The organism is Pseudomonas sp. BF-RE-21 (genome assembly GCF_019947305.1).
Lineage (GTDB): Bacteria > Pseudomonadota > Gammaproteobacteria > Pseudomonadales > Pseudomonadaceae > Aquipseudomonas > Aquipseudomonas migulae.
On record NZ_JAGYGF010000008.1, the window covers coordinates 113,164 to 156,778 of the forward strand.

The following is a 43,615-nucleotide window of genomic DNA, read 5'->3' on the forward strand; positions in this document are numbered from 1 at the left end:
TTTCACCGGCGAAGAACTTGAAGATGTTACCGGCGCGGGTCACTTCGCCGATGGCTTCAGGCAGGGTCTTGCCCTCTTCCCGAGCCAGCAAGGTGCCGAGCTCTTCGCGGCGAGCGAGGATTTCAGTACCGACTTTATCCAGCGAGTCGTGGCGGGCTTGAATGCCCGAGGTCGACCAGGCCGGGAACGCAGCGCGAGCGGCGTCGATGGCGGCGTGGACCTGGGCCAGATCAGCCTTGGCGTATTCACCGATGGTGTCGGTCAGTTCGGACGGGTTGATGTTGGCGCAGTATTCACTGCCGGCAACCCATTCACCGTTGATGTAGTTATCGAAACGCTTTGTATCAGCCACAACAATCTCCTCACGCAAAAGGCCGCTGATTGCTCAGCGGCCTTGTTTAATCGGGTGTGTTACTGCGCACCTTGCTTGTCGATCAGCGCGGCGAGCATTTCGTACTCTTCGCCGGTCAGATCGGTCAGCGGCGCACGCACAGGACCTGCGTCATAGCCGGCAATTTTCGCACCCGCCTTGACGATGCTCACCGCATAACCGGATTTGCGGTTACGGATGTCCAGGTACGGCAGGAAGAAGTCGTCGATGATCTTGCCGACGGTGGCGTGATCTTCGCGAGCGATGGCGTGGTAGAAATCCATCGCGGTTTTCGGGATGAAGTTGAACACCGCCGAGGAGTAAACCGGTACGCCCAAGGCCTTGTAGGCAGCGGCGTAGACTTCGGCGGTCGGCAAACCACCCAGGTAGCTGAAGCGATCGCCGAGGCGACGACGGATCGACACCATCAACTCGATATCGCCCAGGCCATCCTTGTAGCCGATCAGGTTCGGGCAGCGCTCAGCCAGGCGTTCCAGCAGCGGCGCGGTCAGGCGGCAGACGTTACGGTTGTAAACCACCACGCCGATCTTCACCGATTTGCACACGGCTTCAACGTGGGCGGCAACGCCGTCCTGGCTGGCTTCGGTCAGGTAGTGCGGCAACAGCAACAGGCCTTTGGCGCCCAGACGCTCGGCTTCCTGTGCGTATTCGATGGCTTGACGGGTCGAACCGCCCACGCCGGCCAGAATCGGCACGCTGGTTTCGCAGGTGTCGACGGCGGTCTTGATGATTTCCGAATATTCGCTGGCCGCCAGGGAGAAGAACTCACCGGTGCCGCCTGCGGCGAACAAAGCCGAGGCGCCGTATGGGGCCAGCCATTCGAGACGCTTGATGTAGCCCGCGCGATTGAAGTCGCCCTGAGCATTGAAATCGGTAACCGGGAAAGACAACAGACCGGAAGAGAGGATGGACTTCAGTTCTTGTGGATTCATTATTCGAACACCCTGGGTAGCAACGTTTGTTTATGTGTGTGTGTGTGTGTGAGAAAACCGTTCAGCCTGCGCCGAAGTTGTAGGTCATCGTACAACTTAAAAAACAACCGTCAACTGCATTTCATCGCCGCACCCAAAATTTATGCGTCGGAAAAGTATTTTCTTGACGTAGGAAAGATCTCCTCTATGCTCTGAACAACTGTATATGCATACAGTTATTTTGAAACATACCGACGACATATCAAGGAGATAGAAATGTCAGGTCTACACACAAAAACTCAGGAAAAACCAAAACAGGTCATTGCCGGTCTGGATGATCTGTTCACCGAGAACGGCATCGCCATTACGGGCAATGACCATCTGGTCCTGCGCCTCGACGAGCACCAAACCGACACCCAACAGCCATCCGCCCCTGCATCCGGCAACGCCTTGAAAGGCAAGCCACAGCTGAGGTTCGAGGGTGGTGAACACACCGCCATCGGCGACAACACGCTGCTGCGTTTCGCCAAGGATGCACCGGCGATAACGGCCTCGCAGGTCGAGTTGCATTTGCCTAACGGCCTGGCTCTGACGTATGGGCAGGTTGTTGCACTGGGCGGTGACTTCTATGGAATCCCGGACAAACCGGTCAGCGAAGGCGCAACCGCCGCCGACCGGATCCAGCGCTTTAACGAGGCCTTCAATTCCCTGGCAGTGCTGCCGGCGTCAAATGCCGAAGCGAAGCTGATCCTCGGCGTCATGCAGAAGGAAATCGCCGCGGTTAAACAGGCGATAAAGGACGGCAAACAGCCCCACGAGGCGTATGACGCATTGGGTGATACGTTGTCGGAAGAGTGGAACAAGATCACCGGCGGCGGCAGTTTCGTCTCGGCCCTGTATCCATTGGGCCGCTACCTGAAACTGGCCGCCAACAACGCTGACCACTTCGCCGAGTGGGCACTGTTGGCCTACATCGCCGGGCATACGGCGGCATTGCAACAAGCGGTGGTCGCCCACAACAGTGGCGATGACGCGTCGCTGGAACTGGCTTACGCGATGAACGCTTTCGCCGATCACTACCTGACCGACCTGTTTTCCGCCGGCCACCTGCGGGTGCCGCGCAAACAGTTGGCAGCGGTGGTCACGCCGAGTGACCTGGGCTCGTTGATTACCCGCTTCATGCACGACGAAGACAGCAAGTTCGGCCTCAATGTGCGCAACGGTGACGGCGTTCAATGGCACGCTTATGGCGACAAGCGCTACTTCGATGCAATCGACAGCGCCAATCGCGCCCAGGTCAATCTAGCGGTCCAGGTGTCGGCGGATGAAATTTTCGCGACGTACCTCAGCGGCATCGCTCCGTCGCCCGGCAGTTTCGCGGCATTGAAAAAACTGCCTGATCTGCAAGCGGTACTGAACCCGACGGGCAATTTCTCGCCGCTGTTCAAGGTCGAGGGCAACAAGGTGTTGCGGCGCAAGGACGTCAATAACCTGAATGACACCGCCACCGTCGATGACTGGTGGGGCTGGAGCACTTACCTGCTGCTCAAGGACTACAACCCGACTGGCAACGTGGCCTGATAAGGAGATCGATGATGACTATCAAACTGAAACTGGAATTGGCTTCGGGCGATTCGCTGAAGGGTGCGCCGCTGGAATTGCTGGCTGATGGCAAGGCCATTGCCAAAGCGGTGGTGGGTAAGCATGGGGAAGTGGTGTTCGATGCCAAGCCCGGTGCAGGTCGGTTGGCGGTGAGGGTGGATCGTTCGATTCTTCGTACTGGCTGACGCTGTGGTGTAACGGCCGCAGGACTCATCGCCAGCAAGCCGGCTCCTACAGGATTGTCGTCGTACACAAAATTTGCGTACGACACAGTTCCTGTAGGAGCCGGCTTGCCGGCGATGGTGGTCTCTCGGACAACCCGTAACCCGGGTTGAAATATTAACCCCGCTGCGCCTCAGCCTCTTCATGCGCATGACGCAACCGCTCGCGGCTGTTCGTCAGATGCAAGCGCATCGCCGCCCGCGCCGCATCGGAATCCTGGCGTGCAATCGCATCGTAAATCTCTTCGTGCTCACGGCTCAGGCGACTCATGTAGTGCTGTTGGTCGTCATGGGCCAGGCGCGCAGAGTTGAGGCGCGTACGCGGAATGATGCTGGTGCCCAGATGGGTCATGATGTCGGTGAAGTAGCGGTTGCCGGTCGACAGCGCGATTTGCAGGTGGAACTGGAAGTCCGAGGCCACGGCATCGCTGGCGTGGGCCGCGCTTTCGTTCAAGGCGTCCAGGGCGGCGCGCATCAACGCCAACTGCTCAGGGCTGCGACGTTGCGCAGCAAGCCCCGCGGATTCCACTTCGAGGCTGATACGCAGCTCCAGAATCGCCAGCACATCACGCAGCGTCACCACCGTCGCCGGGTCGATACGGAAACCGCTCGGGCTCGGTGTATCGAGCACGAAGGTGCCGATGCCGTGGCGGGTTTCCACCTGCCCGGCCGCCTGCAAACGGGAAATCGCCTCGCGCACCACGGTGCGGCTGACGCCATGGGCATCCATGATCGCCGACTCGGTGGGCAATTTGTCGCCGCGCTTGAGGTGACCATCGCGGATCTGCTCGGACAGCACCGTCACCAATTCCTGTGCGAGGCTGCGGCGCTTGCGAGGGAGGCGTGGTGCGTCGATCGGGTTTTCCATGGTGAACGTCTGTCTCGAAAAATTCGGCTGAAACCGCATCATAGCTCAACGCGGTTGTACGATCACCATCACCCCTTTGTAGGAGCGAGCGGTGCGGCGATCCGACTTGCCCGCGAAGGCCGTTACGCGGATTGTAATTAAGACCGCGTCATCGTTCTTCGCGGGCAAGCCTCGCTCCTACAGGGGCGGGGGTGCTCAGGCGGTTACGGTCTGGTCCACCAGATGGCCGTTGTCGATGCGCACATGCCGTGGATGGAAGCGTTTCAGGCTGCTGCGATGTCCGACGCTGACGATGCTGAGCCCCGGAATCTCATCGATCAACGCCTGATACAGCGAAGCTTCATCCTCTTCATCCATCGCCGAAGTCGCTTCGTCCATGTACAGCCATTGCGGCGCATAAAGCAGCGCACGGGCAAAGGCCAGACGTTGCTGTTCGCCCGGCGAAAGCATGCGTTGCCAGTGATTCGCTTCATCCAGGCGCGAAACCAGGTGCGGCAAACGACAGGTTTCCAGCACGTGAACGTAGCGTTCCTGCGGATAGGTCTCGCCAGGCTGTGGATAACTCAACACCTCGCGCAGCGTGCCAATCGGCAGATAAGGCTTTTGCGGCAGGAACAAATAGCGCGCCGCCGGCAGACGAATGCTGCCATGGCCTGTTGGCCACAAATGCCCCATCGCTCGCAGCAACGTGGACTTGCCGCTGCCGGAACGGCCGCTGAGCATCACGCGCTCGCCCTCCTCCACGGTCATGTCGGCATTGGTCAGCAGATGCCGACCGTCCGCCAGATCGAGGCCCAGGTTGTGAATCTTCAACCCATTACCCTGATTCTGTACGTCGATGGCCGGCGCGCGCTCTTCGTTGTCGGTCATGGCCTGACGGAAACTCAGCAGACGATCACAAGTGGCACGCCATGAGGCGAGGTTCTGGTACGCACTGATAAACCAGCTGAAACTCTCCTGCACATTGCCGAACGCCGAACTGATTTGCATCAGATCACCGAGTTCGATCTTGCCAGCGAAATAACGTGGGGCGGCGACCATGAACGGAAAGATGATGGCGGCCTGTTGGTAACCTGCGGTAAAGAACGTCAGACGCTTGGACACCTTCATGATGTCCCAGAAGTTGTGCCAGACCAGCCCGAAGCGGTGGCTCAAGCGACGATTCTCATTGGGTTCGCCGTTGTACAGCGCAATGGTCTCGGCATTTTCGCGAACCCGTACCATGGAGAAACGCAGGTCGGCTTCAAAGCGTTGTTGTTGGTTGTTCAGGCCGATCAGGCGACGACCGATCAGATGCGTCAGCCAGCTACCGATCACGGCATACACCAGCACACACCAGAACATGTAGCCGGGGATGGTGAAACCGAACACTTCGATACTGCCCGACACGCCCCACAGAATGATCGAGAACGACACCAGGCTGACAATGTTGCGCAGCAAACCGATGCCCAACTCCAGGGTATTGGAGGTGAAGTTGTTGAGGTCTTCGGAAATCCGCTGGTCCGGGTTATCGGTGTAACCGCCCTGCTCCAGCTGGTAGTAATTCTTGTTGCCGAGCCAGCGGGCGAAATGCTTTTCCGTGAGCCAGGCACGCCAGCGAATGGTCAGCATCTGCGTCAGATAGAGCCGGTAAACGGCACCGATGATCGCCACCGCCGCAATCCCGCAGAAATACAGAATCAGCTGCCAGAACGCGGCTTCGTCCTTCTTCTGCAGAGCGTTGTAGAAGTCCTTGTACCAGGTGTTGAACCACACCGAGAGCCCCACGCTGATCAACGACAACGCAATCACCGCGATCAGTAGTGTCCAGGCCTTGACCTTCTCTTCGCTTTGCCAATAAGGCGTGATCATCGCCCAGACTTTGCGAAAAAACTGCCCGCGCACGGCATCGTTGACCGCGGAATATTCAGCGTTCTGATTCATGGAAAAGGCTCGATAAAGAAAAGAACACGCACGAACCGATCATAGATGATCGGCTCGGTTTGTCGCGAGGCGCGGCCGGCATTTGTTCAGCGCAGGTTCAGCGACGAACGGGACGCTTTTGCAGTTTGCGCTGCAGCGTACGGCGGTGCATGCCCAAGGCACGGGCAGTGGCGGAGATGTTGCCTTCGTGTTCGGTCAACACGCGCTGGATGTGTTCCCATTGCAAGCGGTCCACCGACATCGGGTTTTCCGGCACCAGGGAGTCGAGGTCGGCGTGCTCGGAGAGCAGCGCAGCAAGGACATCATCGGCATCCGCCGGTTTGCACAGGTAGTTGCAGGCACCGCGCTTGATCGCTTCGACAGCGGTGGCAATGCTCGAGTAACCGGTGAGGATCACCACGCGCATCTCCGGGTCGAGTTCGAGCAGTTTTGGCAGCAACACCAGGCCGGAATCGCCGTCCATTTTCAGGTCCAGCGCGGCGTAATCCGGGATATCGGCCTGGGCGATGGTCAGGCCTTCTTCGGCGGAGCCGGCGGTGCTGACGCGAAAACCACGGCGAGCCATGGCGCGCGCCATCACGCGGGTGAACGTGGCGTCGTCATCTACCAGCAGCAAATGCGGCAGTTCTTCGCCTTCGACTTGGATCTCTTCACTCATGTTCGTCTCCTCGGGCGACACGGGGCAGGCGCAGCTCGGTGAGCGTACCGCCTTCCTCATGACTGTAGAGTTTCACTGAGCCGCCGGCGCGTGTCACGCTGGCCTTGCTCAAAAACAGGCCCAGGCCGAAACCTTTGCCCTTGGTGGTAAAAAACGGTTTGCCGATCTGTTCGGCAATGGCCAGCGGCACACCGGCGCCGTGGTCGCGAATGCTGATGGTCAAGTCCTCGGCATTCCAGTCCAGCGTCACTTGCAGCCCTTCGGGGCATGCATCAGCGGCGTTGTTCAACAAATTCAGCAGCGCCTGGGTCAGGTCCGGAGGCGGCGCCATGCGTGGCACGGTGCCTTGGCCCAGGCGCTGGAAGCGGTAACTGGCTTCCGGGCGCATCAAGTGCCAGCGGTTCAGCGCTTCGTCGAGCCAATCCGTGACGTCCTGCATCTCCACCGCCAAGCGGCGATTGGCCTCGGCGGCGCGCACCAGTTGCTGCAAGGTTTCTTTGCAGAGTTTGACCTGATCCTGCAGCACGCTGAGGTCGTCCTGCAACATCGGATCGTGATGGTCCCGGCGCATTTCCTTGAGCAGCACGCTCATGGTCGCCAGCGGCGTGCCCAGCTCATGGGCGGCACCGGCGGCTTCGGTCGCGACGGCCAGCAATTGCTGATCACGCAGGCCTTCTTCGCGACGGATGGCCCGTAGCTCCTCCTGCCGGCGCAGCTCTTCGGCCATGCGCGCGGCGAAGAAGGTAATCACCGCAGCAGCCAGGGCGAAGCTCAGCCACATCCCGTAGACCTGCAGGTTTTCCCGGGCAATCGGGAAGGTTTGCAGCGGATAGAAACCCGCCAGCAACAAGGTGTACATCGCCAGGGCGATGCCCGACAGAATCACCGAATAACGCCATGGCAGCGTCACAGCAGCGATGGTCAGCGGCACCAGGTAATAAGAGACGAAGGGGTTGGTCGAGCCGCCGGAGAAATACAGCAAGGCGCTGTGGATAAACAGGTCGCAGGCCAGTTGCACGGCGTATTCGAGCTCAGTGACGGGCCAGGAGGTGCGCAGTCGAATGGCCGTGAACGCGCACAGCAACATCGAGCAACCGAGGGTCGCTGCCAATTGGAACCAAGGCAGCGGCAGCAAGTCGAGCCAGTAGGCCAGGCCCACGGAACCGGCCTGAGCGGCCAACACCAATGTGCGGATGAACGTCAGCCGCCAGAGATTCTGACGAGTTGCGGAAGTGATTTGAACGGGGGCGAGCATGAGCTCTCCTGATGAGCGCTCCAGGCAGATCGCACGGAGTATAACCAAGCACGGGGGCTGACAGGCAAAAGTGCGGCAAACGGCCACATGGCAGGAATGTCAGCCGCGTCTATAAGGCCGCCTTCGCGGGCAAGTCGGATCGCCGCCCGCTCGCTCGCTCCTACAGGAAAATGCATTCTGGCGTAGGAGCGAGGCTTGCCCGCGAAGGCCGCGACGCGGTCAACCATCTGTATAGAAGTTGTAACTGTGCGAACCGGATCATTAAAGCTAGAGTCTGATGGTTTCACGCAGGCTCGGACCTAACCCCTGCGCATCGTCCAAGGAGTTTTCATGCACACTTTCCGCCGCAGCGCCGCCCTTCTCGCCCTCAGCGTTGGCACCGTCGCCAGCCTCCCGGCCATGGCCGCCGACGAGCTGCATTACAACCAGATTTCCCTGCGCGCCGAAGTCAGTCAGGAAGTTGCCCGCGACCTGATGATCGTGACCCTCTACACCGAAGAACAAAACACCGACCCGGCCAAACTCGCGGCCGACGTCAGCACCACCATGAACAAAGCGCTGGCCCAGGCCAAGCAAGTCAAAGACATCACCCTGCGCCAGGGCAGCCGCAACAGCTACCCGATCTACGACACCAAGGGCCAGAAAATCACTGGCTGGCGCGAGCGCGCCGAACTGCGCCTGGAAAGCTCCGACTTCGCCGCCCTGTCGAAACTGACCGGCGAACTGCTCACCGACCTGAAAATGGGCGGCATGGACTTCGCCATCGCCACGCCAACCCGCAAGGCCAGCGAAGACGCCCTGCTCAAAGACGCCGTGACCGCCTTCAAGGCCCGAGCACAACTGGCCACCGACGCGCTGGGCGGCAAGGGTTACAAAATCGTCAACCTCAACCTGAACAGCAACGGTTATCCACAACCGTACATGCGTGGGCCGATGATGATGAAAGCGGCCAGCATGGATGCCGCACCGGTTACGCCGGAAGTTGAAGCGGGCACCAGCCAGGTCAGCATGACGGCGGATGGGTCGATTGAAGTATTGATGCCTTGATTCGATAACCCGTACACAGAAACGGCGATCACCGGAGTGATCGCCGTTTTTTTATGGTCCGGCAAAATCGACGCCCCCCGATCCTGTAGGAGCCGGCTTGCTGGCGAAAAATTCCGGATTTTGCGGCGCTGTTTCGGACGCCATCGCCAGCAAGCCGGCTCCTACAAAAGTTCGGGTACATCCGCGAAATCGGGTCGGCTGGAAGGCCGCCATCGCCGGCAAGCCGGCTCCTACAAAAGCAGGTCGGCGTACACCCGCTTCTCACCACTCATCAGGCCGAGCGTTAGCTCGCCTGCAGCTTTTGATTTTGATCTGCCCGCCCCTTCGGGAGGCCGAGTGGAGGTTCTGCGCAGTGGGCAGCCCGGCATGGATGCCGGGCTAGCCGCCCCCGGCCATGGATGGCCGATGGCGGCGGGCCCACGGAGCAGGACCGGAGCGAGGGAACGCCGAGCCTTAGCGAGGGGCCGGACGCCGGGGCGAGACCTTTTGGTTCCTTTTGGGGCGTTTGCCAAAAGGGACTCGCCGTAAGGGCGAAACCATAAGTGGCCGTTACCACAGGAATGGATATGTACACCCGGAAGAAAATGGTCGGCTACCAGGCCGCCATCGCCAGCAAGCCGGCTCCTACATTTTGAACGTGCACACATCCGGAAAACAGCCTGAATATACCGAGATAGAGGGGTCCCCCTCACAAACGGATATTTCCGCCCACCCCGTCTACGACGCTACCCTGAGGAAAACACAGCGACCCAAACCCCCGGGGACTCCATGGAAAGAACCACCGTCAAACCACTCCTGCTCGCCCTAGCCCTCGCAACAACCGCCCCATTCGCACAAGCCGCCACCACCCTGGTCTACTGCTCCGAAGCCAGCCCCGCCGGCTTCGACCCCAGCCAATACACCAGCGGCACCGACTTCGACGCCTCCGCCGAAACCGTCTTCAACCGCCTCACCCAATTCAAACGCGGCGGCACCGAAGTCGAACCCGGGCTAGCGACAAACTGGGACGTGTCAAAAGACGGCCTCACCTACACCTTCCACCTGCGCGACGGCGTGAAATTCCACACCACCGACTACTTCACCCCGACCCGCGACTTCAACGCCGACGACGTGCTGTTCACCTTCCAGCGCCTGCTCGACCCGGAGAATGCGTTCCGCAAGGCCTATCCCGCCGAGTCCCCGTACTTCACCGACATGGACCTGAACAAAACGATCAAGAGCGTCGACAAAATCGACGAGCACACCGTGCGCTTCAGCCTGAACAACATCGACGCCGCCTTCATCCAGAACCTGGCGATGAGTTTCGCTTCGGTGCAATCCGCCGAGTACGGCGCGCAATTGTTAAAGGAAGGCAAAGCGGCCGACATCAACCAGAAACCCGTCGGCACCGGCCCGTTCGTGTTCAAGCGTTATCAAAAGGACTCGCAGATCCGCTACGTCGCCAACAAGGCGTACTGGAAACCCGAGGACGTGAAAATCGACAACCTGGTGTTCTCGATCACCCCGGACGCCGCCGTGCGCTTGCAAAAACTCAAGGCCGGCGAGTGCCAGGTCAGCGGTTACCCGCGCCCGGCCGACATCGAGGTGATGGAGAAAGACCCGAACCTGCGCGTGCTCAAGCAGGCCGGGTTCAACCTCGGCTTCCTGGCCTACAACGTGACACACCCGCCGCTGGACCAGCTCAAGGTACGCCAGGCCCTGGACATGGCGATCGACAAACCGGCGATCATCAAGGCGGTCTACCAGAGTGCCGGGCAACTGGCGCAAAACGCCTTGCCTCCCGCGCAATGGTCGTATGACCCGAGTATCAAGGACGCTTCCTACGACCCGACAAAAGCCCGGGCGCTACTGAAAGAAGCAGGGGTTGCACCCGGTACCACCATTAATTTGTGGGCCATGACCGTGCAACGTGCCTCCAACCCCAATGCGCGGATGTCGGCACAGATGATCCAGCAGGATTGGGAGAAGGTCGGCATCAAGGCCAACATCGTCAGCTATGAATGGGGCGAGTACATCAAGCGCGCCAAGAACGGCGAACACGACGCGATGATCTACGGCTGGACCGGCGACAACGGCGACCCCGACAACTGGCTCGGCGTGCTCTACAGCTGCGCGGCCGTGAAGGGCAGCAACTACGCCAAGTGGTGCGACCCGGCCTACGACAAACTCGTCCAGCAAGCCAAGGTGTCCACGGACAAACAGCAGCGGGTGAAACTGTATCAACAGGCCCAACAAATCCTTAAGCAACAGGTGCCTATCACGCCGATCGCCAACTCGACGGTGTTCCAGCCGCTGCGCAAGGAAGTCACCGACTTCAAGATCAGCCCGTTCGGCCTCACACCCTTCTATGGTGTGGGTATAAATAAGTAACACCGCGCGCCAACCGGGTGCGCCCAGCGCCCCGGTTGCCCTTCGTCAGTGCGTGGTTTGCACCGAAAAAAATACACGCAAACGGTCAAATGCGCGTCAATTTATACATATGCGACATTAAGGTACGTTCGTGCCACTGTTTAAGGCTTGTGGCCATTCAACATCTTGCATTGGGTATGGCCCCTGCATAAGTATCCGCAGGCACGACTCACGAGGTCGTCCTCAAATTCAAAAATGACAACAAATCATGAGGCCACCATGCTTAAACACGCGGTCATTCCGTTTTTAGTCGGCGCCAGCTTGTTAGCTGCCGCACCTTTCGCCCAAGCGGCGACTAACCTGGTGTTCTGCTCCGAAGGGAGCCCGGCCGGTTTTGATCCTGGTCAGTACACCACCGGAACCGACTTCGACGCCTCTGCCGAAACCATGTTCAACCGTCTGACTCAGTTCGAGCGCGGCGGCACCGCCGTTATTCCTGGTCTGGCGACCAAGTGGGACATCTCCGATGATGGCCTGACTTACACCTTCCACCTGCGTGAAGGCGTCAAGTTCCACACTACCCCGTACTTCAAGCCGACTCGCGAGTTCAACGCCGACGACGTGCTGTTCACCTTTAATCGCATGATTAACAAGGATGATCCGTTCCGTAAGGCGTACCCGACCGAATTCCCGTACTTCACCGACATGGGGATGGACACCAACATCACCAAGATCGATAAAGTCGACGACCACACCGTCAAGTTCACCCTCAAAGAAGTAGATGCCGCGTTCATCCAGAACATGGCCATGAGCTTCGCCTCGGTGCAGTCCGCCGAGTACGCAGCCCAGCTGCTCAAGGAAGGCAAAGCCGCCGACATCAACCAGAAGCCGGTCGGCACTGGTCCGTTCGTGTTCAAGAGCTACCAGAAAGACTCCAACATCCGCTACACCGGGAACAAGGACTACTGGAAGCCTGACGACGTCAAGATCGACAACCTGATCTTCGCCATCACCACCGACCCTTCGGTGCGTATCCAGAAGCTGAAAAAGGGCGAGTGCCAGATCACTCTGTTCCCGCGTCCGGCCGACCTGAAGGCGCTGAAAGAAGACAAAACCCTGAAGGTGCCTGACCAGGCTGGTTTCAACCTGGGTTACATCGCCTACAACGTGATGGACAAGATCAAGGGTGACGACAAGCCGAACCCGATGGCCCAACTGAAAGTGCGTCAGGCACTGGACATGGCCGTCAACAAACAACAGATCATCGACTCGGTTTACCAGGGTGCAGGTCAAAAGGCCGTCAACGCCATGCCGCCGACCCAGTGGTCTTACGACACCACCATCGTGGATGCTCCGTACAACCCTGAGAAAGCCAAGGAGCTGCTCAAGGAAGCCGGTGTGAAGGAAGGCACCGAAATCGTTCTATGGGCAATGCCGGTGCAGCGTCCGTACAACCCGAACGCCAAGCTGATGGCAGAAATGCTGCAGTCCGACTGGGCGAAGATCGGTATCAAGGCCAAAATCCAGAGCTACGAATGGGGCGAGTACATCAAGCGCTCCAAAGGCGGCGAAAACGGCGCGATGCTGATTGGCTGGAGCGGCGACAACGGTGACCCGGACAACTGGCTGAACGTGCTGTTCGGCTGCGACTCGCTGCAAGGCAACAACTTCTCCAAGTGGTGCGACAAGAAGTTCGACGGCATCGTCAAAGAAGCCAAGCGCACGACCGACCAGGGCAAGCGCACCGAACTGTACAAGCAGGCGCAACACGTCCTCAAAGACGCTGTTCCAATGACACCTATCGCTCACTCGACGGTGTTCCAACCCATGCGCAACGAAGTGCAGGATTTCAAGATCAGCCCATTCGGCTTGAACTCCTTCTACGGCGTTAGCGTCAGCAAATAAGATTTGGCAACGGCGACGTTTTTGACGTCGCCGTTGCTTTTTCTACCGAGAAAGCAGGAAACAACCTACATCCTATTCCGCTGAGCATTACAGCTGCGGCGTCGGACGCGTTGCCCTTTCCTACGAGTCTTTAGGACTCTACGCATTTACTGCCAGACTCGCGGCTCTTACCGTCGGGTTCTGACCAGTGCACGCGTGGGCTCTCGGTTATTGCTGCACGTCATGGCTTGAGATCAATGACGCCTCCACGTCCCCGGACGGGACGGCGGCGCATTGAAAACACTTAGCGAAAGAGAGAAGGGAGCGTCATGCGCCATACCTTGGTTTTATCCGCATTGCTGGGCACCGGCCTGCTGGCCGCCACTTCCATCAGCCAGGCCGCCAACAACAGCCTGGTGTTCTGCTCCGAAGGCAGCCCGGCTGGCTTCGACACCGCGCAGTACACGACCGCGACCGATAACGACGCCGCCGAGCCGTTGTACAACCGATTGGCAGAATTCGAAAAAGGCGCCACCAACGTCGTACCAGGCCTTGCAAAGAGCTGGGATATTTCCGAAGACGGCCTCAAGTACACCTTTCACCTGCGCGAAGGGGTGAAATTTCATACGACCAAGTACTTCACGCCGAGCCGTGATTTCAACGCCGATGACGTGCTGTTCACCTTCAATCGCATGCTCGATCCGCAGCAACCTTTCCGTAAGGCTTATCCAACCGAGTTCCCGTATTTCAACGGGATGAGCCTGAACAAGAACATCGCCAAGGTCGAAAAGACCGGGCCGCTGACCGTGGTCATGACGCTCAACAGCGTGGACGCCGCGTTCATCCAGAACATCGCCATGAGCTTCGCTGCCATCCTGTCCGCCGAATACGCCGACAAGCTGCTGGCCGAAGGCAAGCCGAGCGACATCAACCAGAAGCCGATCGGCACCGGGCCGTTCGTGTTCAAGAGCTACCAGAAAGACTCCAACATCCGTTACAGCGGCAACAAGCAGTACTGGGACCCGAGCCGGGTCAAGCTCGACAACCTGATTTTCGCCATCAACACCGACGCCTCGGTGCGGGTGCAGAAACTCAAGGCCAACGAGTGCCAGATCACCCTGCACCCTCGTCCTGCCGATGTCGAAGCGCTGAAGAACGACGCGAATCTCAAGCTCATCGAAAAGCCTGGCTTCAACCTCGGTTACATCGCCTACAACGTGCGCCACAAGCCATTCGACCAGCTCGAAGTGCGCCAGGCGCTGGACATGGCGGTGAACAAGCAAAGCATTCTCAACGCCGTTTACCAAGGCGCCGGTCAACTGGCGCAAAACGCCATGCCGCCGACCCAATGGTCCTACGACGAGACCATTAAAGACGCCGCCTACAACCCGGAAAAAGCCAAGGAACTGCTCAAGGCTGCCGGCGTGAAAGAAGGCACCGAAATTACCCTGTGGGCGATGCCGGTTCAGCGTCCCTACAACCCCAACGCCAAGTTGATGGCCGAGATGCTCCAGGCTGACTGGGCGAAGATCGGTCTCAAAGTGAAGATCGTCAGCTACGAATGGGGCGAGTACATCAAGCGCACCAAGAATGGCGAGCACGACGTCAGCCTGATTGGCTGGACCGGTGACAATGGGGACCCGGACAACTGGCTCGGCACGCTTTACAGCTGCGACGCCATTGGCGGCAACAACTACTCCCAATGGTGTGATCCGGCTTACGACAAGCTGATCAAGCAGGCCAAGGTCGTCACCGACCGTGACCAGCGCACCGTGCTTTACAAACAGGCTCAGCAGTTGCTCAAGCAGCAAGTGCCGATCACACCTGTCGCTCACTCGACGGTCAACCAGCCGTTAAGCGCCAAAGTCGAAGGATTCAAGGTGAGTCCTTTCGGCCGCAACGTGTTCTCGGGCGTCAGTATCGACAAATAACCGATTAGCCAAAAAACGCTGGGGGCGGATTCCGCCCTCACGCAAGCGTATTGCCGTTATTTGCCGATCAGGCCGACAGCAAACGTTTGCGAAGCCTTGTATGAGTTCCAAAACCAATAGCCGGATCACAAAAAAAGACCGGTATAAAAAAAGAAAGAAAGGAGCTTCACCCATGAAACTGAGCAGCACCGCGTTATTGGCCCTGGCCATCAGCAGCGTTACCGCTACGGCCTACGCTGAGTCCCAGAGCCAGGCTTTCACACCGGTCACCGTCAAGGAAAAGAGCGCCCAAAGCGAAGCCACCGGCTTTGTCGAAGGGCAATCGGTCACCGGTTCCACGCGTAACTGGTATGCGAATGAATCGTTCAAGCGGGGCGCGACGCTCAACTATCGTAAAAATGGTGAGACTCACACGACTGACCGCCGCATCAACTGGGTGCAAGGCACGATCATCAAGTACAACTCGGGCTTCACCGAAGGCACCGTAGGCTTCAGCACCGAAGTCGCGGCCTACAACGCAATCGCCCTGGACCGTGATCGTAAAGACCTCGCGTCCGGCAACGGCGGTGCGCCTGAGCCAGGCCGCGGCGGCCGTGGTAACAACCGTACTTTGACTGAAAATGGCGGTGACGCTGTTGATCAGTGGAGCAAACTGGGCCTGGCCAACGTCAAGGCACGCGTCTCCAACACCACACTGACGGCTGGTCGCCAGAATTTCAGCAGCCCGCAAGTGGATGTCATCGGTAACCGTCCCCTGCCTTCGAGCTTCGAAGGTGTGACCCTGCACAGCGAAGAGCTGGAAAACCTCTCCTTCGACCTCGGCACCTTCGACCGTAACTCGCCGCGTACCGAACAGAGCCAGCGCAAGTTCCGTTCCGAATACGGCGACGGCACTGCCGAAGCGGATCACGTCAACACCGCCGGTATCACCTACCAGCCGTTCGCCAGCCTGACCACCAGTCTGTGGGGCACCCAGGCTGAAGACCTGTGGAACCAGTACTACTTCGGCGCCAGCCATGTGTTGGGCGACAGCTCGATCCTGAGCCTGACCACCGGCCTGAACTACTACAAAACCGTCGACGAAGGTAAAGCCAAGCTCGGCCAGATCGACAACGACACCTACTCCCTGTCGTTCGGCCTGACCCACCAGGCTCACAGCCTGACCTTCTCGTACCAGGAAGTGAACGGTAACGAGTACTTCGACTACCTGCACGAAACCAACGGCATCTACCTGGCCAACTCCCTGTTGTCGGACTTCAACGGCCCGAACGAGAAATCCTTCCAGGTCGCCTACGGCCTGAACATGGCTGAATACGGCGTTCCAGGCCTGAAGTTCAACATCTACCAGGCGCGCGGCTGGGGCATCGACGGTACTCACTACAACAGCACCGGCTACGGCGACGTGAAGGGGATGGACGGCGAGCACCATTACGAATACGGCATCGGTGCTTCGTACGCCGTGCAGAGTGGCCCGCTCAAGGCGACCGCGATCCGCGCGACCTACACCGCTCACCGCGCCAGCGAAAACCAGGCGGATGGCAGCCTCAACGAGTTCCGTCTCGTGACCACCATCCCGTTCAACGTTCTGTAATGCACCCGCCGAACGGCTGATTCAGTGACGAATCTACCGTTCGGCTTTTGTCCTTAACTGATTGCAGAGGGCTCTTGATGAAAATGCTTCCCCTACGTGCGGCCATCGCTGCCGCGTTGCTGAGTGTTGCCGTTGGCGTCTCGGCCAAACCCTTGGTGGTTTGCACCGAAGCCAGTCCGGAAGGCTTCGACATGGTTCAATACACGACTGCAGTCACAGCCGATGCGGTGGCCGAAACCATCTTCAACCGCCTGGCGGACTTCAAGCCCGGTACCACCGAAGTGATTCCGGCACTGGCCGAGTCCTGGGACATCAGCGAAGACGGCCTGACCTACACGTTCCACCTGCGCAAAGGCGTCAAGTTTCACACCACCGAATACTTCAAGCCGACCCGCGACATGAACGCCGACGACGTGGTCTGGAGCTTCCAGCGTCAACTGGACCCGAATCACCCGTGGCACAAACTGTCGAGCGTGGGCTTCCCGTACTTTGAAAGCATGGGCTTCAAGGAACTGCTGAAAAGCGTCGAGAAAGTTGACGACAACACAGTCAAATTCACCCTGACCCGCCGCGAAGCGCCGTTCCTGGCCGACATCGCCATGGCGTTCTCCTCGATTTACCCTGCCGAGTACGCCGACCAGCTGCTCAAGACGAACAAGACCGGCGACCTCAACAACAAACCGGTCGGCACCGGCCCGTTCGTTTTCCAGCGTTACGCCAAGGACGCCCAGGTTCGCTTCAAGGCCAACCCGGACTACTTCCGTGGCAAGCCGCCGGCTGACTCGTTGATCCTGGCCATCGCCACCGACAACAACGTGCGCCTGCAGAAGCTCAAGGCCAACGAGTGCCAGGTTGCGCTGTATCCGAAGCCGGATGACATCCCGAGCATCAAGAAAGACGCCAAACTGAGCGTCGATGAACTGAACGCGATGACCGTTTCGTACATCGCCATGAACACCACACACAAGTACATGAGCGACGTGCGGGTGCGCAAAGCCATCGACATCGCCTTCGATAAAGAGGCTTATGTCAACGCGCTGTTTGGTAAAGGCAATGCGACAGTGGCGGTCAACCCGTTCCCGGACACGCTGCTGGGCTACAACCACAGCCTGAAAAACCCGGCCCGTGATCTGGACAGGGCCCGCGCCCTGCTCAAGGAAGCCGGCGTACCGGAAGGCACCACCTTCACCCTGTTCACCCGCAACGGTGGCGGCCCGACCAACCCGAACCCGATGCTCGGCGCGCAGATGATGCAGGCTGACCTGGCCAAGGTCGGGATCAAGATCGACATCCGCGTGATGGAATGGGGCGAAATGCTCAAACGCGCGAAAAACGGCGAGCACGACATGGTTTCCGCCGGATGGGCGGGTGATAACGGCGACCCGGATAACTTCCTGACGCCTATGCTCAGTTGCGAAGCCGCGAAGAACGGCGAAAACTATGCACGCTGGTGCAATGACAAGTTCCAGGCGCTGATCGACCAGGCTCGCGAAAAAACCGATCCGGCCGAGCGGGCAGCGCTGTACGAGCAGGCCCAGGTTATTTTTAACCAGGACCAGCCATGGATCAGCATGGCGCACACTAGAATGTTCACCGCTATGCGCAACAACGTAGAGGGCTATCACATTAGCCCCCTCACCACTAATAACTTCGCCACCACCCAGGTGAAGTAGATAAGAAAACTCCCGGTGTCCCTGACTCCAGGGACACCAGGCACGCCTAACCGGCTGATGAGGTACACCAGAAGATGTTTAGTTTTATTGCCCGCCGATTGGGGTTATTGATCCCCACGTTCTTCGGCATCACCTTGCTGACTTTCGCGTTGATTCGCATGATTCCAGGCGACCCCGTGGAAGTAATGATGGGCGAACGACGAGTCGACCCCGAAATGCATGCTCAGGCAATGGAACGCCTAGGTCTGAACAAACCGCTGTATGCCCAATACCTGGACTACATCGGCAAACTGGCTCACGGCGATCTCGGCGAATCCCTGCGTACCCGTGAAAGCGTGTGGAGCGAGTTCAGCTCTCTATTCCCCGCGACCCTGGAACTGTCCATGGCCGCCCTGTTGTTCGCCGGCATCCTGGGCCTTCTGGCCGGGGTGATCGCGGCACTCAAGCGAGGATCCCTGTTCGACCATGGGGTGATGGGCATCTCCCTGGCGGGATATTCGATGCCGATCTTCTGGTGGGGCCTGATCCTGATCATGTTCTTCTCGGTGTCCCTGGGCTGGACCCCGGTGTCCGGGCGGATCGACCTGCTCTATGACATCGAGCCGCGCACCGGCTTCATGCTCATCGACACGCTGCTGGCCGATGACGTCGGTGCGTTCCTCGATGCCCTGCATCACCTGATCCTGCCGGCCATCGTGCTCGGCACCATCCCGCTGGCGGTGATTGCGCGGATGACCCGTTCTTCGATGCTCGAAGTGCTGCGTGAAGACTACATCCGGACCGCCAAGGCCAAAGGCCTGTCGCCGTCGCGCGTAGTGTTCGTACACGGCCTGCGCAACGCACTGATTCCGGTACTGACCGTGGTCGGCCTGCAAGTCGGCACATTGCTGGCCGGTGCGGTCCTGACCGAAACCATCTTCTCGTGGCCCGGCATCGGCAAATGGCTGATCGAAGCCATTGGCGCACGGGATTATCCCGTGGTGCAAAACGGCATCCTGTTAATCGCCTGCCTGGTGATTCTGGTGAACTTCATCGTGGACATCCTCTACGGCTTCGCCAACCCACGCATCCGTCACCAGCGCTGAGATCATGACCATGACCACTCCAGCTTCAACTGCAAATCAAGCGGTAACAGTCGATCAAAGCCTGCTGTACCCGTCCCCGTACAAAGAATTCTGGCAAGCGTTCTCCAAGAACAAAGGCGCCGTCGCCGGCCTGATGTTCATGTTGCTGGTGATCTTCTGCGCGATCTTCGCGCCGTGGGTCTCGCCACATAACCCAAGCGAGCAATACCGTGACTTCCTGCTGACCCCGCCGTCCTGGCTGGAAGGCGGGCAAATCCAGTTCCTGCTCGGCACCGATGAACTGGGCCGCGACCTGCTGTCGCGCCTGATCAACGGTTCGCGCCTGTCCCTGCTGATCGGCTTGTCGTCGGTGGTGATGTCGCTGATCCCGGGCATCCTGCTCGGTCTGTTCGCCGGCTTCTTCCCGCGCATCCTTGGCCCGACCATCATGCGTCTGATGGACATCATGCTGGCCCTGCCCTCGCTGCTGCTGGCCGTGGCGATTGTCGCCATCCTCGGCCCTGGCCTTATCAACACCATCATTGCCATCGCCGTCGTTTCGTTGCCGTCCTATGTTCGTCTGACCCGCGCTGCGGTGATGGGCGAGCTGAACCGCGACTACGTGACCGCCGCGCGCCTGGCCGGTGCCGGTCTGCCACGCCTGATGTTCGTCACCGTGCTGCCCAACTGCATGGCGCCGCTGATCGTTCAGGCCACCCTGAGTTTCTCCTCGGCGATTCTCGATGCCGCAGCCCTTGGCTTCCTGGGCCTTGGCGTACAACCGCCAACCCCTGAGTGGGGCACCATGCTGGCTTCGGCTCGCGACTACATCGAACGCGCCTGGTGGGTAGTAAGCCTGCCTGGTTTGACCATTTTGCTCAGCGTGCTGGCAATCAACTTGATGGGCGACGGCCTGCGCGATGCGCTGGACCCGAAACTCAAGAACGCCGCCTGAGGAGATTCAAATGTCACTGTTAGAAATCAAGAATCTCAACGTTCGCTTCGGCGACAAGAACGCCGTTCCGGTGGTCGACGGGCTCGACATTTCCGTGGACAAAGGCGAAGTGCTGGCCATCGTTGGCGAGTCGGGTTCGGGTAAATCCGTGACCATGATGGCGCTGATGGGCCTGATCGAACATCCGGGGATCGTCACCGCCGACGCCCTGAATTTCGACGGCAAGAACATGCTCAAGCTCAGCAACCGTCAGCGTCGGCAAATCGTCGGCAAAGACCTGGCCATGGTCTTCCAGGACCCGATGACCGCGCTGAACCCGAGCTACACCGTGGGTTTCCAGATCGAAGAAGTGCTGCGCTTGCACCTGAAAATGTCCGGCAAGCAAGCGCGCAAACGCGCCATCGAACTGTTGGAAAAAGTGGAAATCCCGGGCGCCGCCAGCCGTATGGACGCCTACCCACATCAACTGTCGGGCGGCATGAGCCAACGTGTTGCGATCGCCATGGCGATTGCCGGCGAGCCCAAACTGCTGATCGCCGACGAACCGACCACAGCTTTGGACGTGACGATTCAGGCGCAGATCATGGACCTGCTCCTGGCGTTGCAGAAAGAGCAGAACATGGGCCTGGTGCTGATCACTCACGACCTCGCGGTCGTGGCTGAAACCGCCCAGCGTGTGTGCGTGATGTACGCCGGCCAGGCCGTAGAAGTCGGTCATGTGCCACAACTGTTCGACATTCCGGCGCACCCGTACAGCGAAGCGCTGCTCAAGGCGATTCCGGAACACAGCCTCGGCGCCTCACGCCTGTCGACATTGCCGGGTATCGTTCCCGGTCGTTACGACCGTCCGCAAGGCTGCCTGCTGTCGCCGCGCTGCCCGTATGTGCAGGACAGCTGCCGTGCGCAGCGTCCGACCCTTGACCCGAAAAGCAACAGCCTCGCCCGCTGCTTCTACCCGCTGAACCAGGAGGTGGCGTAATGGCCGTCGTACTTACCGCCCGCGACCTCACCCGTCACTACGAAGTGTCCCGCGGCCTGTTCAAGGGCCATGCGACCGTACGCGCCCTGAACGGTGTGTCGTTCGAACTGGAAGCCGGCAAGACCCTCGCTGTCGTGGGCGAATCCGGTTGCGGCAAATCCACCCTGGCCCGCGCCCTGACGCTGATCGAAGAGCCGTCTTCCGGCTCCTTGAAAATCGCCGGGCAGGAAGTCGCCGGTGCAGACAAGGCTCAACGCAAACAACTGCGCAAAGACGTGCAGATGGTGTTCCAGAGCCCGTACGCCTCGTTGAACCCTCGGCAGAAAGTCGGTGATCAACTCGCCGAGCCGCTGCTGATCAACACCAGCCTCAGCGCAGCCGAGCGTCGCGAAAAAGTGCAGGCGATGATGAAGCAGGTGGGTCTGCGCCCTGAGCATTACCAGCGCTATCCGCACATGTTCTCCGGCGGTCAGCGCCAGCGGATCGCACTCGCCCGCGCCATGATGCTGCAGCCTAAAGTGCTGGTCGCGGACGAACCGACCTCGGCGCTGGACGTGTCGATCCAGGCGCAGGTGCTGAACCTGTTCATGGACCTGCAGCAAGAGTTCAACACCGCCTACGTGTTCATCTCGCACAACCTCGCGGTTGTACAACACGTTGCCGATGACGTGATGGTGATGTACCTCGGTCGCCCGGTGGAAATGGGCCCGAAGAACGACATCTACGAGCGTCCGCTGCACCCGTACACCCAGGCGTTGCTGTCGGCCACACCGACCATTCACCCGGACCCGAACAAGCCGAAGATCAAGATCGTCGGCGAGTTGCCCAACCCGTTGAACCCGCCGTCGGGCTGCGCTTTCCACAAGCGTTGCCCGTACGCGACCGACCGTTGCAAAACCGAAGAGCCAGCCCTGCGCCCTCTCGATAACCGCCAGGTGGCTTGCCACTACGCCGAGCAGTTCCTCGACGGCGCGGCGTAACAGCGGGCTGAAAAAACCTGTAGGAGCGAGCCTGCTCGCTCCTACAAGGGATAGGTGTTCTGTTCAAAAACCTCTTCTGCTTCGATTGCGCGTCAATCGGGTCGAAGGGGTTTTATTTTGCCTGCTACTCAGGCCCCTTCTTCCTCATCACTGTCCGGCTCGTCAGTGGTCGTATCATCATCGTCCGCGCTGCCGCCCTGCCCCTGATCACCGGGCTCTGATTCGGACTTGGCGATCATCATGCCGGTGTGCGTCACTTGCCCACTCGATGCCTGGCTTTCGTGATCCTCACACTCGGCCCAGACCGCCGAACTGCCGAGGGCCAGCATCAGCAAAACCTTCAACAGCAGCACAATGCGTAGCAACCTGTTCATAGTCGATTCCATCCTTTTGCAGGTGAAACATCTGTACCTGGCTGGCGCTCTTTGAAATCTAGTTCCGATCAGCCGGGTTCTCCAGATAGGACGCTAACGAAGAGACGGAATGCGCTGGCTTTAGAGATTGGTTGTGAATATGGCCTATAACCAAACCCGCTAACACGATGCTTTTCTGTAGGAGCCAGCTTGCTGGCGATGGTCGTTAACGATAACGCGCGCTGTCAGGATTAACGCGGCGTTCTCTGGTCCATCGCCAGCAAGCTGGCTCCTACAGGGGGGGATTTGTGTCGGGCATTAAAAAACCCCGGTGCTTTCGCTACCGGGGCTTTTGGTTTTGCAGCTCAGCGCTTAGTGGTGCTCACGCGTCGCACGGAATTTCACGTCCGGCCAGCGCTCTTCCATCAACGCCAGGTTGACGCGGGTCGGCGCCAGGTAGGTCAGGTGACCACCGCCGTCGACCGCGAGGTTTTCCACGGCCTTGACCCGGAACTCCTCGAACTTCTTCTTATCGTCGCAATCGATCCAGCGCGCGGAGTACACGGTGATCGGCTCGTAGGAGCACTCAACCTTGTATTCCTCTTTCAAGCGGCTGGCGACCACGTCGAACTGCAGCACACCGACGGCGCCGAGGATGATGTCGTTGCTGCGCTCAGGGAAGAACACCTGGGTCGCGCCTTCTTCGGCCAATTGCTGCAAGCCTTGGCGCAGTTGCTTGGATTTCAGCGGATCACGCAGACGCACGCGACGGAACAGTTCCGGGGCGAAGTGCGGGATACCGGTGAAGCCCAGGACTTCACCTTCGGTGAAGGTGTCGCCGATCTGGATGGTGCCGTGGTTGTGCAGGCCGATGATGTCGCCGGCAAACGCTTCTTCCAGTTGCTCACGCTCGGAGGAGAAGAACGTCAGGGCATCGCCGATCCGCACGTCCTTGCCGGTGCGCACGTGGCGCATCTTCATGCCTTTTTCGTACTTGCCGGAGCAAATGCGCATGAAGGCGATACGGTCGCGGTGTTTCGGGTCCATGTTCGCCTGGATCTTGAACACGAAGCCGCTGAATTTCTCTTCGACCGGCTCCACGGTGCGCTCGTTGGCGACACGGGCCAGCGGTTTCGGTGCCCAGTTGACCACGGCGTCGAGCACGTGATCGACACCGAAGTTGCCCAGTGCGGTACCGAAGAACACCGGGGTCAGTTGGCCGTCGAGGAATTCCTGCTGGTTGAATTCGTGGCAGGCGCCCTGAACCAGTTCCAGTTGATCAACGAAGCGATCGTACTCGTCGCCCAAGTGCGCGCGGGCTTCATCGGAGTCGAGCTTTTCGATGATTTTCACATCGGTGCGCTCGTGGCCGTGACCGGCGGTGTACACGATGATGTAGTCGTCGGCGAGGTGATAAACGCCTTTGAAATCGCGGTAGCAACCAATCGGCCAGGTGATCGGCGCGGCCTTGATCTTCAGGACCGCTTCGATTTCGTCGAGCAGTTCGATCGGGTCTCGGATGTCACGGTCGAGTTTGTTGATGAAGCTGACAATCGGCGTGTCACGCAGACGGCAGACGTCCATCAACGCAATGGTCCGTGGCTCTACACCCTTACCGCCGTCGAGGACCATCAATGCCGAGTCCACCGCCGTCAGGGTGCGGTAGGTATCTTCGGAGAAGTCTTCGTGGCCCGGGGTGTCGAGCAGGTTGATCATGTGATCGCGATACGGGAACTGCATGACCGACGTGGTAATCGAGATACCCCGCTGCTTTTCCATTTCCATCCAGTCGGAGGTGGCATGGCGGTCGGACTTGCGAGACTTCACCGTGCCGGCAACCGCAATCGCCTTGCCCATCAGCAAGAGTTTCTCGGTGATGGTGGTTTTACCGGCATCGGGGTGGGAAATAATGGCGAAAGTGCGGCGTTTCGCGACTTCGGCGGCCTGTTTGGTCATGGGAAATCGCCTGGCGGTGATTCAAAAAAGGGCGGCGAGTATAGCGCAAACCGACCGCCACGGACCACCGCCCGCCCGGACGCGCGGACTTTTGTAGGAGCCGGCTTGCCGGCGATTGGGGCCGTACGCCTTGCGGTGATCTCTCGGCCCTCATCGCCGGCAAGCCGGCTCCTACAGGGTTGCGTTATGGCATCGAACGGGGGCGTGTTCGGTCATCAAGGGTGGCTATCTGCTGCTAATTATGGAACCTTTTAAAAGGTGGAGGCGTCCACTCCCCTGTTACGGCACTCGTCCCAGGGGCCGAAAAATCAGCAAGTTAGCCTGACGAGGCTGCGCTTATGGCTCGATTCATGTCCCTTCGCGGGCATAGAACGCGCTGCTTCTCGCGAACGCTTACTTCGGCAGCCAGGACTGGCATTGCCACACGAAGCTGCGTTCGCCGACAAAGAAAAAAGGAGTCCGCCTGTGGCTATTCGCTATGGCAAAGGGCTGACAGGAGGTGCGGTTGTCGTCGCCCTTCTGGCCCTGCTGGTCCACTGGATTGGCATCAACACGATCGAACAGTACCGCGACGATTTGTTGTTTTACCTGCAAGCTCATCTGATTCTCGTCCTCGCCTCCATGCTGGCCGCCCTTGTTGTGGGCATACCCGCCGGTATCTTCCTCAGCCGTCCGACCATGGTGGGACGCGCCGAACGCTTCATGCAGATCTTCAACATCGGCAACACCGTGCCGCCTCTCGCCGTACTGGCCATTGCCCTGGGGATTCTGGGCATCGGCAGCGGCCCCGCGATCTTCGCCCTGTTCCTCGCCTCGCTGTTGCCGATTGTGCGCAACACCTATGAAGGCCTGAAAAATGTTCAGGGCTCCCTCAAGGAAGCGGCCGTCGGCATCGGCATGACGCCGACTCAAGTGCTGTGGCAGGTCGAACTGCCGAACGCCGTGCCGATCATCATCGGCGGCGTGCGTGTGGCGCTGGCGATCAACGTCGGTACCGCACCGCTGGCGTTCCTGATTGGCGCCAACAGTCTGGGCAGCCTGATTTTCCCCGGCATCGCCCTGAACAATCAGCCGCAACTGCTGCTCGGCGCGGCCTGCACCGCCCTGCTGGCCTTGCTGCTCGACGGCCTGGTGACACTCGCCAGCCGCCTCTGGCTCGAACGCGGCTTGCGCCCGTCTTAAGCCTCGGCAAAGGAATAATCATGAAGACATCAAGCTTTTTACTAGGCTGCGTTCTGCTGTTCTCGGGAATCGCCCAAGCCGCTGAAAAACCGGTGATCCGCATCGGCGCCCGGGTGTTCACCGAACAAACCCTGCTCGCGGAAATCACCTCCCAGTACCTGCGCGCCAAGGGTTATGACACCCAGGTGACTGGCGGTCTGGGCAGCAACCTCGCTCGCAGCGCCCACGAAAGTGGCCAACTGGACCTGATGTGGGAATACACCGGCGTCTCACTGGTGGCCTACAACCATGTCACCGAAAAACTCGACAGCGCTCAGTCCTACGCCAAGGTGAAAGAACTCGACGCGAAAAAAGGCCTGGTCTGGCTGACCCCGTCGAAGTTCAGCAACACCTACGCCCTGGCCCTGCCGGAAAAAACCGCGAAGGCCTACCCGCAGATCAACACCATCAGCGAGCTGAACACGGTGATGCAGGCTGAGGCGAAGACTAATCACCTGGTCGCGCTGGACACCGAGTTCGCCAACCGCTCCGATGGTCTGGACGGCATGGTCGACCTCTACAGCATGAACCTGACGCGCAAAAACATCCGCCAGATGGATGCAGGCCTGGTCTACACCGCCCTGCGCAATGGCCAGGTGTTCGCCGGTCTGGTCTACACCACCGACGGTCGCTTGAACGCCTTCAAGTTGAAACTGCTTGAAGACGACAAGCACTACTTCCCGGACTACACCGCCGCGCCGGTGGTGCGTCAGGTTTACCTCGATGCCCACCCGCAACTGGCGCAAGAGATCAAGCCGCTGGCCGAGCTGTTCGATGACGAAACCATGCGCCAGCTCAACGCGCGGGTCGATGTCGATCACGAAAGCCCTTCATCCGTTGCCGCCGACTTCCTGCGCCAGCACCCCATCAACTAAGGAGGAAAAGTCATGGAATTTCTCAACGCCTTTTCCCATCTCGACTGGCCGCAGGTGCTGCACCTGACCTGGCAGCACATCACCCTGGTCGGCATCGCCGTGACCCTGGCGATTCTGGCCGGCGTGCCGCTGGGCATTCTGATGACGCGTTTCCCGACGCTCGCCGGCCCCTTGCAAGCCAGCGCCACGGTGCTGCTGACCGTACCGTCGATTGCACTGTTCGGCCTGCTGCTGCCGTTCTACTCCAAATTCGGCCAGGGCCTGGGGCCGATGCCCGCGATCACGGCAGTGTTTCTGTACTCGTTGCTGCCGATCATGCGTAACACCTACCTCGCCCTGACCGGCGTCGAACCGGGCATTCGCGAAGCCGCGCGCGGCATCGGCATGACCTTCGGCCAGCGCCTGCGCATGGTCGAACTGCCGATTGCCGTGCCGGTGATCCTCGCCGGCGTGCGCACCGCCGTGGTCATGAACATCGGTGTCATGACCATCGCCGCGACCATCGGCGCCGGTGGCCTCGGTGTCCTCATTCTCGCTTCCATCAGCCGCAGCGACATGTCGATGCTGATCGTCGGCGCAGTGCTGGTCAGCCTGCTGGCCATCTTCGCCGACCTGCTTCTGCAATGGCTGCAACGCACGCTGACTCCAAAAGGACTGCTCAAATGATCGAACTTCAAAACCTCAGCAAGACTTTCCAAAGCAACGGCAAAGATGTGAAAGCCGTGGACTCGATCAGCCTGACCGTCAATGAAGGCGAAATCTGTGTGTTCCTCGGGCCATCGGGCTGCGGCAAAAGCACCACGCTGAAGATGATCAACCGCCTGATCAAGCCGACCTCGGGCAAGATCCTGATCAACGGCGAAGACACCACCGACCTCGACGAAGTGACCCTGCGTCGCAACATCGGTTACGTGATCCAGCAGATCGGCCTGTTTCCGAACATGACCATCGAGGAAAACATCACCATCGTTCCGCGCCTGCTGGGCTGGGACAAACAGAAGTGCCACGACCGCGCCCGCGAGTTGATGAGCATGATCAAGCTTGAACCCAAGCAATATTTGAATCGTTATCCGCGAGAATTGTCCGGTGGTCAGCAGCAACGGATCGGCGTGATTCGCGCACTGGCGGCGGATGCACCGTTGCTGTTGATGGATGAACCGTTCGGCGCGGTCGACCCGATCAACCGCGAGATGATCCAGAACGAGTTCTTCGAGATGCAACGGGCGCTGAACAAGACCGTGATCATGGTCAGCCACGACATCGACGAAGCGATCAAGCTGGGCGACAAGATTGCAATCTTCCGCGCCGGCAAGCTGTTGCAGATCGATCACCCGGACACGCTGCTGGCGCACCCGGCGGACGACTTTGTCAGCAACTTCGTCGGCCAGGACAGCACGCTCAAGCGTTTGCTGCTGGTGAAGGCCGAAGACGCGGCGGACAACGCACCGTCCGTCAGCCCGGAGACGCCGGTGGCTGAAGCGCTGGAGTTGATGGATGAACATGACCGGCGTTATGTCGTGGTCACGGACGGTGAGAACAAGGCGCTCGGTTATGTACGACGTCGCGACCTGCACCGTCAGACCGGGGCTTGCGCGCAGTACCTGCGTGAGTTCAATGCCACGGCAGCGTACGACGAGCATTTGCGCATCCTGTTGTCGCGGATGTACGAGTTCAACCGTTCGTGGTTGCCGGTGATGGATGCCGAGCGAGTGTTCCTCGGCGAAGTGACGCAGGAATCGATTGCCGAGTACCTGAGTTCCGGCAAGTCCCGAGGCGGCAAGACCAGCATTGTTTCGCCAGCCGAGGCTGTTGCCTGACATCTATATAGCTGGGTAAACATGCAAAACCTGTGGGAGCGAGCCTGCTCGCGATAGCACCTTGTCAGCCAACGAAGATGTTGAATTTGAAATTGCCATCGCGAGCAGGCTCGCTCCCACAAAAACCGCACAGCCTGTGACCGGAAAAAAATATCAACACCTGCCTCGGCAAGCGGCCTCTAAAAAGGTCCGCCGAAACAGTCAAAAAATCACTCAGCCGTCCTTTTCGCAGCTATCGTCGCCGATGTTGACGCCATCGCAGTTGTCTTTGAGTTGGCAGACATAAGCGTCGAACGTGCAGGTATTTTTAACACTTCAGATTTCCTCGGGAACATCGGCCTGTCATCTGTGTCGAGTACAAGGAGAGCTGGCGGCAACGTGCGTCAGACAAGTGCAAAAACGCGACATTTTTTGTTGATCTCAAGCCCCTCACGCCCTAAAGTTCGCGCCGAACGTCCATGCTGGAAACGATCCATCCGGCTCAAGTACTGACGACGAGACAGCAAGGCCAAGGGAAAGCACCGCTTCCCATGGCCTTTTTGCTTTCGGCGACATGCCTTGGGAAGTAGGCGAACCAAAGTGGGGATACGGAGGACGTTCAGGAGGGTGTGTCATCAATGAAATCACGAGTGCGCCGGAGCCTGCTTTTGCGCAGGGCAAGGCGCGAGGCCCGCGGTTTGGTTGTTCCAAATAAGGGACGAGCAACGCAGCCCTGCGCAAAAGCAGGCCCGGCCCTTCGGGTTGTGCCTGAGCGCGCGCCATGCTGCGTTGCAGGCCTTGCGAAGGGAATGACCATTAGCGGCGGCCTGCGCCTTGCCTGGCACGCGCTCAGGCGCAACGCACTCGCGATTTCATTGATGACACACCCTCGCACCCATTGATTAATCTAGTTTGCCAGTAGGAGTTCCCAGCATGTCGATCAACGTCGAAGACTATTTCGCGCGCGATACCTTTCAGAAAATGAAGGCTTTCGCCGACAAACAAGAAACCCCGTTCGTGGTTATCGACACCGCGATGATCAGCCAGGCCTATGACGACCTGCGCGCCGGTTTCGAATTCGCCAAGGTCTACTACGCCGTCAAGGCCAACCCGGCCGTCGAAATCATCGACCTGCTCAAAGAGAAAGGCTCGAACTTCGACATCGCCTCGATCTACGAGCTCGATAAAGTGATGAACCAGGGCGTCGGCCCGGATCGCATCAGCTACGGCAACACCATCAAGAAATCCAAGGACATCCGCTACTTCTACGAGAAGGGCGTGCGTCTGTATGCCACCGACTCCGAAGCCGACCTGCGCAACATCGCCAAGGCTGCACCGGGTTCGAAAGTCTACGTGCGCATCCTCACCGAAGGCTCGACCACTGCCGATTGGCCTTTGTCGCGCAAATTCGGCTGCCAGACCGACATGGCCATGGACCTGCTGATCCTCGCTCGCGACCTGGGCCTGGTGCCTTACGGCATCTCGTTCCACGTCGGCTCGCAACAGCGCGACATCAGCGTCTGGGACGCAGCGATCGCCAAGGTCAAAGTGATCTTCGAGCGCCTGAAAGAAGAAGACGGCATCCACCTGAAGCTGATCAACATGGGCGGCGGCTTCCCGGCCAACTACATCACCCGCACCAACAGCCTGGAAACCTACGCTGAAGAAATCATCCGTTTCCTCAAGGAAGACTTCGGCGACGACCTGCCGGAAATCATCCTGGAACCGGGCCGTTCGTTGATCGCCAACGCCGGCATCCTGGTCAGTGAAGTGGTGTTGGTCGCACGCAAATCCCGCACCGCCGTCGAGCGCTGGGTGTACACGGATGTGGGCAAGTTCTCCGGCCTGATCGAAACCATGGACGAAGCCATCAAGTTCCCGATCTGGACCGAAAAGAAAGGCGAAGTGGAAGAAGTGGTTATCGCCGGCCCGACCTGCGACAGCGCCGACATCATGTACGAGAACTACAAGTACGGTTTGCCGCTGAACCTGGCGATCGGTGATCGTTTGTACTGGCTGTCGACCGGTGCGTACACCACCAGCTACAGCGCCGTCGAGTTCAATGGCTTCCCGCCGCTGAAGTCGTTCTACGTGTAATACCGCTTGCTGTAACAACAGAAGGTCCATGACATGTCATGGACCTTTTTTTATGCCCGGGACCAGTACCGCATTTGTTCAGCCATCGACTTGACCTCTTCCAGCACATGCTCGACCTGCGCCAGAGCGCAGTTCAATTGCGAGAGTTTAATAGTCGGCCTGACGTTACGTAATTCAAGCTCAGCTACCGTCAGAAAGTGCTGCATTGCATAGAGGAAGTCGCTCAGATTGTGAATCGCCGAGCAGGCCTCTGTCTTGATCGCGAACAGTTCACGCAGATGCTCGTTCGCCCGCGCCTGACGCGCCTGTGCAGAATCGCCTGGACTGGCAGCGCCACTCAGCCCGGGCAGGCCTGATCCGCCATCCACGTACCAGGCTTCAAGTCGGGAATAGCGCGAGTGGCACTCACAGGATTTCAACGTCAACGACCGGAAAAACCGCTCGAACACGTTCTGGATATCATTGTGCAATTCCTGCGGCACAGCCTTGAAGTCCAACAGTGCAGACTTGGTACGACCCAGGCGCAGAGAAAGCTCGAAAGCCAGGCCGTCGACATCACTGGGAGGAAACCAGATCCACCACTGCGATCGGGACAGGCTGAATAATTTGTAGTTCACGGAGCTGATACTGAAAGAGCGGCCTTGCTTGTGCGACAGTTTGGCCAGTATTTGGCACTCCACGGTAAACACCTCGATGGAGTGCAAGTTCTCATCACACACCTTACCCAGCGCCGAAATATCAGCCTCAAGCCGTTCCAGATAACCGGTACTGAATGAAGCCAGCACTTTAAGACGCTCGGCGTCAGGTCCTGTCGTCGGCACATGTCCCTGACGCTGCAAGTTGTCCGAATGGCTTTTCAGTTGATCCAGCGTGGCGGGAAGTGCGCGGAGGAAATCGAAGTATTTTTTCAACGCAACGAAATGCGTCTTCGCAAGCAAAAACTCATACATGGCAAATAACCTGATGACACTGACGAAGGCCAGCGTGGAGAGCTGTCACTGATCACTATCAGGCAAGGGTCGCCATGCTCGATGAAAGCCACCCCTGCCATCAGTGAATGCTGGCGTTACGGCCGTGAAATTGGCGTCAGGAAGCCAATGAACTGGCTCGCTTCTTTAATGGCCCTGGCACTGCGCGTCGCGACATCACCCGTCGTGTCGCCCTCCATGACCGTCAGGAATTGCTTGAATGCAGCAACAGCCAGCTTGTACTCGCCCACATAACGCTGGCGTTGGTCGTCCAGCGCATGAATCAAGTGGATAAACTCGATCTTGCCCACCGACTGATCGATATCCCGGTCTTTGAGCGCAATCTTTCGACCAAGCTCATTGACCTTGTCCTGAAGCTTGTTGCTTTCATGGATCATGTTGATGAAGGTGATGCCTGCGTTGATATCGGCCATGGCTTTCTTCAGTTCATCGATCGCAAACATCACGATCTGAGCTTGCGGCGGCGCCATGCCCAGCTCTTTGAGCTTGTCGATGGTCAAGGCAATGTCTTTGCCAATTTTCTCGATACCGGCTTTTTCGATTGCGCTGATTGCCTCGGACAAAACCTTGAGCTCACGTTGAAGCTTGACCTGAGTCTCGCTCAACGCTTGTTTGGACTCTTTGGCATCGAGTTGGTCTTTTTCCAGGCCAGCGATGTAACCCAATGTGGTACGTCGGTCATACCCGTCGCTGATGTTGGCCAGGCGAATACTCACTTTGCTCGCCTCGCTGCGCGTGATGGCGAGCATTTTTTTCAATGCCGCAATGAGATCCTCTTCAATCTCGTCGAACTCCTCGGAACCCTCAACGGCACCGGTCAATTCCTTTTCAAGCGCCACTAACTTACGAACCTTGGACTCCAGGTCCATCTTGCTGTTGAGGCTCGATTCACGCAGATCCCGGGCTGCGGCACCGACATCGCCGAGCAATCTTTGAAAGCGATCGAATACTCCCGGCAAGTAATTGAGCCGGATAAAAAGGGCTTCGGCCGCGACAGCATCGTCACGCATCGCGTGATGGCTGTCCTTCAGAACCTGAAGATTCGGCTCCGGGTAGTTCTGCTTGATGGAAAAAGTTGTCATTCTGGGTACCGCCCTTCCTTGGTCCTGGTTGTATTCCCGATCCGCTTCCTTGAACACTTCGATCAAGAGGTCCGCATCATTGTGGATTTGCACCCAAGGGCCGACGACCTCTCGGAACGACGACATGAAGCGCCTCAAAGTCAGCGCATCGGTGATGCCCAACATGGCGGTCGACGATTCATCGACGTACCGATGCATCACATTCCAGACGTGTATGAGATTCTGCGTGGCCAGATCAGCATCAATGGCGATGACGGTCAGGTTTTGCAGATCCTGTTCGACACGCTTTAACGAACCGAGGGTCTGGTTCATGTTTCTCAGGACTTCAATGTCTTTGTCCTGCGCCGCGTTCAGTTCCTTGCGTACGGCTCGTACCGCCTCCGCTTCGACACCGTAGTAAATAGCCATTCCCAAGCCGAAAAGATTCAACCCGGCTGCCGAGCCCAGCGCCTTGTCGACCAACGCCTGGTATTGGGTATTCTTTTCCAGAATCTCTTCGGCACGACGGGCGATGACTTCATCGAGTTTCTTGACTTCCGCTGGATAGGAATTGGTTTGAATCAATGCCACGCGCAACTTGATACCTGGAAGCACTTTTTCACGCAGGTCATAACCAAACTTGTCCAGATCGGTTTTTATACCCCGGACACTCACCAGATTGGATGCAACCCTGTCGAATATTTTACCCAGGTAAAACTTCATGTCCGGAATCGTATCCGCATCAAGTTCTATACCGGGAAATTTATCGCCCAGTTCAAGTTGCAACTTTTTCAGTTGCTCCAGTGTTTTGACATTGTACTTTTCAAGCAATGGACCGGACTTCAGATCAAGGTAGACCTCTTCCATGTCTTCGCCGTAGCGCTGCATGCTTGCGCCAAACAGCTTCAGTTCGGTCCCGGTGATCATGATGCGTTCGCGTAGCGGTGACCAGCGCCTGGCATGATCACGAGTCTCGGCAAACGTCTTCAGAAAATCGGCGGCCCTAAGCCCGGCACCGCCATCCTGGCCTGCACCGAAGCGCAGATAGTCGGTGACATCCTTCAATGTATACGGAAGGGCCAAGCCTGCGGCTTCATACTTGCGCAGATCAATGATCTGTTTTTTTGTCAGTAACAAACCGGCTTCACGCGTCACATTGTCCGCATCCGCGCTGGACGCATCGGACAGGATCTTTGGAACTTCGGTTGCAAACTCGGTAATTTTCTCGTAGTTCGCCCCCCGTAAAGAGTTCTCCCACAATGTGTCATTGCTCATAACTACTCCATTAACTATAGGCATGAATATATTTAGATAACTTAAAGCAGATCGTAACAGGGCACTGTCAAATCCAATTTAACTGCGCCGAACAAAAGACTAATCCACTTATAAAAGTGCTGTCAAAGAAACCCTGAGGGGCATATATAAGAAAAGAATACAAACCTGCAAAACAACCCACTTCATGTTTATATGAAGCGTCTTTCAGGTTCGACCGAACAGTGTTTGTTCGTGATGGGCAAACTCCTCAGCCAAACACTTGAGCGCAGGGTCGGACGCTTCGCGCAAGCGTTGGACACTGACCCGCAGGAACCGCTGATTGCCGTTGACCATCGCCTGGCGCAACCAGGCCATTCCTTCGTCAAGCCTGCCCTGCTCCACCAAAACCGCGCCATGACTGAACTGCCCGCGAAAATCCCCGGCATCGGCCGAACGTCGATACCACTCGCGTGCGCCTTGCAGATCCGCGGGGCAAATCCGTCCTTCCTCCAGGTAACGCCCAAGCAGGTTCATCGACTTCGCATGGCCCAGCTCCGCAGCGCAGCGATAAAAACTCAGCGCTTGCGGCTGATCTTCGGTCACCCCGCGCCCGGTCGCCAGCAGGTTGGCGTAGTTGTACATCGCCCAATCCAGTCCGGCTTCAGCGCCGACGCGATAATGCTGCGCTGCAACCGAAGCATCTGCCGCACAACCCCAGCCATGTTCATGACAGCGACCGAGCATGTTGCGCGCCATCAGGTGCCCGCGCTGAGCGGCTATCTCGAACCAGCGCAGCGCCAGCGGTTGATCCAGCGCGATGCCCTGTCCGTCCAGCAGAATCTGGCCGAGCAAGGCTTGCGCGTCGAGCACGCCTTCGCGGGCAGCGATCAGGATCGCCTGAGCAGCACGCGCAGGACTTTCCTCAAGCATGGCTTTGAGGTGATCGCCGTCGAGCACTTCCTCGCGGCGCAGTTGAAAACTCATACCTCGACCCAGCGACGCAACAGGTTGTGATACGTGCCGGTCAGGCGGATCAGTGAAGGGTGGTCGGGCATGTCCTGCGTCAGTTGCTGGATCGCTCCGTCCATCTCGAACAGCAAGGCGCGCTGGCTGTCTTCGCGGACCAGGCTTTGGGTCCAGAAGAATGAGGCGAACCGTGTACCACGGGTGACGGCATTGACCTTGTGCAGGCTGGTGCCGGGGTACAAGACCATGTCGCCGGCCGGCAACTTCACGCGCTGGGTGCCGTAGGTGTCCTGGATTTCCAGTTCGCCGCCGTCGTAGTCCTCCGGCTCACTGAAGAACAGGGTCGACGACAAATCCGTGCGCACACGCTCGATGCTGCCTTTGGGCTGGCGCACGGCGTTGTCGATATGAAAATCGAAACTGCCGCCCGCTGTGTAACAGTTCAGCAACGGAGGAAAGACCTTGTGCGGTAACGCCGCTGACATGAACTGCGGATTTTTCCACAACCGTTCCAGCATCGCCGCGCCGACTTCCTTGGCCAGTGGATGACCTTCCGGCAGTTGCAGGTTGTGTTTGGCCTTGGCCGACTGGTAGCCGGCGGTGATCTTGCCGTCGGCCCAATCCGCCTGTTCCAGAGCCTCGCGGATGCGCTGCACTTCTTCTTTAGTGAACAAGCCGGGAATGTGCAGCAGCATGAGGACCACCTGAAGGCAAAGGGGCGTCAATGGTATTGATTCTTATTGACGCTGTAAAACCCCCATGACGAATGAAACAGCAAAAACCGTAAGGGTAAATTGTAAAGAATGTAAATTCAGTGCGAATAGAAACGTTTCGCAATTGATACATAGACGCGTCTACCCTATATTCCGCGGCCTCAAATCCTTGGGGAGGGGAATTCACATGTCACGCCAACAACCACAATTACCTGTCAATTCACCGCGTTTGCTCGCTTCTGCGATTGGCGTGGCAATCACCGCCGGCTCTGCGGGGCATATGGTTTTCGCGGCCGAAAAGACCGAAAAAGCGCCGAACAATGCGATTTCCCTGGACGCCACTGCCATCACCGGCGAAACACAGGACGATACCTCCTACAAGACCGATACCTCGGCCAACAAGAAATACACCGCACCGCTGCGTGAAACGCCGAAAAGTGTCACCGTGATTCCGCAGCAGGTGATCCGCGACACAGGCGCTACCAGCCTGGTCGACGCCTTGCGCACGACACCCGGCATCACCTTCGGTGCTGGCGAAGGCGGTAACCCGGCGGGCGACCGTCCGATCATTCGTGGCTTCAGCGCTGAAAGCGACACGTTCGTCGACGGCATGCGCGACCCGGCGTCCCAGAGCCGCGAAATCTTCAACGTTGAATCGATCGAAGTCAGCAAAGGTCCGGGGTCGGCCTACACCGGCGCCGGCTCCACCGGTGGCAGCCTGAACCTGGTGAGCAAGACCGCCAAACTGGGCAGTTTCTACAATGGCGGCTTCACCTGGGGCTCGGATCAGACCAAGCGCACCACACTCGACCTGAACCAGCAGATGACCGACACCTCGGCCTTCCGCCTGAACCTGATGAAACACGAAGCCAATGTCGCCGGCCGTGACACCGTGGACGTCAGCCGCTGGGGTGTCGCGCCGACGTTCGCCTTCGGCCTGGGCACCGATACCCGCATGACCCTCGGTTACTACCACGTTGAAACCGACGACATGCCGGACTACGGCATTCCGCTGACCCTGAACCCGGCCCGCAGCAAGTACAACGTCGACAAACCAGTGCATGTCGACCGCGACAACTTCTACGGCGTCACCAGCCGCGACTTCCGCGAGACCACCAATGACAGCGGCACCTTCAAGATCGAGCACGATCTGAATGAAGACCTGACCGTGTCCAACAGCTTCCGCATGTCCCGTTCGACGCTGGACTACATCGTCACCAACCCGGACGACAGCAAGGGCAACGTCGCCAAGGGCAGTGTGTACCGTGGCGCCAAGAGCCGTAATTCGACGTCCAGCGGCTGGATCAACCAGACCGACCTGAGCGCCAAGTTCGACACTGGCACCATCGCACACAGCCTGGTCACCGGTATTGAGTTCTCTTATCAAGACACCCACAACCGCCCTTACATCCTGACTTCGGCCGCCAGCGGCACGACGTGCAACACTGCACTCTTCCGCTCCGGCGACTGCACCAGCCTGTACAACCCGACGCCTGGGGATACCTGGAACGGCAAGATCACCGACAGCGCCGCGTTCACCGACACCGACACCAAAACCGCCGCGGCCTACGTGTTCGACACGCTGAAGTTCAACGATCAATGGTCCCTGAACCTGGGCCTGCGTTATGACAACTACCAGGTCGAATCCAGCGGCCACGCCAACGCTAGCAGCACAGCGCCGGCGAACGACTTCTCCCGCGAGAACACCAGCGACCTGGTCAACTACCAGATCGGCGTGGTCTACAACCCGTTGCCTAACGGCAGCATCTACGCGGCCTACTCCACCTCCAGCAACCCGTCCGGTGAAACCAGCGGCAACGGTGGCCTGGATCTGGCGGCGAACAACACCGATCTGGACCCGGAAAAGAACCGCAACTACGAGATCGGCACCAAGTGGGACTTCTTCGGTGACGACCTGTCGCTGACCGCTGCACTGTTCCGCACCGAGAAAACCAACGCACGCATGAACGATCCGGATGGTGCCACCTCGCAAGTGCTGGATGGCGAGCAAACCGTCAACGGCCTCGAGCTGACGTACACCGGTAAGCTGACCCGCAACTGGAGAGTCTTCGGCGGCTACACCTACATGGAAAGCGAAGTGGTCAAAACCACCCTCGCCGCCGATGAAGGCAACCACATGCCGAGCACCCCGCGGAACAACTTCACCCTGTGGTCGACTTACGACGTGGTGCCGGACAAGCTTACCGTGGGTGCGGGAGCCACTTTTGTTGACTCGCAGTTCGGCAACATCGCCAACTCGGTGGAGATCCCGTCCTACTGGCGTTACGACGCGATGGCCAGCTACCGCCTGACCAAAAACGTCGATCTGCAACTCAACGTGCAGAACCTGACCGACAAGCGTTACTTCGACCAGATACTGCAGACCCACTACGCCCACGTAGCGGCCGGCCGTACCGCCCTGCTGAGCGCCAACTTCCACTTTTGACCACACCACAACCCTGTAGGAGCAAAGCTTGCTCGCGAAGACGTCGGCATAGACAGCATTTATGTTGCCTGACACACCGTCATCGCCAGCAAGCTGTGCTCCTACAGGTGTGCAGATGAAGGCTGGAATCAGGGAAAGGCCCCGTTCACGCAATTGAACGGGGCTTTTGTGCGTAAAAAAGAATGCTTCTCGACAGCCCACGGCATAATGCGCGCCGTGATGACAATTTCGAACGAACAAGGCGAGTGACGTGTTGAAGAAAACCCTGTTCCAGTTGCACTGGTTTTTCGGTATCAGTGCCGGGCTGGTCCTGGCCCTCATGGGCATCACCGGGGCGATAGTGTCGTTTGAGGATGAAATCCTGCGCGCACTCAACCCGTCGGTGTTGCAGGTCGAGAAACAGGTCGCCGGCGTGCTGCCGCCCGCTGAGCTGGTGGAAAAAATCGAGGGTGCATCGGGCAAGAAAGTCTCGATGCTCTGGGTCGACACCGACAGCGGTAACGCCGCACGGGTGAACTTCACCCCGCCACCGGGTGAGCGTCGCGGGGAGATGCGCTACTTCGATCCGTACACCGCCGAGTTCATGGGCGACGCCACCGGCCAGGGTTTCTTCGACCTGATGCTGAAACTGCACCGCTTCCTCGCCATGGGCGATACCGGTCGGCAGATCACCGGCGCGTGCACACTGATTCTGCTGTTCTTCTGCCTGTCCGGCCTGTACCTGCGCTGGCCGCGTCAATGGAAAAGCTGGCGCGCCTGGCTGACCCTCGACTGGAAGAAAACAGGCCGCAGCTTCAACTGGGATTTGCACTCGGTGGCCGGCACCTGGTGCCTGGTGTTTTATCTGTTGGCAGCGCTGACCGGGTTGTCCTGGTCCTATGAGTGGTACAACAAGGGCCTGACCCGATTGCTGTCCGATGCGCCGCAGAATGAACGCGTTCGCAATCGTGGCCCGGCACCGGAAGGCCCGGCACCGACGGCCGATTACGCATCGATGTGGAGCAGCATTTACAGCGCTGCCGGCCCGGCATTGAGTGCGTACAACATTCGTATGCCGCCTGTGGCCGGGCAACCCGCGACGGTGTTCTACCTGTTGAACACCTCGCCCCACGACCGCGCGCTGAACCAGATCACCCTCGATCCGGCCACCGGCGTCGTCAAACGCCATGACCGCTACAGCGACAAAAGCTTCAAGGCGCAACTGCTGACGAGCATCTACGCGCTGCACGTCGGCAGTTACTTCGGGATTGTCGGGCGGATCGTCCTGACGCTCAGCGCGCTGACCATGCCGCTGTTTTTTGTCACGGGCTGGTTGCTGTACCTCGATCGTCGACGCAAGAAAAAGCAGATCAAGGACGCCCGCAAAGGCCTCGAACAACCGGACAGCGATGCTCCGGCGTGGCTGATCGGCTTCGCCAGCCAAAGCGGGTTTGCCGAACAACTGGCGTGGCAGACCGCCGGCCAACTGCAAGCAGCAGGCCTGCCGGTAAAGGTTCAGCCACTGGCCAGCGTCAGCGAGCATGACCTGCGGAACTCCGGCAATGCGCTGTTCGTCGTCAGCACCTTCGGCGACGGCGAAGCGCCGGACAGCGCCCGTGGTTTCGAACGCAAAGTGCTGGGCCGGGCATTGAGCCTGGAGAGCCTGAATTATGCGGTGCTTGGATTGGGTGACCGGCAGTATCAACACTTCTGCGGTTTCGCCCGACGCTTGCATGCCTGGCTCGGCGAGCACGGCGGCAAGCATTTGTTCGCGCCAGTGGAAGTCGACTGCGGCGACCCTTACGCCTTGCGTCACTGGCAGCAGCAACTTGGTCTGCTGACCGGACAAGCCCCCGTGGACACCTGGCAAGCGCCAAGCTACGACAACTGGACGCTGAGCCGCCGCGACGTGATGAACCCGGACAGCAGCGGCTCGCCGGTGTATCTGCTGGGCCTCAGCGCGCCGACCACCAGCAGTTGGCTGGCCGGTGATCTGGTGGAAGTGTTGCCGCGTAACTGCCCATGGGCAATCGAGCATTTCCTCGATGGCCTCGGGATCGACGGGCGCGCCTCGGTGATACTCGATGGCCTGTCGCAAGCGCTGGAACAAGCACTCGCGACTCGACAATTGCCCGAGAACCGTACGCACCTTGTCGGCTTGCACGCGCAAGCACTGGTGGATGCTTTGGTGCCGCTGGCCATGCGCGAATACTCCATCGCCTCGATTGCCGCCGACGGTGTGCTGGAACTGATCGTGCGCCAGGAACTGCACCCCGACGGCAGCCTGGGTATCGGCTCCGGATGGCTGACCGAACACGCCCCGGTGGGCAGCACCATCAGCCTGCGGGTGCGCCGCAACAGCGGTTTCCATCTGCCGGTCGAACCGCTGCCGATGATCCTGCTGGGCAACGGCACCGGCCTGGCCGGGCTGCGCAGTTTGCTCAAGGCGCGGATCGCCGATGGGCAGCAACGTCACTGGCTGTTGTTTGGCGAACGCAATCGCGAGCACGACTACCTGTGCCGCGACGAACTTGAAGACTGGTTGATTTCAGGGGATATCGAGCGTCTGGACCTGGCGTTTTCGCGGGATCAGGCCGAGAAGATCTACGTGCAGGATCGCCTGCGTGAATCCGCCGGTTTGCTCAAGCAATGGCTGGATGACGGTGCCGTCATTTACATCTGCGGCAGCTTGCAGGGAATGGCTTCGGGGGTGGATCAGGTGCTCAACGAAGTGCTCGGGGTTGAAGCAGTCGAAAGCTTGATCGAGCAAGGCCGCTACCGCCGCGACGTTTATTGACCCCCTCCCCCCTGTAGGAGCCAGCTTGCTGGCGATGGCGATATCAAAACCGCCATCGCCAGCAAGCTGGCTCCTACAGGTCATTGTGGCTGCAACTTCTGCTCAAACACACTGACCCCATCCAGATCCCGCAACACCACACTCATCTCCCCCGTCGCCCCCTCAATATTCACCTCGCCAAAAAACTGAAACCCGGCAAACGGCGACATGTTCTGCGCCGACGGTGCTTTCTCGAACACAACCTCTGGCCCGAAGGTTTTATCCAGCGGATTAGGCCCGAAGCTCCCCGCGTTCAACGGTCCGGCAACAAACTCCCAGAACGGTTCGAAATCCTGGAACGCGGCACGATCCGGATGGTAGTGATGCGCCGCGCAGTAATGCACATCCGCCGTCAGAAACACGAAATTGCGCACCTGTTGCGCCCGCAGAAAACCAAGCAGTTCGGCGATTTCCAGCTCACGCCCCTGGGCCGCGCCCGGATCACCGTTGGCCACCGCTTCCCAGCGCGCCACGCCGGGGCTGACTTCGCCGTCAGGCACACCGAGGCCGATCGGCATATCGGCGGCAATGACTTTCCACTGGGCGCTGGAGGCTTTCAATTCACGCTTGAGCCAGTCCAGCTGTTCACGCCCGAGAAAGGGTTTGGCTGCACCGAGGTTGTCATCATTGGCCTCGCGATAGCTGCGCATGTCGAGCACAAAAACATCGAGCATCGGCCCATAACCGATCTTGCGATAGATCCGCCCGCCGTTATCCGCGCTCTGCAACCGCATAGGTGCATATTCCAGCCACGCCTGACGTGCGCGGCCTACCAGGCTGTGGATATCCTTGCTCTGGTAACGCTCATCCAGTTGCTTACCCGGCGACCAGTTATTAACCACTTCGTGGTCGTCCCACTGCCAGATCTGCGGCACTTCGGCGTTGAAGCGACGGACGTTTTCGTCCATCAGGTTGTAGCGGTAATTGCCGCGATACTCGTCGAGGGTTTCGGCGACTTTGCTCTTGGCGTCGCTGGTGATGTTGCGCCACACGCGACCACTTTCAGTCACAAGTTGTGCCGGCACCGGGCCGTCGGCGTAGATGGTGTCGCCGCTGTGGATAAAGAAGTCCGGCAGGCGCAAACGCATGGCTTCGTAGATGCGCATGCCACCGATGTCCGGGTTGATGCCGTAGCCCTGGCCAACGGTATCGCCGCTCCAGACGAAACGGATGTCGCGCAGGGTTTGCGGCACGCTGCGCAAGTGGCCAAACCAGGGTTCGCTGGTGACACCGCTCTGGGCGTCTTCGAAATGCACGCGATAGAAAATCGCCTGGTCGGCGGGCAGACCGGTGAGCTCGACCCGCGCGGTGAAATCGCTACGGGCATCAGCCAGCGGCGAAACAAAACGCCGAGGGTTGGTGAACAGACTGCGGGTGTCCCATTCCACCACCATCCGCGCCGCACGATCGCTGCGGCTCCAGACCATCGCCCGGTCGCCCAGCACGTCGCCGGACTGCACGCCATCGGTGAGTTGCGGCCGATCCTTGACCGAGGCAATCACCGCCGGCGCAAGACCAGGAAGCAGAATCCCGGCGCCGACTGCTTGCATGACACGACGGCGACCGAGGTTGAATTCGCTCATGGTGTTCTCCCTGAAAAAGGAAAAACTAAAACATGGCCGTGTGAACCGGGCATGACACAAAACCTGCCAACGTCGCAGATCCCCTGTGGGAGCGGGCTTGCCCTCGACTACGGGTTAACCGTCACCATTTTCGTTGAATCTTAAACCGTCATCGCGAGCAGGCTCGCTCCCACAGTGACCGCGTCCGTCCGGGCAACTCGGTCACCTGTGGGAGCGAGCCTGCTCGCGATGAACGATAACGCGGTCTTACCGACTCGCCCCCATCTGCAACACCATGAAATAGGAAATTTCAGCGCCGCTTTTAGGAAACGTCCTAACGCCTACGCCTGAGCGTCCCGGATAGGGTTGAGGCAAACCCGGCTACACGCCGGGATTGTCCAAGGACGAAAAAGAAGCGCTGATGAAAAAGCTCGGTTTCCCGGAATCCCCGGACTATCTGCCCGCCCCAAGACAACTCCCCACGACGGAGGAAGTGCAAGCCTTCCAGGATGCTGGTGCAGCGGTATCCGCCAAGAACGAACGGCATGAACTGGACGCTAATGCCCGTTGGGAGGCCCGTCGAAAAACACGACAAAACGCTCTCGACACAACGTCCGATTCGCACTTCAAAGGTTGCGTGTTCGCCAAAAGCTGCAACCTCCCGGACGGTGTCATCAATCACAACAACCACGCCGGTTATGTCCCCGTCGAGAAACTGGCTGACTACGGGTTGTGGGCTGTACTGGGCACCGGCGCGGCGATTACCGCCGAAGGCACACCGCTGAAATGGGTGGCCGGCTCGTCGACGGGCAACGCCTTGGCCCAACGTCTCGGTGGTTCGCTCGCCCTATCGCTGACGGGTTCAGTGGTGGCGACCGGGGCAGCCGTCGGGACAGTGGCGCTGCTAATGCCCAACACCCGCCTTTCGCCCGACAGCGCCTTCTACAAAAACGAACAGTACGCGGCACTGGAGGCGGGACGCACCCGTGTACGCGTCAACGTAAAGGTCTTGCCGGACAACGCCATCAGCGCTTACGGCTTCTACACCGGCGGAAAAAAAGACTGGGAGTTTGTCCCCGTCATCAAGGCCCGAAAGGACGGCGAGCAGTTCATCGCCGACCTCGGCAACGGCATCGGCCTGACCTGGACGCCAGCCGCCAATCCTGACGACGCCCCAACTGTCCCCGCCCTGGAAGGTGCCCCGCCACTACCGACGATATGGGTGTACC

Annotated in this window: 33 protein-coding genes (1 of these 33 cut by a window edge); 20 read left to right on the top strand and 13 right to left on the bottom strand. The window is 59.0% G+C overall.

Annotated features, from left to right (window positions below; translation table 11 throughout):
* On the bottom strand, nt 1-352 hold the start of the coding sequence (locus KGB25_RS08790; RefSeq protein ID WP_008026857.1) for an aldehyde dehydrogenase family protein. 1,094 nt of this gene lie to the left of the window's left edge; the window shows 352 of its 1,446 coding nt (coding positions 1-352); it begins with the start codon at nt 350-352; the stop codon falls past the left edge of the window.
* A gap of 59 nt (nt 353-411) precedes the next feature.
* The gene (kdgD, locus tag KGB25_RS08795) at nt 412-1,323 is read right to left on the bottom strand and encodes a 5-dehydro-4-deoxyglucarate dehydratase (protein ID WP_008026855.1); all 912 of its coding nucleotides are present in this window, start codon (nt 1,321-1,323) and stop codon (nt 412-414) included.
* A gap of 255 nt (nt 1,324-1,578) precedes the next feature.
* On the opposite strand from kdgD, the gene KGB25_RS08800 reads away from it, so the two are divergent.
* Together KGB25_RS08800 and KGB25_RS08805 are read left to right on the top strand one after the other, a co-directional pair.
* On the top strand, nt 1,579-2,883 hold the full coding sequence (locus tag KGB25_RS08800) for a phospholipase (protein ID WP_223434786.1): 1,305 nt from the start codon (nt 1,579-1,581) through the stop codon (nt 2,881-2,883).
* A gap of 14 nt (nt 2,884-2,897) precedes the next feature.
* Complete coding sequence (locus KGB25_RS08805; RefSeq protein WP_223434787.1) at nt 2,898-3,089, top strand: hypothetical protein; 192 nt, start codon at nt 2,898-2,900, stop codon at nt 3,087-3,089.
* A gap of 154 nt (nt 3,090-3,243) precedes the next feature.
* Here the strand turns inward: KGB25_RS08805 and KGB25_RS08810 are convergent, their stop codons facing one another.
* From KGB25_RS08810 to KGB25_RS08825, 4 genes are all read right to left on the bottom strand, one after another.
* The gene (locus tag KGB25_RS08810) at nt 3,244-3,993 is read right to left on the bottom strand and encodes a FadR/GntR family transcriptional regulator (RefSeq protein ID WP_031318393.1); all 750 of its coding nucleotides are present in this window, start codon (nt 3,991-3,993) and stop codon (nt 3,244-3,246) included.
* A 195-nt stretch (nt 3,994-4,188) separates the two neighbouring features.
* The gene (locus KGB25_RS08815; protein ID WP_008037437.1) at nt 4,189-5,916 is read right to left on the bottom strand and encodes an ABC transporter ATP-binding protein/permease; all 1,728 of its coding nucleotides are present in this window, start codon (nt 5,914-5,916) and stop codon (nt 4,189-4,191) included.
* Nucleotides 5,917-6,013: 97 nt separating this feature from the next.
* On the bottom strand, nt 6,014-6,574 hold the full coding sequence (locus KGB25_RS08820) for a response regulator transcription factor (protein ID WP_008026845.1): 561 nt from the start codon (nt 6,572-6,574) through the stop codon (nt 6,014-6,016).
* Entirely contained in the window at nt 6,567-7,829 is a 1,263-nt protein-coding gene (locus tag KGB25_RS08825; protein ID WP_008037438.1) for an ATP-binding protein, read from the bottom strand. The genes KGB25_RS08820 and KGB25_RS08825 overlap by 8 nt, the downstream gene beginning before the upstream one ends.
* Nucleotides 7,830-8,159: 330 nt before the next feature.
* Between KGB25_RS08825 and KGB25_RS08830 the strand changes: the two genes are divergently transcribed.
* From KGB25_RS08830 to KGB25_RS08875, 10 genes are all read left to right on the top strand, one after another.
* A complete protein-coding gene (locus KGB25_RS08830) occupies nt 8,160-8,876 on the top strand; it encodes an SIMPL domain-containing protein (RefSeq protein ID WP_008037440.1) in 717 nt (238 codons plus the stop codon).
* A 768-nt stretch (nt 8,877-9,644) separates the two neighbouring features.
* Nucleotides 9,645-11,246 carry an ABC transporter substrate-binding protein gene (locus tag KGB25_RS08835; protein ID WP_223434788.1) on the top strand — a complete coding sequence of 534 codons (1,602 nt, stop codon included), beginning with the start codon at nt 9,645-9,647 and terminating at the stop codon, nt 11,244-11,246.
* 258 nt (nt 11,247-11,504) lie between these two features.
* A complete protein-coding gene (locus tag KGB25_RS08840) occupies nt 11,505-13,130 on the top strand; it encodes an ABC transporter substrate-binding protein (RefSeq protein WP_008036270.1) in 1,626 nt (541 codons plus the stop codon).
* Nucleotides 13,131-13,438: 308 nt separating this feature from the next.
* Nucleotides 13,439-15,040, top strand: a complete 1,602-nt coding sequence (locus KGB25_RS08845) for an ABC transporter substrate-binding protein (RefSeq protein ID WP_008024394.1) — start codon at nt 13,439-13,441, stop codon at nt 15,038-15,040.
* A gap of 172 nt (nt 15,041-15,212) precedes the next feature.
* Nucleotides 15,213-16,631: an OprD family porin gene (locus KGB25_RS08850; protein WP_223434789.1), complete on the top strand. Its 1,419-nt coding sequence runs from the start codon at nt 15,213-15,215 to the stop codon at nt 16,629-16,631.
* 77 nt (nt 16,632-16,708) lie between these two features.
* Complete coding sequence (locus tag KGB25_RS08855) at nt 16,709-18,304, top strand: ABC transporter substrate-binding protein (RefSeq protein ID WP_008036266.1); 1,596 nt, start codon at nt 16,709-16,711, stop codon at nt 18,302-18,304.
* A 74-nt stretch (nt 18,305-18,378) separates the two neighbouring features.
* Nucleotides 18,379-19,389, top strand: coding sequence for an ABC transporter permease subunit (locus KGB25_RS08860; protein ID WP_008024401.1), 1,011 nt, complete (start codon nt 18,379-18,381; stop codon nt 19,387-19,389).
* Nucleotides 19,390-19,399: 10 nt separating this feature from the next.
* The gene (locus tag KGB25_RS08865; RefSeq protein WP_192227718.1) at nt 19,400-20,323 is read left to right on the top strand and encodes an ABC transporter permease subunit; all 924 of its coding nucleotides are present in this window, start codon (nt 19,400-19,402) and stop codon (nt 20,321-20,323) included.
* Nucleotides 20,324-20,333: 10 nt separating this feature from the next.
* The gene (locus tag KGB25_RS08870; RefSeq protein WP_008036265.1) at nt 20,334-21,302 is read left to right on the top strand and encodes an ABC transporter ATP-binding protein; all 969 of its coding nucleotides are present in this window, start codon (nt 20,334-20,336) and stop codon (nt 21,300-21,302) included.
* Entirely contained in the window at nt 21,302-22,282 is a 981-nt protein-coding gene (locus KGB25_RS08875; RefSeq protein WP_008024408.1) for a peptide ABC transporter ATP-binding protein, read from the top strand. The genes KGB25_RS08870 and KGB25_RS08875 overlap by 1 nt, the downstream gene beginning before the upstream one ends.
* A gap of 128 nt (nt 22,283-22,410) precedes the next feature.
* Here KGB25_RS08875 and KGB25_RS08880 read toward each other — a convergent pair whose 3' ends face one another.
* Entirely contained in the window at nt 22,411-22,656 is a 246-nt protein-coding gene (locus tag KGB25_RS08880) for a hypothetical protein (protein ID WP_223434790.1), read from the bottom strand.
* Between the two features lie 351 nt (nt 22,657-23,007).
* The gene (locus KGB25_RS08885; protein WP_008024413.1) at nt 23,008-24,591 is read right to left on the bottom strand and encodes a peptide chain release factor 3; all 1,584 of its coding nucleotides are present in this window, start codon (nt 24,589-24,591) and stop codon (nt 23,008-23,010) included.
* 465 nt (nt 24,592-25,056) lie between these two features.
* Between KGB25_RS08885 and KGB25_RS08890 the strand changes: the two genes are divergently transcribed.
* The 5 genes from KGB25_RS08890 to KGB25_RS08910 all read left to right on the top strand — a co-directional run bounded on the left by KGB25_RS08890 (nt 25,057) and on the right by KGB25_RS08910 (nt 30,580).
* A complete protein-coding gene (locus KGB25_RS08890; RefSeq protein WP_192227715.1) occupies nt 25,057-25,773 on the top strand; it encodes an ABC transporter permease in 717 nt (238 codons plus the stop codon).
* 20 nt (nt 25,774-25,793) lie between these two features.
* The gene (locus tag KGB25_RS08895; protein ID WP_223434791.1) at nt 25,794-26,687 is read left to right on the top strand and encodes a glycine betaine ABC transporter substrate-binding protein; all 894 of its coding nucleotides are present in this window, start codon (nt 25,794-25,796) and stop codon (nt 26,685-26,687) included.
* A 12-nt stretch (nt 26,688-26,699) separates the two neighbouring features.
* Nucleotides 26,700-27,353, top strand: coding sequence for an ABC transporter permease (locus KGB25_RS08900; RefSeq protein WP_207285284.1), 654 nt, complete (start codon nt 26,700-26,702; stop codon nt 27,351-27,353).
* Nucleotides 27,350-28,504 carry a betaine/proline/choline family ABC transporter ATP-binding protein gene (locus tag KGB25_RS08905; RefSeq protein WP_223434792.1) on the top strand — a complete coding sequence of 385 codons (1,155 nt, stop codon included), beginning with the start codon at nt 27,350-27,352 and terminating at the stop codon, nt 28,502-28,504. Before KGB25_RS08900 ends, KGB25_RS08905 begins: the two co-directional genes overlap by 4 nt.
* A 912-nt stretch (nt 28,505-29,416) precedes the next feature.
* Complete coding sequence (locus tag KGB25_RS08910) at nt 29,417-30,580, top strand: type III PLP-dependent enzyme (RefSeq protein WP_008024420.1); 1,164 nt, start codon at nt 29,417-29,419, stop codon at nt 30,578-30,580.
* 50 nt (nt 30,581-30,630) lie between these two features.
* On the opposite strand, the gene KGB25_RS08915 is transcribed toward KGB25_RS08910, so the two are convergent.
* The 4 genes from KGB25_RS08915 to KGB25_RS08930 form a co-directional block, all read right to left on the bottom strand.
* Nucleotides 30,631-31,530 (bottom strand): hypothetical protein, encoded by a 900-nt coding sequence (locus KGB25_RS08915; protein ID WP_008036259.1) that lies wholly within the window; start codon nt 31,528-31,530, stop codon nt 30,631-30,633.
* 116 nt (nt 31,531-31,646) lie between these two features.
* Nucleotides 31,647-33,905, bottom strand: a complete 2,259-nt coding sequence (locus KGB25_RS08920; RefSeq protein ID WP_223434793.1) for an alpha-xenorhabdolysin family binary toxin subunit A — start codon at nt 33,903-33,905, stop codon at nt 31,647-31,649.
* 204 nt (nt 33,906-34,109) lie between these two features.
* Nucleotides 34,110-34,868, bottom strand: a complete 759-nt coding sequence (locus tag KGB25_RS08925) for a tetratricopeptide repeat protein (protein ID WP_223434794.1) — start codon at nt 34,866-34,868, stop codon at nt 34,110-34,112.
* A complete protein-coding gene (locus tag KGB25_RS08930; protein ID WP_008036255.1) occupies nt 34,865-35,545 on the bottom strand; it encodes a Fe2+-dependent dioxygenase in 681 nt (226 codons plus the stop codon). The genes KGB25_RS08925 and KGB25_RS08930 overlap by 4 nt, the downstream gene beginning before the upstream one ends.
* A gap of 205 nt (nt 35,546-35,750) precedes the next feature.
* Here KGB25_RS08930 and KGB25_RS08935 point away from each other — a divergent pair, with 205 nt between their 5' ends.
* Entirely contained in the window at nt 35,751-38,009 is a 2,259-nt protein-coding gene (locus KGB25_RS08935; protein WP_008036253.1) for a TonB-dependent receptor, read from the top strand.
* A gap of 250 nt (nt 38,010-38,259) precedes the next feature.
* Entirely contained in the window at nt 38,260-40,785 is a 2,526-nt protein-coding gene (locus KGB25_RS08940) for a PepSY domain-containing protein (protein ID WP_223434795.1), read from the top strand.
* Nucleotides 40,786-40,865: 80 nt separating this feature from the next.
* Here the strand turns inward: KGB25_RS08940 and KGB25_RS08945 are convergent, their stop codons facing one another.
* Nucleotides 40,866-42,407 (bottom strand): alkaline phosphatase D family protein, encoded by a 1,542-nt coding sequence (locus tag KGB25_RS08945; protein ID WP_223434796.1) that lies wholly within the window; start codon nt 42,405-42,407, stop codon nt 40,866-40,868.
* A 400-nt stretch (nt 42,408-42,807) separates the two neighbouring features.
* On the opposite strand from KGB25_RS08945, the gene KGB25_RS08950 reads away from it, so the two are divergent.
* A partial coding sequence (locus KGB25_RS08950; RefSeq protein WP_223434797.1) for an S-type pyocin domain-containing protein occupies nt 42,808-43,615 on the top strand: 808 nt, incomplete at its 3' end.

What these genes read in the sequence shown, in the direction of transcription:
- kdgD (WP_008026855.1), bottom strand. Translation starts at nt 1,323, where the DNA reads ATGAATCCACAAGAACTGAAGTCCATCCTCTCTTCCGGTCTGTTGTCT.
- KGB25_RS08800 (WP_223434786.1), top strand. Translation starts at nt 1,579, where the DNA reads ATGTCAGGTCTACACACAAAAACTCAGGAAAAACCAAAACAGGTCATT.
- KGB25_RS08805 (WP_223434787.1), top strand. Translation starts at nt 2,898, where the DNA reads ATGACTATCAAACTGAAACTGGAATTGGCTTCGGGCGATTCGCTGAAG.
- KGB25_RS08810 (WP_031318393.1), bottom strand. Translation starts at nt 3,993, where the DNA reads ATGGAAAACCCGATCGACGCACCACGCCTCCCTCGCAAGCGCCGCAGC.
- KGB25_RS08815 (WP_008037437.1), bottom strand. Translation starts at nt 5,916, where the DNA reads ATGAATCAGAACGCTGAATATTCCGCGGTCAACGATGCCGTGCGCGGG.
- KGB25_RS08820 (WP_008026845.1), bottom strand. Translation starts at nt 6,574, where the DNA reads ATGAGTGAAGAGATCCAAGTCGAAGGCGAAGAACTGCCGCATTTGCTG.
- KGB25_RS08825 (WP_008037438.1), bottom strand. Translation starts at nt 7,829, where the DNA reads ATGCTCGCCCCCGTTCAAATCACTTCCGCAACTCGTCAGAATCTCTGG.
- KGB25_RS08830 (WP_008037440.1), top strand. Translation starts at nt 8,160, where the DNA reads ATGCACACTTTCCGCCGCAGCGCCGCCCTTCTCGCCCTCAGCGTTGGC.
- KGB25_RS08835 (WP_223434788.1), top strand. Translation starts at nt 9,645, where the DNA reads ATGGAAAGAACCACCGTCAAACCACTCCTGCTCGCCCTAGCCCTCGCA.
- KGB25_RS08840 (WP_008036270.1), top strand. Translation starts at nt 11,505, where the DNA reads ATGCTTAAACACGCGGTCATTCCGTTTTTAGTCGGCGCCAGCTTGTTA.
- KGB25_RS08845 (WP_008024394.1), top strand. Translation starts at nt 13,439, where the DNA reads ATGCGCCATACCTTGGTTTTATCCGCATTGCTGGGCACCGGCCTGCTG.
- KGB25_RS08850 (WP_223434789.1), top strand. Translation starts at nt 15,213, where the DNA reads ATGAAACTGAGCAGCACCGCGTTATTGGCCCTGGCCATCAGCAGCGTT.
- KGB25_RS08855 (WP_008036266.1), top strand. Translation starts at nt 16,709, where the DNA reads ATGAAAATGCTTCCCCTACGTGCGGCCATCGCTGCCGCGTTGCTGAGT.
- KGB25_RS08860 (WP_008024401.1), top strand. Translation starts at nt 18,379, where the DNA reads ATGTTTAGTTTTATTGCCCGCCGATTGGGGTTATTGATCCCCACGTTC.
- KGB25_RS08865 (WP_192227718.1), top strand. Translation starts at nt 19,400, where the DNA reads ATGACCACTCCAGCTTCAACTGCAAATCAAGCGGTAACAGTCGATCAA.
- KGB25_RS08870 (WP_008036265.1), top strand. Translation starts at nt 20,334, where the DNA reads ATGTCACTGTTAGAAATCAAGAATCTCAACGTTCGCTTCGGCGACAAG.
- KGB25_RS08875 (WP_008024408.1), top strand. Translation starts at nt 21,302, where the DNA reads ATGGCCGTCGTACTTACCGCCCGCGACCTCACCCGTCACTACGAAGTG.
- KGB25_RS08880 (WP_223434790.1), bottom strand. Translation starts at nt 22,656, where the DNA reads ATGAACAGGTTGCTACGCATTGTGCTGCTGTTGAAGGTTTTGCTGATG.
- KGB25_RS08885 (WP_008024413.1), bottom strand. Translation starts at nt 24,591, where the DNA reads ATGACCAAACAGGCCGCCGAAGTCGCGAAACGCCGCACTTTCGCCATT.
- KGB25_RS08895 (WP_223434791.1), top strand. Translation starts at nt 25,794, where the DNA reads ATGAAGACATCAAGCTTTTTACTAGGCTGCGTTCTGCTGTTCTCGGGA.
- KGB25_RS08900 (WP_207285284.1), top strand. Translation starts at nt 26,700, where the DNA reads ATGGAATTTCTCAACGCCTTTTCCCATCTCGACTGGCCGCAGGTGCTG.
- KGB25_RS08905 (WP_223434792.1), top strand. Translation starts at nt 27,350, where the DNA reads ATGATCGAACTTCAAAACCTCAGCAAGACTTTCCAAAGCAACGGCAAA.
- KGB25_RS08910 (WP_008024420.1), top strand. Translation starts at nt 29,417, where the DNA reads ATGTCGATCAACGTCGAAGACTATTTCGCGCGCGATACCTTTCAGAAA.
- KGB25_RS08915 (WP_008036259.1), bottom strand. Translation starts at nt 31,530, where the DNA reads ATGTATGAGTTTTTGCTTGCGAAGACGCATTTCGTTGCGTTGAAAAAA.
- KGB25_RS08920 (WP_223434793.1), bottom strand. Translation starts at nt 33,905, where the DNA reads ATGAGCAATGACACATTGTGGGAGAACTCTTTACGGGGGGCGAACTAC.
- KGB25_RS08925 (WP_223434794.1), bottom strand. Translation starts at nt 34,868, where the DNA reads ATGAGTTTTCAACTGCGCCGCGAGGAAGTGCTCGACGGCGATCACCTC.
- KGB25_RS08930 (WP_008036255.1), bottom strand. Translation starts at nt 35,545, where the DNA reads ATGCTGCTGCACATTCCCGGCTTGTTCACTAAAGAAGAAGTGCAGCGC.
- KGB25_RS08935 (WP_008036253.1), top strand. Translation starts at nt 35,751, where the DNA reads ATGTCACGCCAACAACCACAATTACCTGTCAATTCACCGCGTTTGCTC.
- KGB25_RS08945 (WP_223434796.1), bottom strand. Translation starts at nt 42,407, where the DNA reads ATGAGCGAATTCAACCTCGGTCGCCGTCGTGTCATGCAAGCAGTCGGC.